Annotated in this window: 55 protein-coding genes (1 of these 55 only partly in view); 31 read left to right on the top strand and 24 right to left on the bottom strand. The window is 55.4% G+C overall.

What is annotated here, in order from left to right; all coding sequences use genetic code 11:
• Positions 1-40 precede the first annotated feature (40 nt).
• The 4 genes from JYB85_RS07835 to yceD are packed head-to-tail and all read right to left on the bottom strand — an operon-like array spanning position 41 to position 2771.
• Complete coding sequence (locus JYB85_RS07835) at positions 41-1000, bottom strand: beta-ketoacyl-ACP synthase III (protein WP_207322814.1); 960 nt, start codon at positions 998-1000, stop codon at positions 41-43.
• A 15-nt stretch (positions 1001-1015) separates the two neighbouring features.
• A complete protein-coding gene (gene plsX, locus JYB85_RS07830) occupies positions 1016-2044 on the bottom strand; it encodes a phosphate acyltransferase PlsX (RefSeq protein ID WP_207381736.1) in 1029 nt (342 codons plus the stop codon).
• A 15-nt stretch (positions 2045-2059) separates the two neighbouring features.
• The gene (rpmF, locus tag JYB85_RS07825) at positions 2060-2230 is read right to left on the bottom strand and encodes a 50S ribosomal protein L32 (protein ID WP_011496728.1); all 171 of its coding nucleotides are present in this window, start codon (positions 2228-2230) and stop codon (positions 2060-2062) included.
• A gap of 16 nt (positions 2231-2246) precedes the next feature.
• The gene (yceD, locus tag JYB85_RS07820) at positions 2247-2771 is read right to left on the bottom strand and encodes a 23S rRNA accumulation protein YceD (RefSeq protein WP_207322812.1); all 525 of its coding nucleotides are present in this window, start codon (positions 2769-2771) and stop codon (positions 2247-2249) included.
• A 254-nt stretch (positions 2772-3025) separates the two neighbouring features.
• Here yceD and JYB85_RS07815 point away from each other — a divergent pair, with 254 nt between their 5' ends.
• Positions 3026-3613 carry a Maf family protein gene (locus JYB85_RS07815; RefSeq protein ID WP_207381735.1) on the top strand — a complete coding sequence of 196 codons (588 nt, stop codon included), beginning with the start codon at positions 3026-3028 and terminating at the stop codon, positions 3611-3613.
• A gap of 56 nt (positions 3614-3669) precedes the next feature.
• Here JYB85_RS07815 and JYB85_RS07810 read toward each other — a convergent pair whose 3' ends face one another.
• Positions 3670-4269, bottom strand: coding sequence for an HAD-IIIA family hydrolase (locus JYB85_RS07810; protein ID WP_207382006.1), 600 nt, complete (start codon positions 4267-4269; stop codon positions 3670-3672).
• Positions 4270-4313: 44 nt separating this feature from the next.
• The gene (rluC, locus tag JYB85_RS07805; RefSeq protein ID WP_207322810.1) at positions 4314-5276 is read right to left on the bottom strand and encodes a 23S rRNA pseudouridine(955/2504/2580) synthase RluC; all 963 of its coding nucleotides are present in this window, start codon (positions 5274-5276) and stop codon (positions 4314-4316) included.
• Between the two features lie 599 nt (positions 5277-5875).
• Between rluC and rne the strand changes: the two genes are divergently transcribed.
• Positions 5876-9115, top strand: coding sequence for a ribonuclease E (gene rne, locus JYB85_RS07800; protein ID WP_207381734.1), 3240 nt, complete (start codon positions 5876-5878; stop codon positions 9113-9115).
• A 176-nt stretch (positions 9116-9291) separates the two neighbouring features.
• On the top strand, positions 9292-10848 hold the full coding sequence (locus JYB85_RS07795) for a SulP family inorganic anion transporter (RefSeq protein ID WP_207381733.1): 1557 nt from the start codon (positions 9292-9294) through the stop codon (positions 10846-10848).
• Between the two features lie 59 nt (positions 10849-10907).
• On the opposite strand, the gene JYB85_RS07790 is transcribed toward JYB85_RS07795, so the two are convergent.
• The gene (locus JYB85_RS07790) at positions 10908-11813 is read right to left on the bottom strand and encodes a bifunctional methionine sulfoxide reductase B/A protein (protein WP_207381732.1); all 906 of its coding nucleotides are present in this window, start codon (positions 11811-11813) and stop codon (positions 10908-10910) included.
• A 101-nt stretch (positions 11814-11914) separates the two neighbouring features.
• Here JYB85_RS07790 and JYB85_RS07785 point away from each other — a divergent pair, with 101 nt between their 5' ends.
• Both JYB85_RS07785 and ylqF read left to right on the top strand, forming a co-directional pair.
• Positions 11915-12754 (top strand): isopenicillin N synthase family dioxygenase, encoded by an 840-nt coding sequence (locus JYB85_RS07785; protein ID WP_207381731.1) that lies wholly within the window; start codon positions 11915-11917, stop codon positions 12752-12754.
• 102 nt (positions 12755-12856) lie between these two features.
• Entirely contained in the window at positions 12857-13801 is a 945-nt protein-coding gene (gene ylqF / locus JYB85_RS07780; RefSeq protein ID WP_207381730.1) for a ribosome biogenesis GTPase YlqF, read from the top strand.
• A 31-nt stretch (positions 13802-13832) separates the two neighbouring features.
• Here ylqF and JYB85_RS07775 read toward each other — a convergent pair whose 3' ends face one another.
• Both JYB85_RS07775 and JYB85_RS07770 read right to left on the bottom strand, forming a co-directional pair.
• Complete coding sequence (locus JYB85_RS07775; protein ID WP_266097111.1) at positions 13833-14300, bottom strand: low molecular weight protein-tyrosine-phosphatase; 468 nt, start codon at positions 14298-14300, stop codon at positions 13833-13835.
• 13 nt (positions 14301-14313) lie between these two features.
• Entirely contained in the window at positions 14314-15189 is an 876-nt protein-coding gene (locus JYB85_RS07770; RefSeq protein ID WP_207381729.1) for a DNA ligase, read from the bottom strand.
• Positions 15190-15409: 220 nt separating this feature from the next.
• Here JYB85_RS07770 and JYB85_RS07765 point away from each other — a divergent pair, with 220 nt between their 5' ends.
• Positions 15410-15781, top strand: a complete 372-nt coding sequence (locus tag JYB85_RS07765) for a diacylglycerol kinase (RefSeq protein ID WP_207381728.1) — start codon at positions 15410-15412, stop codon at positions 15779-15781.
• On the opposite strand, the gene hdfR is transcribed toward JYB85_RS07765, so the two are convergent.
• The gene (hdfR, locus tag JYB85_RS07760; protein WP_207381727.1) at positions 15778-16650 is read right to left on the bottom strand and encodes an HTH-type transcriptional regulator HdfR; all 873 of its coding nucleotides are present in this window, start codon (positions 16648-16650) and stop codon (positions 15778-15780) included. The two genes, JYB85_RS07765 and hdfR, sit on opposite strands and share 4 nt — an antisense overlap.
• Positions 16651-16783: 133 nt before the next feature.
• On the opposite strand from hdfR, the gene JYB85_RS07755 reads away from it, so the two are divergent.
• The 4 genes from JYB85_RS07755 to JYB85_RS07740 all read left to right on the top strand — a co-directional run bounded on the left by JYB85_RS07755 (position 16784) and on the right by JYB85_RS07740 (position 20442).
• Positions 16784-17233 carry a DUF413 domain-containing protein gene (locus tag JYB85_RS07755; protein ID WP_207322800.1) on the top strand — a complete coding sequence of 150 codons (450 nt, stop codon included), beginning with the start codon at positions 16784-16786 and terminating at the stop codon, positions 17231-17233.
• Positions 17234-17253: 20 nt separating this feature from the next.
• Complete coding sequence (locus JYB85_RS07750; protein ID WP_207322799.1) at positions 17254-18168, top strand: ATP-grasp domain-containing protein; 915 nt, start codon at positions 17254-17256, stop codon at positions 18166-18168.
• 248 nt (positions 18169-18416) lie between these two features.
• Positions 18417-19280 carry an outer membrane beta-barrel protein gene (locus JYB85_RS07745; protein WP_207381726.1) on the top strand — a complete coding sequence of 288 codons (864 nt, stop codon included), beginning with the start codon at positions 18417-18419 and terminating at the stop codon, positions 19278-19280.
• A gap of 106 nt (positions 19281-19386) precedes the next feature.
• Positions 19387-20442, top strand: a complete 1056-nt coding sequence (locus tag JYB85_RS07740; protein ID WP_228730231.1) for a GGDEF domain-containing protein — start codon at positions 19387-19389, stop codon at positions 20440-20442.
• Here the strand turns inward: JYB85_RS07740 and JYB85_RS07735 are convergent.
• From JYB85_RS07735 to pdsO, 3 genes are read right to left on the bottom strand one after another with little or no spacing between them, the layout of a single operon-like run.
• Positions 20391-21035, bottom strand: coding sequence for a class GN sortase (locus tag JYB85_RS07735; protein WP_207381725.1), 645 nt, complete (start codon positions 21033-21035; stop codon positions 20391-20393). The genes JYB85_RS07740 and JYB85_RS07735 overlap by 52 nt on opposite strands.
• Complete coding sequence (locus JYB85_RS07730) at positions 21032-23092, bottom strand: marine proteobacterial sortase target protein (protein WP_207381724.1); 2061 nt, start codon at positions 23090-23092, stop codon at positions 21032-21034. The genes JYB85_RS07735 and JYB85_RS07730 overlap by 4 nt, the downstream gene beginning before the upstream one ends.
• Before the next feature lie 29 nt (positions 23093-23121).
• Positions 23122-23889 (bottom strand): sortase-associated OmpA-like protein PdsO, encoded by a 768-nt coding sequence (pdsO, locus tag JYB85_RS07725; protein ID WP_207381723.1) that lies wholly within the window; start codon positions 23887-23889, stop codon positions 23122-23124.
• A gap of 238 nt (positions 23890-24127) precedes the next feature.
• Here pdsO and pdsR point away from each other — a divergent pair, with 238 nt between their 5' ends.
• The 3 genes from pdsR to JYB85_RS07710 all read left to right on the top strand — a co-directional run bounded on the left by pdsR (position 24128) and on the right by JYB85_RS07710 (position 28266).
• On the top strand, positions 24128-24823 hold the full coding sequence (gene pdsR / locus JYB85_RS07720; RefSeq protein WP_207381722.1) for a proteobacterial dedicated sortase system response regulator: 696 nt from the start codon (positions 24128-24130) through the stop codon (positions 24821-24823).
• The gene (gene pdsS, locus JYB85_RS07715; protein ID WP_207381721.1) at positions 24820-26979 is read left to right on the top strand and encodes a proteobacterial dedicated sortase system histidine kinase; all 2160 of its coding nucleotides are present in this window, start codon (positions 24820-24822) and stop codon (positions 26977-26979) included. The genes pdsR and pdsS overlap by 4 nt, the downstream gene beginning before the upstream one ends.
• A 93-nt stretch (positions 26980-27072) precedes the next feature.
• A complete protein-coding gene (locus JYB85_RS07710) occupies positions 27073-28266 on the top strand; it encodes a cystathionine beta-lyase (protein WP_207381720.1) in 1194 nt (397 codons plus the stop codon).
• Positions 28267-28337: 71 nt separating this feature from the next.
• On the opposite strand, the gene JYB85_RS07705 is transcribed toward JYB85_RS07710, so the two are convergent.
• The gene (locus tag JYB85_RS07705) at positions 28338-28826 is read right to left on the bottom strand and encodes a CreA family protein (RefSeq protein ID WP_207381719.1); all 489 of its coding nucleotides are present in this window, start codon (positions 28824-28826) and stop codon (positions 28338-28340) included.
• 19 nt (positions 28827-28845) lie between these two features.
• Entirely contained in the window at positions 28846-30219 is a 1374-nt protein-coding gene (gene yegD / locus JYB85_RS07700) for a molecular chaperone (RefSeq protein WP_207381718.1), read from the bottom strand.
• A gap of 256 nt (positions 30220-30475) precedes the next feature.
• Between yegD and ppk1 the strand changes: the two genes are divergently transcribed.
• Together ppk1 and JYB85_RS07690 are read left to right on the top strand one after the other, a co-directional pair.
• On the top strand, positions 30476-32638 hold the full coding sequence (ppk1, locus tag JYB85_RS07695; protein WP_228730230.1) for a polyphosphate kinase 1: 2163 nt from the start codon (positions 30476-30478) through the stop codon (positions 32636-32638).
• Between the two features lie 58 nt (positions 32639-32696).
• A complete protein-coding gene (locus JYB85_RS07690; RefSeq protein WP_207382003.1) occupies positions 32697-34151 on the top strand; it encodes a Ppx/GppA phosphatase family protein in 1455 nt (484 codons plus the stop codon).
• A 69-nt stretch (positions 34152-34220) separates the two neighbouring features.
• Here the strand turns inward: JYB85_RS07690 and trhO are convergent, their stop codons facing one another.
• Positions 34221-35237, bottom strand: coding sequence for an oxygen-dependent tRNA uridine(34) hydroxylase TrhO (gene trhO / locus JYB85_RS07685; RefSeq protein WP_207381717.1), 1017 nt, complete (start codon positions 35235-35237; stop codon positions 34221-34223).
• A gap of 156 nt (positions 35238-35393) precedes the next feature.
• Here trhO and JYB85_RS07680 point away from each other — a divergent pair, with 156 nt between their 5' ends.
• Positions 35394-36122, top strand: a complete 729-nt coding sequence (locus tag JYB85_RS07680) for a glutathione S-transferase (protein WP_228730229.1) — start codon at positions 35394-35396, stop codon at positions 36120-36122.
• Positions 36115-36444: a hypothetical protein gene (locus JYB85_RS18980; RefSeq protein WP_228730228.1), complete on the top strand. Its 330-nt coding sequence runs from the start codon at positions 36115-36117 to the stop codon at positions 36442-36444. The genes JYB85_RS07680 and JYB85_RS18980 overlap by 8 nt, the downstream gene beginning before the upstream one ends.
• Positions 36445-36475: 31 nt before the next feature.
• Here the strand turns inward: JYB85_RS18980 and JYB85_RS07670 are convergent, their stop codons facing one another.
• Together JYB85_RS07670 and JYB85_RS07665 are read right to left on the bottom strand one after the other, a co-directional pair.
• Entirely contained in the window at positions 36476-38209 is a 1734-nt protein-coding gene (locus tag JYB85_RS07670) for a SulP family inorganic anion transporter (protein WP_207382000.1), read from the bottom strand.
• Positions 38210-38361: 152 nt separating this feature from the next.
• The gene (locus JYB85_RS07665; RefSeq protein WP_207381716.1) at positions 38362-38970 is read right to left on the bottom strand and encodes a LysE family translocator; all 609 of its coding nucleotides are present in this window, start codon (positions 38968-38970) and stop codon (positions 38362-38364) included.
• Between the two features lie 97 nt (positions 38971-39067).
• On the opposite strand from JYB85_RS07665, the gene JYB85_RS07660 reads away from it, so the two are divergent.
• The 4 genes from JYB85_RS07660 to ilvN all read left to right on the top strand — a co-directional run bounded on the left by JYB85_RS07660 (position 39068) and on the right by ilvN (position 44371).
• Positions 39068-40468, top strand: coding sequence for an aminotransferase-like domain-containing protein (locus JYB85_RS07660; RefSeq protein ID WP_207381715.1), 1401 nt, complete (start codon positions 39068-39070; stop codon positions 40466-40468).
• A 159-nt stretch (positions 40469-40627) separates the two neighbouring features.
• Complete coding sequence (locus JYB85_RS07655; protein ID WP_207381999.1) at positions 40628-41791, top strand: multidrug effflux MFS transporter; 1164 nt, start codon at positions 40628-40630, stop codon at positions 41789-41791.
• Positions 41792-42155: 364 nt separating this feature from the next.
• Positions 42156-43877, top strand: a complete 1722-nt coding sequence (locus tag JYB85_RS07650; RefSeq protein WP_207381714.1) for an acetolactate synthase 3 large subunit — start codon at positions 42156-42158, stop codon at positions 43875-43877.
• Entirely contained in the window at positions 43877-44371 is a 495-nt protein-coding gene (gene ilvN, locus JYB85_RS07645; RefSeq protein WP_207322785.1) for an acetolactate synthase small subunit, read from the top strand. Before JYB85_RS07650 ends, ilvN begins: the two co-directional genes overlap by 1 nt.
• Positions 44372-44444: 73 nt before the next feature.
• On the opposite strand, the gene JYB85_RS07640 is transcribed toward ilvN, so the two are convergent.
• Positions 44445-44882, bottom strand: a complete 438-nt coding sequence (locus tag JYB85_RS07640; protein WP_207381713.1) for a MarR family winged helix-turn-helix transcriptional regulator — start codon at positions 44880-44882, stop codon at positions 44445-44447.
• 179 nt (positions 44883-45061) lie between these two features.
• Between JYB85_RS07640 and JYB85_RS07635 the strand changes: the two genes are divergently transcribed.
• The 3 genes from JYB85_RS07635 to JYB85_RS07625 all read left to right on the top strand — a co-directional run bounded on the left by JYB85_RS07635 (position 45062) and on the right by JYB85_RS07625 (position 46611).
• A complete protein-coding gene (locus JYB85_RS07635) occupies positions 45062-45517 on the top strand; it encodes a hypothetical protein (protein WP_207381712.1) in 456 nt (151 codons plus the stop codon).
• Positions 45518-45546: 29 nt separating this feature from the next.
• Entirely contained in the window at positions 45547-45843 is a 297-nt protein-coding gene (locus tag JYB85_RS07630) for an antibiotic biosynthesis monooxygenase family protein (RefSeq protein WP_207381711.1), read from the top strand.
• Positions 45844-46056: 213 nt separating this feature from the next.
• Positions 46057-46611 (top strand): cysteine dioxygenase family protein, encoded by a 555-nt coding sequence (locus JYB85_RS07625; protein WP_207381710.1) that lies wholly within the window; start codon positions 46057-46059, stop codon positions 46609-46611.
• Between the two features lie 28 nt (positions 46612-46639).
• Here the strand turns inward: JYB85_RS07625 and JYB85_RS07620 are convergent, their stop codons facing one another.
• The gene (locus JYB85_RS07620; RefSeq protein WP_207381709.1) at positions 46640-47350 is read right to left on the bottom strand and encodes a CPBP family intramembrane glutamic endopeptidase; all 711 of its coding nucleotides are present in this window, start codon (positions 47348-47350) and stop codon (positions 46640-46642) included.
• A gap of 84 nt (positions 47351-47434) precedes the next feature.
• Here JYB85_RS07620 and JYB85_RS07615 point away from each other — a divergent pair, with 84 nt between their 5' ends.
• Positions 47435-48091 carry a TetR/AcrR family transcriptional regulator gene (locus JYB85_RS07615; RefSeq protein ID WP_207381708.1) on the top strand — a complete coding sequence of 219 codons (657 nt, stop codon included), beginning with the start codon at positions 47435-47437 and terminating at the stop codon, positions 48089-48091.
• A gap of 453 nt (positions 48092-48544) precedes the next feature.
• Here the strand turns inward: JYB85_RS07615 and JYB85_RS07610 are convergent, their stop codons facing one another.
• Positions 48545-49507 (bottom strand): integron integrase, encoded by a 963-nt coding sequence (locus tag JYB85_RS07610; RefSeq protein WP_324032989.1) that lies wholly within the window; start codon positions 49505-49507, stop codon positions 48545-48547.
• Positions 49508-49852: 345 nt separating this feature from the next.
• Between JYB85_RS07610 and JYB85_RS07605 the strand changes: the two genes are divergently transcribed.
• On the top strand, positions 49853-50488 hold the full coding sequence (locus JYB85_RS07605; RefSeq protein ID WP_207381706.1) for a LysE family translocator: 636 nt from the start codon (positions 49853-49855) through the stop codon (positions 50486-50488).
• 30 nt (positions 50489-50518) lie between these two features.
• Here the strand turns inward: JYB85_RS07605 and JYB85_RS07600 are convergent, their stop codons facing one another.
• The gene (locus tag JYB85_RS07600; RefSeq protein WP_207379841.1) at positions 50519-51481 is read right to left on the bottom strand and encodes an IS110 family RNA-guided transposase; all 963 of its coding nucleotides are present in this window, start codon (positions 51479-51481) and stop codon (positions 50519-50521) included.
• 275 nt (positions 51482-51756) lie between these two features.
• On the opposite strand from JYB85_RS07600, the gene JYB85_RS07595 reads away from it, so the two are divergent.
• From JYB85_RS07595 to JYB85_RS07575, 5 genes are all read left to right on the top strand, one after another.
• Positions 51757-52134, top strand: a complete 378-nt coding sequence (locus JYB85_RS07595) for a hypothetical protein (protein WP_207381705.1) — start codon at positions 51757-51759, stop codon at positions 52132-52134.
• 109 nt (positions 52135-52243) lie between these two features.
• A complete protein-coding gene (locus tag JYB85_RS07590) occupies positions 52244-52912 on the top strand; it encodes a hypothetical protein (protein WP_207381704.1) in 669 nt (222 codons plus the stop codon).
• A 131-nt stretch (positions 52913-53043) separates the two neighbouring features.
• Complete coding sequence (locus tag JYB85_RS07585; protein ID WP_207381703.1) at positions 53044-53433, top strand: DUF7674 family protein; 390 nt, start codon at positions 53044-53046, stop codon at positions 53431-53433.
• Positions 53434-53515: 82 nt separating this feature from the next.
• Positions 53516-53857, top strand: a complete 342-nt coding sequence (locus JYB85_RS07580) for a hypothetical protein (protein ID WP_207381702.1) — start codon at positions 53516-53518, stop codon at positions 53855-53857.
• The gene (locus JYB85_RS07575) at positions 53830-54315 is read left to right on the top strand and encodes a hypothetical protein (protein WP_207381701.1); all 486 of its coding nucleotides are present in this window, start codon (positions 53830-53832) and stop codon (positions 54313-54315) included. The genes JYB85_RS07580 and JYB85_RS07575 overlap by 28 nt, the downstream gene beginning before the upstream one ends.
• 99 nt (positions 54316-54414) lie before the next feature.
• On the opposite strand, the gene JYB85_RS07570 is transcribed toward JYB85_RS07575, so the two are convergent.
• Complete coding sequence (locus tag JYB85_RS07570; protein ID WP_207381700.1) at positions 54415-54861, bottom strand: Hsp20 family protein; 447 nt, start codon at positions 54859-54861, stop codon at positions 54415-54417.
• Positions 54862-55080: 219 nt separating this feature from the next.
• A protein-coding gene (ushA, locus tag JYB85_RS07565; protein ID WP_207381699.1) for a bifunctional UDP-sugar hydrolase/5'-nucleotidase UshA crosses the window boundary here: on the bottom strand, positions 55081-56527 show its 3' portion. The gene runs 266 nt beyond the window's last position; 1447 of the gene's 1713 nt are visible here — the last part of the coding sequence; its start codon lies off the right edge, out of view; it ends in the stop codon at positions 55081-55083.

Genomic DNA, 56527 nt, shown 5'->3' with positions numbered 1-56527 from the left:
GGGAAGGGTTTAAAGAGGCCGGCAACTTGCCGGCCACTGATTAAAATCGAACCAGGGCACTGCCCCAGGCAAAGCCGGCGCCAAAAGCCTCCAGCAACAACAATTGCCCGCGCTTGATGCGACCGTCACGAACGGCTTCATCCAGGGCAATCGGCACTGAGGCGGCCGAGGTGTTGCCGTGCTTGGCCAGGGTCAGCACCACTTTATCCAAACTCATGTCAAGTTTTTTGGCGGTGGCGTTGATGATCCTGAAGTTGGCTTGGTGCGGCACCAGCCAATCTATGTCTGACTTTTGGATGTTGTTGAGGCGCAGGGTTTCTTCCACCACATGGGACAACTGAGTTACAGCCACCTTGAAGACATCGTTGCCCTTCATGGTCATGTAACCCACAGCCTCTGAGGCTTCACCCTTGCGGGGTGGGAAGGCACATTTGAGCAAATCGCCCTGACGGCCATCGGCATAAATATGGGTGTTGATTATGCCCTGCTCTTCGCTGGCACCCACCACAGCGGCACCGGCGCCGTCACCGAACAGGATAATGGTGGTCCTGTCCTCTGGCTCACAAAGACGTGACAGCACATCGGCGCCTATGACCAATACCTTTTTCGCGGCACCGGTTTTGATGAACTGATCGGCAACCGACAAGGCATAAACGAAGCCTGAGCAGGCTGCGGCCAGGTCGAATGCCGGAATGGTATGAACCCCAAGCATGGCCTGAATTTCACAGGCGGCAGCGGGGAAGGCATTGCTGGCACTGGTGGTGCCGCAAATGATCATATCCAGCTCTGAAGGGTCAATGCCTGCCATTTCAATGGCGCCCAGGGCAGCCTGATAGCCCATGGTGGCAACAGTTTCATCCACAGCGGCAATGCGGCGCTCTGAAATACCTGTGCGTTCAACAATCCACTGGTCACTGGTTTCCACCATTTTTTCCAGATCCAGATTGCTACGCACCTGCGCCGGCAAATAACTGCCGGTTCCAAGAATTTTTGTATGCATAGTGTTTAGGAGAAATCAGCCGTTGATGTCTAACAGAATCGACTCGAGGCGATCTTTAATCATCTCGGGGAGCCGACGTTGAGCCTCGGTAACCGCCAGATTGATAGCTTGCAAATATGCAGCTTGATCGGCATTACCATGGCTTTTTACAACTATTCCGCGCAATCCTATCAGACTTGCGCCGTTATAGTGGTCGGGGTTCATCTGTTTGAGAACAGACTGGATCCTGGGGGAAATCACTCTCGCCAATAATCTTATCAGCCAACCCTGGGTCAGGCCCTGTTTTAATTGGTGCACCAACAGCCGGGCTATGCCTTCCGAGGTCTTGAGGGTGATGTTGCCGACAAAGCCGTCACAGACTATGACGTCGACGCAGCCGGTGTAGATTTCGTCGCCCTCAATAAAGCCGGTGTAATTGAGTTGCGGGGTATGCAACAACAGTTGTGCCGCCTGCTGCACATCGCCATTGCCCTTGCATTCCTCTATGCCCACATTCAGCAGCGCCACCTTGGGACGGGATTTCTTTTCCACCGCCTCGCACAGCACAGAGCCCATCACCGCAAACTGAAACAGGGTTTCATAATCGCAGGAGACATTGGCACCAAGATCCAGCAGATAGACGGGGTTACCCGTCACCGCCGGCAGGCAGCTGACCAGAGCGGGTCTGTCAACGCCGGGCAAGGTTTTCAGCAGCACCTTGGCCGAAGCCATCAGGGCGCCGGTATTCCCTGCGCTGACACAGGCGTGGGCATGGCCATCACGAACCTGCTCTATGGCCAGACGCATGGAGCTGTTTTTGGCCTTGCGCAAGGCATGCACGGGCTTATCATCCATGCGCACCACTTCAGTGGTATGGATTATGGAAACTCGCCGGGATAACTCGGGGTCCGCTGAACGCAGTATGGGGAGAATTTTGCTTTCATCGCCGACCAGGATCATCTTGAGGTCGGGATTTAGTCTAAGTGCCTGCAGGGCTGCAGGCACCGTGACGTGGGGGCCGTGGTCGCCCCCCATCGCATCCAACGCAAGCGTCAGATTCGTCATAAGCCTATCAACAAATTACTTGTTGATAACCTTTTTACCACGGTAGAAGCCATCGGCAGTCACGTTGTGACGCAGATGCAGTTCGCCGCTGGTCGCGTCTACAGACAGCTGAGCAGTGCTCAGAGCGTCATGTGAACGGCGCATGCCACGCTTGGAACGGGATTTTTTATTCTGTTGTACAGCCATGGGTCTGTCTCCTGGATTACTTGCTCTTCAGTTTTTCTAACACTGCAAACGGATTTGGACGCTCCTCTTGAGCGGGGTCAATCTCGCCTACCACCATATCTTGCGAACCCAGGCTGCAATCATTGTCTTCATGCGCCGGGATTAAAGGTACAGCCAATATCAATTCATCTTCGATCAATTGATGCAGACGTATCTCGCCAATTTCATTGCACTCAATAGGGTCATACGCATCCGGGAGCTCATCGATTTCCGCTTCTGTCCGGCAAGGACTGAAGCAAAAGTCGACCGTAACCTCAGTGGTAAAAAGTGTCATGCAACGTTGACATATCAGAGTGAGCTCCGTCACAGCCTTCCCTTTCAGGTAGACTATCCCCTGTAAATCCACGCCACATTCCAACGACACTGTCACATCGGAACAGTCGCCGGCACATAACTCATTCAATCGCTTCAGCTGCTTGCCAGGGACCACACCCTGAAAATCAAGGCGGCTCGAGGCTGCGCGAATGGGATCAATTGAAACCGGTATCTTTACTGTTTGCATAGGGCGCGCATATTATAGTTTCAACACGCCGGAGTCAAAGAAAAATTTCTGCATCTACTACCGACTTTAGCGGCAGTTGCAGTCCTCTCTCCGGCATAGAAATTGACGGACGCAAAATATTACCCAAGCCAAGGGGACAGCACAAGCCAAAAGCGGTCAAAATAAGCGCGTTCGCCAAGGCTGCCATGGACTTGTCATCGGGCAAGCAAATGGCAGACAATTACGCCATCCTTTCTTTGAGCTGTTCATCCGCAATGACTCCGAAATTGATTTTAGCTTCCACCTCCCCCTTTCGACAGCAGTTGCTCAATAAACTGGCGTTGGATTTCGACACCATGGACCCGGGCGTGGATGAAAGCCCCCAAGAGGGCGAGGCGCCGTTGGCACTGGTAGAGCGATTGGCAAGGGAAAAGGCACTGGCAGTGGCCAAACGCTGCGACGTTCCGGCATTGATCATAGGCTCGGATCAACTGGCAGTGTGTGATGACCATATTCTCGGCAAACCCCTGACGGCAGAAAACGCCATTGCCCAGCTTAAACAGCAAAGGGGCAAGACAGTGACCTTTTATACCGGATTGGCATTGGTGGATAACCGGAACATGTCCTGCCAGAGTGTGGTTGAGCCCTTTGAAGTACGTTTCAGGCAACTGAGTGATGAGCAGATTGAGCGCTACGTCGAGCTGGAGCAACCGCTGTGGTGTGCCGGCAGCTTTAAGTCGGAAGGTCTGGGAATTTGCCTGTTCGAGTCTTTGAGCGGCCGCGATCCCAATACCCTGGTGGGTCTGCCACTTATCAGCCTGTGTGAATTGCTGATGAACGCGGGTATGGACCCACTGGCCTAAAACCTGGACTTGCCTAAAATCAGGCCTTGATTTCAAGGCCCGTATAATAGCCGCGGCTAAAGGTGGGTTAACAGCTCAATGGGCGAAGAGATAATCGCCAGCGGCTCTGCCCGGGTTAGTTGCTCGGCGCTGTGGGCGCCGTAGTTGACACCTATGGCGGCAATGCCCGCATTGTTGGCCATATTAAGATCGTGCAGCGAGTCACCTATCATCAGGGCTTTTTCGGCACACACACCCAGCTCAGCAAGAATTTCGCTGAGCATTTGCGGATGAGGCTTGCTGTGGGTCTCATCGGCACAGCGGCTGGCATCAAAGTAATGTCCAAGACCGGTTTCAGCCAAAATGCGCTCAAGTCCCGCCCTCGCCTTTCCCGTGGCTATGGCCAGACGGTAGCCCTGCTCCCTGAGGCTGGCCAAAAGGGTTTCTACGCCATCAAACAAGGGGCTCGGCGTGCCATTGAGCATCAGATAGTGCTCGCGATACCGGCCCATCATGTGGCCGCGCTCATCGTCACTGAATTGCGGAAACAGCTGCGCCATCGCCAGCGGCATCGACAAACCTATGATATCGCGTACGGCCTGATCTGAGGGAACCGCCAACTCCAGCTCCTGTGCCAATGCCTGCATGCAGATGACAATCTTGTCGATGGAATCCATCAAGGTGCCATCCCAGTCGAAAATGACCAGGTCGAACCGACGACTCACTTCATCGGCTCCAGCTTGGTCAGCAAGGTCTGCAACTCGTCATCCAGCGGCGCTTCCATTACCATCTCGGTCTCGGTGTCAGGATGAGTGAATCTGAGCCTGGCAGCGTGGAGGAACAGGCGATTCAGGCCCAGGGCACGCATACTGTCATCAAACTTTTGCTCACTGTATTTGTCATCACAGGCAATGGGGTGGCCCTGAAACTGACAGTGCACGCGGATTTGATGGGTACGGCCGGTGACGGGACTGGCCTGCACCAGGGTGGCACCCTGAAAATAGTTGACGACCTGGAAGCGGGTTTCGCTGGGCTTGCCATCGCTGGACACCCGCACAATGCGTTCACCTGACTTCAGGGTCAGTTTCAGCAGCGGAGCCTTGACGACCCTGTCATGGCTTTGCCACTGGCCGCGCACCAGCGCCAGGTAATCCTTCTGCATTTGCTTATGCCTGAGCTGGTCATGCAAATGCTTGAGCGCACTGCGCTTCTTGGCAACCAGCAACACACCGCTGGTATCCTTGTCGAGTCGGTGCACCAATTCCAGAAACTTTTGCTGCGGCCGCAGGCTACGTAATGCTTCAATAACACCGTAGTCCACGCCACTGCCACCATGTACCGCGATGCCAGCGGGTTTGTTCAGCACTATCAGGTGCTTGTCTTCAAACAGTATCCTGTCTTCCAACTGGGACACCCGAGACAGATTGGCGGACGGCGCGGTGCGGTAATCTTTTTCGGCCACGCGCACGGGTGGCACCCGCACCTCGTCACCGATTGCCAACTTATATTCGGGTTTAATACGGCCCTTGTTGACCCTGACCTCGCCCTTACGAACGATGCGATAGATCATGCTCTTGGGCACGCCCTTAAGCTTGCTCAATAAAAAGTTGTCGATACGCTGGCCGGCGTTGTCTTCGTCTATGGTGACGAACTGAACCTGGGTGGGGGAAGTTTCTGTACTCATGGTGAACCATCTGCAATAAACGCCGGGCATTGTACAACATGTGGCAAGAATTGTGGCTTTCCATTGCCGAAATTTTTGATTGTTGCTATTCTTCCTCGGCGCTGGTGGTTTTACAGTGGATAAAATGTTCACAACTCCCCGGCGCGCACCGCGGTTTTACCGGAGTAAAATAAACGACCCTTGGGTCGCAATTCATTGAATTGCAAACCGTATTTTTAGTACAAAATATCAAAACTCAGGTTTTATACGGTTAAACTCATTAAGTCGCCATTACAATATGGTTTCTGTTGAAAACCGTCCCGGATTCGAAGACTAATGTAACTTGTCACCGGACAACGACACTCGACTTTGGGCATTCACGGAAAGAAATTATTTGAATTTATGGGGTTGGTTGATGTTTTACAACGAATTCCTTGTTTTTGTAATCATTGAAAAATAAGCCATAAATCGGTAGCGACACGCAGAGATTGCGTCTAACAGCAATGCGCACCCAACAAGCCTGACTAGACCGGCCGAGAGGCCCCGTCCCGAATATGTCAGGCCCTGAATGCAGTCAATTGCCTTATCCGGTGACCCATTTAAAGAAGAATGACGTCACCATGAAACGTATGTTAATCAATGCAACTCAATCAGAAGAGTTGCGTGTAGCCCTGGTAGATGGGCAACAACTTTATGATCTGGATATCGAAAGTCCTGGTCATGAGCAGAAAAAAGCCAACATTTACAAGGGTAAAATCACCCGCGTAGAACCCTCTCTCGAAGCAGCCTTCGTAGACTATGGTGCCGAGCGCCACGGTTTCCTGCCCCTGAAAGAAATTGCCCGTGAATACTTTCCCAAGGGATACTCCTTCCAGGGTCGCCCCAATATCAAGGAAGTGATCAGCGAAGGTCAGGAAGTCATAGTTCAGATTGACAAAGAAGAGCGTGGCAACAAGGGCGCCGCCCTGACCACCTTTATCAGCCTGGCCGGTTCTTACCTGGTGCTGATGCCCAACAACCCCCGCGCCGGTGGTATCTCCCGCCGTATCGAGGGTGATGAGCGCACCGAACTGAAAGAAGCCATGTCGGATCTGGAAGTGCCTGCCGGCATGGGCCTCATCGTCCGTACCGCAGGTGTTGGCAAGGAATCCTCCGAGCTGCAATGGGATCTCAAGGTGCTGCTGCGCCACTGGGACGCCATCAGGGAAGCCTCCGAGACCCATCCTGCGCCCATGCTGATCCATCAGGAAAGCAACGTGATAGTGCGTGCCATCCGTGACTATCTGCGCCGCGACGTGGGCGAAATTCTCATCGACCACCCACGGGTATTCGAAGAGGCCAAGCAACATATTGCTCTGGTGCGTCCGGATTTTGTTGAGCGGGTTAAGCTTTACAAGGCCGAAGTGCCACTGTTCACCCATTACCAGATTGAATCCCAGATTGAGTCGGCCTTCCAGCGCGAAGTACGTCTGCCTTCCGGCGGTTCGATTGTGATCGACCCCACAGAGGCCCTGACCTCTATCGATATCAACTCCGCCCGTGCCACAAAAGGCGGTGATATCGAAGAAACGGCCCTGAACACCAACCTGGAAGCGGCCGATGAAATCGCCCGTCAGTTGCGTCTGCGCGACCTGGGTGGTCTGGTGGTTATCGACTTCATCGACATGACCCCGGTTCGTCATCAACGCGAAGTGGAAAACCGCCTGCGTGATGCAGTGCATCAGGATCGCGCCCGGGTGCAACTGGGTCGTATCTCCCGTTTTGGTCTGATGGAAATGTCCCGTCAGCGCCTGCGTCCGTCGCTGGAAGAATCTGCAGCCCATATCTGCCCACGCTGTCATGGCCAGGGCACTATCCGCGGCACCGAGTCACTGGCCCTGTCTATCCTGCGTCTGATGGAAGAAGAAGCCATCAAGGAAAACACCTCGCAGATCGAGGCCATAGTGCCCGTGGACGTGGCTGCCTTCCTGCTCAACGAAAAGCGTAAGGCTATTCGCATCACAGAACAGCGCCATGAAGTCGAAGTGTACGTGATCCCGGATCCGCACATGATGACGCCTGACTTCAAGGTTATCCGCCACCGTAAGGATGACGAGATAGAAGAAGCCAGCTACAAGCGCACCGAAAAGCCAGAAGCCAAGCTGTACGAGCCGCGCAAACTGGAACGCACCGCAGCTCCTGAGCCGGTACTGAAAGGTTTTGGCGCCCCAGTGGCTATGGAAGCCCCGGTCAGCAAGCCTGCTCCCGTCAAAGCCAAGAAGGAAGAAGTGGCCAAGCCTGGATTCTTCAGCCGCCTGTTCTCAGCCATAGGCGCCATCTTCACCCCTGCCGAAAAGCAGGAAGAAGTAAAAGAGAAACCGGCCAAAACCGAAACCCGTCAAGGCGCCAATCGCAGCCGTAATCGCCGCCGTCCCGGTGAAGAGGGTGACAAGCGCGGTGGTCGCGGTGAAGGCAGTCGCGGCGAAGGTAGCCGTGACGGTCGCCGTGGTGGCCGTTCCAAGCAGGAAGCCCAAAGCAACCGCGAAGAAAAACCGCTGCGTGAGCGTGAAGAACAGCCAAAGCGTGAACGTGCTCCCAAGCGTGAACGTGTTGAGCGCGAAAAGCCGGTTGAACAGGTAGAAGTTGCCCAGTTTGACGATGAACCTAAGCAGGAAGTCGTACGTGAGCGTCGCCAGCGTCGCAACATGCGTCGTAAGGTTCGCATCACTGAGTCCCAGGAACTGAATGAACAGGTCCAGGTGGCGGCCGAAGTGGGTCAAACCGCCGAAATGGGTCAAACCGAAGTCAAAGTGGATGCACCGCAGGAAGACAAGCCTGCCAAGCCTCGCCGTCAGCCTCGCAAGCCAAAGAGCGAAGAGCAGATTGATGACGCAGCCGAAATCAAGGCAACTGCAACAGAAGCAACTGAAGTGGTCGAAACCGCTGAAGTAGTCGAAGACGCCGTCACCCAGGTCGCGGTATCAAACGAGTTCGCTGCGCCCCAAGGCGATGATGTTGACACCGATGCGATCGATACCGACTCCGAGCTTTCCGACGAAGACAAGCCAAAGCGTGAGGGCCGCGATGGCCAACGCCGCAGCCGTCGCAGTCCCCGCCACCTGCGTGCCGCCGGTCAGCGCCGTCGCCGTGATGAGCAGGAAGCCAACGGTGAATTGCCGGAAAGCGACGAAGCTGTCGCTGATGTGGCAACCCAGGTCGAAGCCACTGTTGTTGAAGCATCTGACGTTGAAGCATCTGTTGTTGAAGCGCCCGTCGCCGAAGCAAACGTGACTGAAAGTGCCGCTTCTGCCGCGCCCGTTGTTGCAGAGATTGCCGCTGAAACTCAGGTTGTGGCGACAGAAACGCCGGCTGCCGAAGCAGAAACCGCAGCCCCCGCGGCTGTTGAAGCGCCAGTAGTGGCTGCCTCAGTAGCCGAAACCGCTGTTGTCACTGAAGCTGTCGTTGCAACCGAAGCTCCTGTTGTAAGTGATGAAGCGGCTAAGCAGGACGCTGTTCAGGAACAGCCTGCTCCGGTAGCCGTCATCACCGAGAAGGCTGAAGTCGCCAAAACTGCAGCCGATGCAGCCAAGGCCACTGCCGCCAGCGCCCCAATGGCCAAACCGGAAGCGATCAAGCCGGTGAAAGCCCACAAGGTGCCAGAGGTCAAGGCAGCGCCGGTGAGCAACGAAGTTAAACCTGCCCGCGCCGTCAGCAGCCGCTTCGGCTCCATGGTCAGTTCAGATATGACCAAGCCTGTGGTGGAGAACCGTGAGCATGTGGCGACCCCCAAGGGCCGCGAGTATGATGCCTCCGACGCCAAGGCGACCGAGTCCATGGTGAGCAAGGCCAACAGTGCCGGCTCGGACATGGCTCGACCCTGAGGCTAAGCGGTAATGCACAAAAGGCCATGCATCGCATGGCCTTTTTGTTTTATCCCTTATTATGTCATCCCTTTTCGTTTCCAGGCCACCGGACTTCATCCGAAGGCGCATTTTTGCTAGACTGCGCCGCTTGGAATTTTGTGATCACCATCACCCTTAATTAACACGGGAACAGCATGTTTGATATTATCCGCCATAAATCCGCCAGCCACAGGGCCGATGTGCTCTCGGGGCTGACCGTTGCACTGGCACTGGTCCCCGAGGCCGTTGCGTTTGCCTTTGTCGCCGGTGTTGCCCCCATGATTGGCCTCCATGCGGCTTTTATCATGGGTTTGGTCACCGCCCTGATAGGGGGGCGTCCCGGCATGATCTCCGGCGCCACAGGTGCCATGGCCGTGGTGATGGTAGCCCTGGTGTCGAGCCATGGCGTCCAATACCTGTTTGCCGCCGTACTGCTGGCTGGCCTGTTACAGATCGGCGCCGGTATCTTCAAGCTGGGTAAATTTATCCGCATTGTGCCCTATCCCGTGATGATGGGCTTCGTCAATGGCCTTGCGATAGTGATCTTCCTGGCGCAACTGGGTCAGTTCAAGGCACCAGATGCCGAAGGCCAACTGCAATGGCTCACAGGCAACGCCCTTTACCTGATGTTGGCCCTGGTGGCCCTGACCATGGCCATCATTCACTTTCTGCCCAAATTCACCACTGCCTTTCCGGCGTCACTGGCGGCCATACTGACGGTGACGGCTCTGGTGGTGGGGCTGGATCTGGATACCCGTACCGTTCTGGACTTTCTGCGCGGCATGAGTGGTGACGAGCACGCCACCATAGCCGGCAACCTGCCGATTTTTGCCCTGCCCGAGGTGCCCTTCAGCCTGGAAACCCTGTCAATTATTCTGCCCTACTCTTTCGTGTTGGCGGCCGTGGGGCTGATTGAATCCCTGCTGACCCTGACGGTAATTGATGAGATGACGGGCACCCGTGGACGCGGCAATAAGGAATGCATAGGCCAGGGTGTGGGTAACGTCACCAGCGGTCTGTTTGGCGCCATGGGTGGTTGCGCCATGATTGGTCAGTCGATGATTAACATCAATTCCGGCGGCCGCGGTCGTCTGTCGGGGATAACGGCGGCGGTGGCACTGCTGATCTTTATCCTCTTTGGTGCCGACTTTATTGAAATCATTCCGCTGGCCGCGTTGGTGGGCGTCATGTTCATGGTGGTACTGGGCACATTCGAGTGGGCCAGCTTTAAAGTCATGCGCAAGGTGCCCAAACACGATGCCTTTGTCATAGTGCTGGTCACCACAGTGACTGTATTTACCGATCTGGCCTTTGCGGTCTTCGTCGGCGTGATAGTGTCGGCGCTGGTGTTTGCCTGGGAGCACGCCAAGCACATCAATGTGCAAACCCGTACCGATGCCAACGGCTGGAAGGTCTATGAACTCAATGGCCCGCTGTTTTTCGGCTCAGTATCCCACTTTCTGGAACTGTTTGATGCCAAGGCCGATCCCAACGATGTGATTGTCGACTTTGGCAATTCCCGGGTCGCCGATCACTCGGCACTGGATGCCATTGATACCCTGGCGGAGCGTTACGCCAGTCAGGGTAAAAAGTTGCACCTGCGGCACCTTAGCCAGGATTGTCGTGCCCTGCTGGCCAAGGCTGGCGATCTGGTGGAAGTGAATTTAATGGAAGATCCCCACTACAAGGTGGCGGACGATAAACTGGATTAACAACAAGGCGGCCATTGGCCGCCTTGTTTTTTTACACTGTTCCGTTGGGGCAATAGCTGTCAGCGCCTGCGCAGCGCGGCAAACTGAGCCCTGAACTTGTCCACCTTGGGGCGCACCACAATAGCGCAATAGGGCTGCTCCCCATGGTGGGCGAAGTAATCCCTGTGGTAGTCCTCCGCCGGGTAAAAACCGTCAAAGGCGCTTACCTGGGTCACTATGGGCCTGTCCCATAACCTGGCCTCATTCAATCTGGTAATCATGGCATTGGCGCTTTGCGCCTGCTGCTCATCGTGGATGAAGATCACCGAGCGATATTGGGGGCCCACATCATTGCCCTGACGGTTAAGAGAGGTGGGATCATGGATCTGGAAAAACACCTCAAGCAGGGTTTCAAAGCTGATTTCGTCGGGGTTGAAGCTAAGCTGCACCACCTCGGCATGGCCGGTATGGCCGCTGCACACCCGCTTGTAATCGGCATCGGCTTCGGTACCACCGGCGTAGCCTGAAACCACCGAATGCACGCCTTTAAGCTCCTTGAATACCGCCTCAAGGCACCAAAAACAGCCACCCCCCAGTGTTGCCTTTGCCATGGGCTGGCCTGCTGGCTCTTCTTCAAGGGGTTTGAAATGCAAAGAGACAGAGTTGACACAGTGGCGTACATTTTTGGGTGTCAGCAATTCACCCTCAAATACGTGCCCCAGGTGACCACCACAGTGGCTGCAAACGATTTCCACCCGGCGGCCGTCGGCGTCCGGATGGCGGGTAACCGCACCGGGAATTTCATCATCAAAGGCGGGCCAGCCACAGTGGGCTTTGAATTTATGCTCCGACAGGTACAGGGGGGCATCACATTTACGGCAGCAATACACGCCCTTGGCGCTGTGCTGATAATACTCGCCACTGAAGGGACGTTCAGTGCCCTTTTGCTCAATCACAAAACGCTCGAATTCATTCAACTGTCGCATTCTTCTCTCCTTGTCCCTGGGCTCCCGGCGGTATTTGCGCTTGAAGGGCTGCGCGGCTACACTGGCGCCGGGGTTAACCACAATAACAAAAGAAACATAAAATGAAATTGGAAACTATTGATTACCGCGCGCCGGACAGCGCACAACAATTTGTTCAGTCACTGCGGGATACCGGATTTGGCGTACTGTCAAACCACCCTATCCGCCAGGAACTGGTGGAAGCCATCTACAAAGAATGGCACGCCTTTTTTCAGAGTGACAACAAGCAGGAATTTCTGTTCAAGCCCGAAACCCAGGATGGCTTTTTCCCAAGCGAAGTATCGGAAACCGCCAAGGGTCACACGGTCAAGGACATCAAGGAATATTATCATGTCTATCCCTGGGGTCGCATTCCCGATAGTCTAAGGGAAAATATCCTGACCTATTACCGCGAAGCCAATGCCCTGGCGGCAGAGCTGCTGTCCTGGGTAGAAGCCCACAGCCCGGAAGACGTCAAGGCGCACTTCTCCATGCCGTTGCCTGACATGATAAAGGACAGTCAGAAGACGTTGCTGCGGGTACTGCACTATCCGCCGATGACAGGTGATGAAGAGCTCGGTGCCATCCGCGCCGCTGCCCACGAGGATATAAACCTGCTGACCGTGTTGCCGGCCGCCAACGAGCCGGGATTGCAGGTGCAGGCCAAAGACGGCAGCTGGATAGATGTGCCCAGCGACTTTGGCAATCTCATTATCAACATAGGTGATATGTTGCAGGAAGCCTCGGGGGGCTACTTCCCGTCCACCTCCCACAGGGTGATCAATCCCGAGGGAGCCGACAAAACCAAGTCGCGGATCTCCCTGCCATTGTTCCTGCATCCCAACCCTGAAGTGGTGCTGTCTGAGCGTTACACCGCCGACAGTTATCTGATGGAACGCCTGCGGGAACTGGGCGTAATTTAAAGCAGAATCAATCGAAAGCGTCCAACAGGACGCTTTTTTTGTACCCGGGGAGCAATACGGGTAGAATAGCCGCCCTTATTCAATGGCAGGAACAAGCAGACTATGGCAATTCAATGGTATCCGGGACACATGCACAAGGCGCGCAAGGAAATTGCCGAGGCCATGCCCCAGGTGGATCTGGTCATTGAAGTGCTGGATGCCCGCATCCCCTACAGCAGTGAGAACCCCATGGTGACTCAGCTCAGGGGGGATAAGCCCTGTATCAAGTTGCTGAATAAATGCGACTTGGCCGATCCCGAGGTCACCGCCCGTTGGATTGAATTCCTGGAGCAGGAGCAAGGGGTTAAGGCCATGGCCATCACCACCTTGCAACCGGGTATGCTCAAAACCAGCATTCCTGATTTATGCCGCAAGCTGGTGCCATCGCGCGACAAGGTTGAAAAAGACATACGCACCATGATTATGGGCATTCCCAACGTGGGCAAGTCCACCATAATCAACACCCTGGCCGGTCGTATCATAGCCAAAACCGGCAACGAACCTGCAGTGACCAAGGCACAGCAGAGGATTAACCTCAAAAACGGTATTGTGCTGTCCGACACCCCGGGGATCCTCTGGCCCAAGGTGGACAACGAAGCCAGCAGTTACCGCCTGGCGGTGACAGGTGCCATCAAGGACACCGCCATGGAATACGAGGATGTGGCCCTGTTTGCCGCAGACTACCTGCGCCTGGCCTATCCCGAAGCCGTGATGGCCAGGTATAAGCTCGATGAAATGCCCGCCGATGACATGGGACTGCTGGAGGCCATAGGCCGCAAGCGTGGCGCCCTGCGCCCCGGAGGGCACATAGATTTGCACAAGGCTTCTGAGTTGCTGTTGCATGAATTCCGCAGCGGCAAAATCGGTCTGCTGTCCCTGGAAACGCCGGAAATGGCCAAGGCCGAGCAGGCGGAAGTGGAGCGGATCCTGGCCGAAAAAGCCGCCAGGGAAAAAGAGCGCAAGGAAGCGGAAAAACTGAGACGCTCGGGAAAACGCATCCAGAACTAAGACTACGGCGCCTCCGGCGCCGTTTTCGTCTTCAACGTTGCAGCTCGGCAATCAAACCGTCGGCGGCCTGCTCCAATAAATCCAGGACCTGTTCAAAGCCACTCTCGCCACCATAGTAGGGATCCGGCACTTCGCTGACACCATTGTTGGCATAGGCCATCACCAACTTGAGTTTATGCTTGTGCTCCCCCGGACAGCGCAGGTGCAAATCGGACAGGTTTTGCTTGTCGGCTGCCAGGATCAGATCAAAACGCTCAAAGTCGTCTCCCACCACCTGGCGGGCGCGCATCTGGGCAAAGTCATAGCCCCGCAGATTACCGGCGGCTTCGGCGCGGGGATCGGGGCGTTCGCCCTGGTGATAACCTATGGTGCCGGCAGAATCTATCTCAAGCTCAAGACCAGCCCTCAGGCTGCGCTGCCGAAAAACCGCTTCGGCGGTGGGAGAGCGGCAAATGTTCCCCATGCAGACAAACAATACGGAACGAATTATGGTGGTCAAAATATAGCCTCGATCATGATTGAGGTGGTCGTACACGCCAAAACCTGGCGCCCTTGGGTACACCTTTGGCGCTCAGTCCCCGGTATTGAAAGCTTATCACAGTCCCCAACGGCGGAGGATGGCGCCTTTGCTCCAGAGTCAGTCCGGCGCTGAGATAAAACTCCAGTCCCTGCGCTGTTCGCAATTTAAGCGAACCCAAGATCCCGCTGAATTCGCCCTTCCCCGGCCGGTACCCTATCACAGTCGCTTCGGCATCCAGCAGCGGCTTAAGCTTGATAAGAGCTGTATTGCGCCCTTCCTGATACAGGGCTTGTTTGTGATGCAGCACCAGCCCTTCGGCCCCAGCGGCCACCCTCTCATCAAACAAACGTTGCAACCCGGCCACACTGCCAATGCTCAGCTGCGGGGCTATCCGCCGCACGCCCTTATCCCCCAGTGCCAATAACCACAAATAGCGCTCGGCAAAGGGGCGATTTTCCATCGGGGTGTCGAATACCATAAATCGCAGTTGCTGCCACAGTGGATTATCCAGTCTGCCCCGGATAAGTCCGGCCACGGCTTCAAATTGCCCCCGCCCAAGCCACAGCTCCCCTTCCAGAGGCTGCGCCGGCAAATCGGTGACGAACCAGGCCGGCAGCGCAATTGGCTTGCCCTGTTTGCTCCACATGGCCTTGCCATCCCAGCGCCCGCGAACCCCATCGTATTTTTCGCTGACCAGGTAATCTTCAAGCGCCACATTCGGCGGTAATTCGGTGCGCCCGATCAGCTCCACCGGCGCCAACCGGCTCGGCGGCTCGGTCGCAAGCTTGTCGACTGCCGCCGAAGATGACGGGCCCGGCATACACAATGCCAGCAGGCACATAACCATTCCTGACAGGTGATGCCCCATAACTTCCTCCTTGAAGTGCAAGTCCACGGCCTGTGGACGAACTGCGGCTAAAGCCAAGTATAGGTGCGAATAAAGGCCCGACAGCTTAACCAAGGCATCTTCGGCTGTTATACTGCCGCCTTTTGTGGCATGGCTTATTGTCAACTGCGCCGCAGGCCTTTTACAGGTCCGGGGTTGGCAACAATCAAGAGCCGGTCATTTTCCAAAGCAAGGTAGAGCTATGAAACCCGCCAACAACCATGGCATCAAGCGCGTAATACGCGCGACAGGATTCTCATTCAAGGGCTTGAAATCGGCCTGGACCCACGAAGCCGCCTTCAGGCAAGAGGTGATGCTGGCTGTGCTCTTGTTGCCTGTGGCGGCATGGGCGCCGGTATCCATGGTGGAAAAACTGCTGCTGGTGCTGACCGTGTTTATCGTGCTGATAGTTGAGTTGCTCAACTCAGCAATCGAAGCCGTGGTGGACAGGGTTGGGGATGAAATCCACCCCCTCAGTGGACAGGCCAAGGACATTGCCTCGGCCGCGGTATTTATCAGTTTGTGCCTGTGTGGCCTCACCTGGGGTGCAATTCTGTTGCCACTGCTGGCCTAGGCCAGCAGCTCTTCGGCATCTTCTTCGTCTTCCCGACGCAAAAAACCTATCGCCTGTTCAATTTGGGGAAGTCTGTCATTCTGGGCCCAATAGACGACATGCACATTGCGGGGAATGGCAGCTGCACCGGTCACCAGATGTAAACGCCCCCTGGCGAGCAAGGGGCGAACCATATGATCAGGCAAAAAGGCGCTGCCGCCATTATTGAGCACAAAGTCCAAGGCGATCCGCGATGAACTGGTGTGCAGTACCGGCAATGGCAACATACCGTATTCCTGGGCATGGAGAATATTGAACGCCGTGCCCCAATCCACCTTGATGTACCTGTGCTGACGGCACTCGTCGAGGGTCAGCGGACCGTCGCTTGACACCAGCTGCAGCTGCACCACACCCACTCGCACCTGCTCGAAATCATCAAGTTTGGGCGGGTCGAAGGAAATGGCGATATCCAGTGTGCGCTCCATCAATTGCCTGGTCATCACATTTTGAGGCAACACTTCGGTGCGCAGCGCTACCCCCGGAAGCCCCTGATGCAGACTTTGCAGGTGTCCCTGCAGATAGGCATCCCAGATATTGGGACCGGCGCCTATGGTGAGCTGGGTCGATTGCAACAGACTCAGGGACACATCCTGCTTGGCTCTCTCCCAAGCGGTCAACACAGCTTCGGCATGCCCCAGCATGCGCTCGCCCGCCGGTGTCGGCTGAATATTGTTACGCTGACGTTCAAACAGCTCAACGCCAAGCAGGGTCTCCAGTTGTTTGACCCTGAAACTGACCGCACTGCGTGTCAGGTACAGATTCTCCGCCGCCTTGCCGAAATGGCGGGTGCGCGAGACTTCCAAAAAGGTTTTCAGCAGATCCGTGTCCATAAAATATCTTTGACCAAAAACGACAAATTTTTTTGATTTCTAATTCAATAATACTAGCCAATACTCCAGTTGCAAATCGTACCCAGAGTAATGTTTTTGTTGTATCAAGAGTCAATCAAGCAAGGAAATCACCATGTCTCAACAGGCTTTTTCAAACGAAAATGGCAAACCGCAGACAAGCACTGTCGCAGTTACCGGCTTTCAGGCAAAAAGGCGCTTTTACGATGATATCAATTTTCCCAAGGGCTTCAGACGCTGCGGTGATTTTACCAGTAAAGAAGCGGATTTACTGGAACAATATGGTCAGGTACTGAAAGATCTTGCCGAAGGAAAGCAATTGCCTGCCACCGCCGACGAAGCGCAATTTGTCGAAGTCGCGAGCGGACGGCTGGCCCCCAGTAGCTTGTTTGAGCACTTATGGGTAAAGTATTGCAAACTGGCGCAGGGAAAACCCTTTTATGCCGTGGTTGGCACAGTGCACGCGCCCGCTACCGCCCCCGAGCCGGATCTGACATTCGACGACATCGATGACGATGATGAAGACGCTCCGGCCGATGAGGAGGAGCTTAAGGACACTCCATGAAAATCAAGGTTAAAGACTAAATGCGCGGCTGGATCCTCTATAAAGAAACCGCGACTCAGTTAAAACCTGAATTGTATGAAATCAATCGTTTGCTTGAGGCCGCCAAGGCCGACAACATAGATCTTCAGGTCTATGGGCCCGACGAGTTTGACCTGACAGTCACCCGCGAAGATAACAAGAGTATCTTGTTGAACGGGCAGCCAGTGGAGCTGCCCGATTTTATTATCCCCCGCATGGGTTCAGGTACCACCTATTTTGCCCTGGCCATCATACGCCATCTGGAACGTCTGGGGGTCTATTGCCTCAATCCTTCCAGGGCCATAGAAACGGTCAAGGACAAGCTGTTTTCCCAGCAATTGCTGGCCGAGAAAAATTTGCCGACCCCCAAGACCATGCTGGTGAAGTTTCCGGTGGACATAGATCTGGTGGAACGGCACCTCGGCTTTCCCGTGGTGATTAAAACCCTGTCCGGTTCCCAGGGCAGTGGGGTGTTCCTGTCCCACAAGGCCCGGGAGTTTGACGATCTGATGCAATTGATCGAGGCCACCAACAAGAATGCCAACATCATATTGCAGGAGTTCATTTCCAACAGCCATGGCCGGGATCTGCGGGTATTTACCATTGGCGGCCGGGTGGCGGGATGTTATGAACGCCGTGGTCAGGAAGACAGTTTCAAGGCCAACGTCAGCGCCGGTGGTTCGGCACGTCCCTTCGAGGTCACACCGGAAATTGAATGGCTGGCAACCCAAACCGCCAACATTCTGGATTTGGACGTGGCCGGTATTGATCTGCTGTTCGACAACGGTCACTACAAGATCTGCGAGGCAAATTCATCTCCTGGCTTTGAGGGCCTGGAATCTTGTCTGAACGTCGATATTGCCGCCCAGATCCTCCATTTTATCCGCATCCGCCTGGGGATGTTCAATCGGGATTGATCACAAAAAAGCCCCGTTTCTTAGCGTCAAAAGCGCCGTTTTCGGCGCTTTTTTGACATCTGCGGAACAAATTCTGCACCAGATCAAAATATATACAAATATCTTGATACAAATGTTTCACATCAGTCAGTCATTGGTTTACACTGCCCTTCGTTGTCGCGGCATTCCATACCATAAAAACACCCGCCGCCCGGCCTAAAACCGGATGCAACACCCCGAGTAACACAATCTGTATCAGGAGCAGCTGAATGTTTAAAGCTCTCGCATTATGCACCTTAACGCTGGCAGGGGTGAGCCAAGCGTGTAACGCCAAGGACATGACCATACAGGTTGGCGGCTTTTACTCTCAATCGGACTCCAGCATAGACGTGACCGATCCTACGATCGGCCAGAACTATCGACTGGACTTCGAATCTGATCTGGAACTGGCGGAAAGTCAGTTTCTGCCAACCGCTGCATTCGAATACAGGTTCAACGATCGCCACAGCTTTTACCTCGACTGGAAACAGCTGCACCGTGACGCCGAGACCCAAGCCATCAGTCGCCCCTTTCAGGTGCAAATAGATGACACCATTTATGAGGTCCAAGCCGGTGGTAAACTGGCCACCACGCTCAACATAGATATAGCCCGTATAGGTTACGGCTATGAGTTTCTGCAGGGCAACAATTACAGCCTGGGCGTGTCTGTCGGCCTGCACGCCATGTTTATCGACTCCATGTTCGAAGGCACCATCAGCGCCTGCACCAGCAGCCAACTCAATAACAATGTCTGTGGCACCCAGGCCATCCCCCGGGTTGTGGATGAAAGCGTAACCGCGCCATTGCCCGACATTGGCCTGTTTGGCAGCTACGAATTCCTGCCCGGCTGGAAACTCAGTGGCCACGCCCAGTATTTCCAGGTCAAGGTGGATGATATCAAGGGCTCGCTGGTGGATGTTCGTGCCGGGATCACCGCCGATCTGGGTGACAACTGGCAGATGAGTGTCGCCTACAACTATTACAAGGTTGACGTGGACGTGCATCAGACCGGTGACAACCAAATCAAGGTGGCCGATTACAATATAAGTTACAGCTTTATTGGCCCCATGTTTTCCGTCAGTTACAGGTTTTAAGACGTATACAATTTCGCACGAAAGAGAGTCTTGATTTGGATTGACTAGCCAGCCCTACTGCGGCGACACTTAGCAGCAGTAATTCAGGTTTGGGATAATCACAACAATGACCGACAGCCACAAGCTGATGGAAGCAGATCAGCAGGCATTGCTGCACACGGCGGCGACTCGCCTCAAGCAGGCGGTGCCGCTGATGCTTAAGCACAGGATCCCCACCACCCCTACCAATTACGCACTCTGGTATACCTATGTCGGTGAGCAACAACCGGCACTCAATGCCGCCATGGATAAGGTATTGGCCGAGCACCGCACTTGCCCGCCCAGCAACAGCGAACTCCTGTACCGGGAGCACCTGGGGGACAGTATGGCCGTGGATCTTTGTGCCATGCGCCGGAATCTCGATGCCATGGTCACCGAATTGTCCCAGTCCCTGAAAGACACCCACACGGACGCCAGCCAATTCCAAAGCCGGATCGACAGCAATTTCAGCAAACTGGAACAGCTCGAGCGGGAAGAGTTCACCCTCGACAAGATGTTGGAACTGGTGCGCAACATGGCCAAGGAATCCGATGCCATACGAACCAGCACCAGCTACTTCACCCGCCAACTCAACAAGGCCCAGCAGGAAATTGAAGCCCTGAAGGTGCGCCTGGCCGCCAGCGAGAAGGACATACTGTTTGATGCGCTCACCGGCTGCCTCAATCGCCGTGCCTTTGATGCCGATTTGCGTGCCACCCTGGAGCAGGCTCCCGAAGGCACTTGCCTGGTGCTGTGCGATATAGACCATTTCAAAATATTCAATGATACCTACGGCCATCAACTGGGCGATCAGGTACTTAAGGCCGTAGCCAAACGCCTGATGGAAGGCTGCCGCGATGGCGCCAAGGTGTATCGCTGCGGCGGTGAAGAATTTGCCATACTGATCCCGGCCCGGGATCAGGCCATCGCCCGCCAGTTGGCGGAGGTGCTGCGCCGGGGCCTGGAAAAGCTCAGCCTTAAGGATCGCAAATCCGGCAATACCATCAACAATGTGACCGCCTCCTTCGGTGTCAGCAGCTGGCGCGAAGGCATGAGCCTGATGGAACTCATCGACGCAGCAGACATTCAGCTCTACGACGCCAAACGACTCGGCCGCAACCGGGTCATGCCGATGGCAGGCTGAGCCACCGCGTTCGCCCTGGGTTTGGCCATGGGTTTTGCGAACACCAGCAAACGCTTATCCGAACGGGCCCCCAAGGCATCAAAGGGATAACAGGTCACCAGCGTCAAACCATCCTCCACCTCGGCCAGTGCCTGGCCATCATGCTCACTCACTATTCTGAGCGCACTGACCTCAAACAACTGTTGCCGGCCGGAAAAGGGCGTCAACAGCAACTTGTCGCCCACGGCCATTACACGTAATTGGGCAAAGTGGCTGTCCCTGTGGCCGGCTATCACGCTGTGTCCCGGCGCCCCGGGTCTGGCCGTGCCTTCAAGCCAGGCCGGTCCAAAGGCCAAGTTGCGTCCGCTGGCTCCCGCCAGCACATACAGGGGCCGCTGAGGTAAGCCCCCCTTGAGCAGCTCCAGTCTGGCCACCGGGTAGGTATCGGCCCAATCCCAGGGTTTGTGTGGCTGACCGTCCACCAGGCTCTGCTCAAAAGCCCTGGCAATTAAAAATTGGGCAAACTCTGCTTTGGCCTGCATATAGCCTCCCTTGATTATCAGGATAAGTCCCAGCAGCAGTGCTGCCAGGGACAGTAAACGTCGGGCCTTCATGGTGCCGACGCCAATCGCAAACGCCCCAGCCGTCCAAGACATTCAAAAACCAGCGCCAGCAACAGACACACGCTGCCAAGCAACAACCAAAGTGCACTGCCAAGGGCGGTCTGCGGCATGCCTCCCTGCCAATGGGCGGGTAAGGGTGTCGCCAACTGCACCAGAGGGCCCGGTTGACCCTGGTTCACGGCTTCCTGGTCGACGGCCACCAGACTGGTGTAGGGGCTCATCAGGTGATATTTGAGCCCCAGAGCCGTGATCTGTTGCCGGGTGCGCTCGCCATTGGCGGCACTGCGGGCCCGCGCCAGGGCGGAGATCTGTGCCTGACCAAAGGCCAGATCCAGTCCCCTTTGGCTTGCGACCGGTATCAAAGGCAGTTGCACCTGCCAGGGCTTCGACCCAATTCGACCGCTGACCATAAGGTCGCCATGGCTGGCGGCGGGGAGGCGGAAACTCAGTTGCAAAGGTGTTTCGGCATAGAGATCCGGAATGGCAGCGGGCCAGTGCTCGGGAATGGTACCGTCTTCAAATTGCACCCGGATATGGCTGAGTCTGGGCTTGGCGATGCGTTTAAGCAGCGCCTGCATCCGCTCGCTGACCTCGGCCGCCTTGCCTATGTAAGTGAAACTGCCCTTGCCCGCCTGGGCCGCCCGCTCCATAAAAAAGCCGTTCGGCGCCGCGCCTATACCCACGGTAAACAGCCGGCTGTCCCCCAGTTGCTCCTCAATTTGCGTAAACAGGGCCTGTTCCTGACCAACCGCACCGTCGGTGATGAAGAGCACCTGACGAACGCTTTCCCCGGGTGCACTTTCCCATTTGGCATTGACCGGCAAGGCCGCATTCAGAGCCGCCGCCATTTCCGTGCCGCCCTCTGCTTCCAGGGAGCGGACAAACTTCATCGCCGTTTTGAGATTCTGGGCACTCCAGGGGCGTGATTGTGGCCACAACATGGTCACATCCGAGTTAAAAGCAATCAGGTTAAAGCTGTCAGCGGGTGTCAATTGATTCAGTGCCTCGGCCAAGGCTGCCTTGGCCTGGCTCAGGGATTCCCCTGTCATTGAGCCCGAGGTATCTATCACCAGCACCAACTCCCTCGGCACGGCCAGCGCCAATTCGGCGGCCGGCGGCAGCAAGGACAGCAAACCATGGAAGTAGCCCTGCTCTTCCCCGCCATAGCTCAGGCCCTGCTGCACCTGCACCGAGGCCTTGGGCGCCTGTTCCAAACCTGGCTGCCAGCGCAGCACAAAATCACGGTTGGCCGCCCAGTCTTCCAGGCGCACCCGGGTACGATCCTCTGCTTCCCGCTCCACCTGAATTTGATGATAGGGGCTGGTCACAGCGCGAATATCAAAGCCCTCCAGCAGCAGTTCCAAACTGACCTTGGCTTGCCTTGGCATGGCCGCTGCCAACATGGGCACCTGGCCCTGGGCCATTGGCAACAGGGGGCTTAAGTACCTTGGCGTCAGGGTCATGGGAAAGCGCAATTCAAAGCCCTGCTGCTCCCAGTTGAGGGTCTGCAGGTAATTAACCCGCACCTTCAGCAAGGCACCGGGCATCAGGTTGGCCACTTCGGTGTGAAACAGATTGGCACTTCTGTGTTCCAGCAGCGCCGCCCGCTGGCCCTGCTGTTTGGCCTGCTCAAATCTGGCCCTCGCAGCCTGTTTCTCTTGGATCACACCGACTATTTTGCGCTGTCCCAGATCCAGCTCCATACCATCCACAGCAGCCCCCTGGGGCAAGGGAAACTGATACTGCCCCTGAATAGTCTCGCCGGTCAGGTTAAGGAACTCCTGCTCCAGCACTACCCTATTGAGCCAGCCACTGACGTGCATCTGCACCCGGGTGTTAACCGCCATCAGCTGCCTTTGCTGCCCCTGGCTGTCCCGGTATTGCAGCAATCCCATGCCGGGTTCGGCCGCCTCTGTGTGAACCCTGGCCTTACCCGCCTCTTGTTGCCAATCCGCGCCGTTACCCGTGGCGCCCGCGCCTGCGCTGCAGATGAGGGCGACAGCCGCCACCCATCTGCTCAGGCCCTGATATCGCATTGAAATCGTCAATTGCTTTCTTCCCTGTCCGTGGCCTGGGATCACTGACCGTTGCTGGCCAGGGCTTCCTCGGTATGGCTCTGCAATTCCTGGCTGCTGAGGCGCAGGGTCACCCTGCGGTCAAAGAAGTCCTCTTCCAGACCGGAGGCCTGTGCCAGCGGCGCACTGGCCCCCAGAGCCTTGCCCTGCAGCCTGTCCTCGGTCACACCCTTGCTCACCAGGTAGGATCTGACCTCAGCCAGGCGCTGCTCCGACAGGGCCTGGTTGTAATCAGCATCACCGCGGCGGTCGGCAAAGGCCTTGAGATCGAGCTTGAGCTCGGGATCCTGGGTCATAACAAATGCCACATCATCAAGCTGGGCCTGGAAGTGGGGTTCGATGGCGGAAGAACCGGTTTTGAATTGCACGTTGAGACCCAAAGACAGCTCCTGCAGCCGGGACTCACGGCTCTGCTTCAGTTCATTGAGCTGACGTTGCACCCTGGCGTATTCGCCGGAGAGGTTTTCCAGGCTTTCCTTGGTCCTGCGCAGGCTGGTCAAATCTTCCTCCTGTCGTGCCAGGCGCGCCTCCTGGGCCTTGAGCTGGTCGTCATCGGCCACCGATTTGCCAATGATGCCGCCGGTAAAGGCGCCAATGATGGCACCCACTGGGCCACCGACTGCGGCCCCCAGCAGGATCCCCGAGCCCAAACCTATCAATTCCTCCTTGTGCTCACGGGGCTTGGTGGCTTCGGTCGAGACCTCAGCGGCCAGGGCAGAGTGACCAAACAGGGTCAGGAAAACGATGCCAGCGATGATTGTGTGTTTCATGATGTCATTCCTTTTGAGTGGTGTTGGCGGGAGGACGACCTGCCCTCCTGTCGATGACTCAATTAAACCCAAGCGGAATGGCAACTTAGCGGAGCAAAAATGGCACTTCGGCTATCAATTGTGGCAACAAAATGGCAATTGGCCTCCGGCCCTTTTCTTGACGGCCAATTGCGGTATAGTCAGCCGAGAATAAAGGAACCGGCCGAAGCCAAGCGTTCGGCAGCAAAAGAATCGATTGATGAAAAGAATTGCCATAGTGGAAGATGAGGCCGCCATCCGCGAGAACTACAAGGATGTATTGCAGGCCCAGGGATATCAGGTGCAGACCTACGCCAACCGCCCCGCGGCGCTCAAGGCGTTTCAGGTACGCTTGCCGGATCTGGCCATCATAGACATAGGCCTGGAGGATGAAATCGACGGCGGTTTTGCCCTGTGCCAGTCGCTGCGGGCCATGTCGGCCACTGTGCCGATACTGTTTCTGACCGCCCGCGACAGCGACTTTGATACCGTCTGCGGTTTGCGCCTGGGTGCCGATGACTACCTGAGCAAGGAAGTGAGCTTCCCACACCTGTTGGCCCGCCTCGCAGCCCTGTTTCGCCGCTGCGAATCACTGCAACACAATGGCCCCGTCACCCAATTGCTGGAGCGGGGGCCTTTGACCATAGACGCCAACCGCATTCAGGCCTATTGGCAGCAACAGGCCATAGAGCTGACGGTCACCGAATTCTGGATGGTACATGCCCTGGCCAAGCATCCGGGTCACGTCAAAAGCCGCAATGAACTGATGCAGGAAGCCAAGATCTTCGTCGACGACAGCACCATCACCAGCCATGTGAAGCGGATCCGCAAGAAGTTTCTCGCGGTTGACCCGGCCTTCGACTGCATAGATACAGTCTATGGCATGGGCTATCGCTGGGACAGCCAGAAACCATGACGGCCCTGCCCTTTGGCCTGCGTACCAAGGTCATACTCCTGTCCACTTTCCTGCTGTGCCTGCCCTGGCTTGGCTATGAATACGTGTGGGAAATGGAAAAATACCTGCGCCACGGTCAGGAGCGCACCCTGGAGGGCACCACTCAGGCACTGGCCACCGCCCTCCATGAACGCCCCAAGCTGTTTGACAGCCAGGCCAGCTACCGCAGCCAACTGGAAAAGGGCCGGGATCTTTACGCCTATCCCCTGTCGTCGCCCATTCAGCTCGACGGTAAGCTGGGCGACTGGGACGAATACCGCCACCATATGCTCAACTATGGCAGGGACCAGCGCCTGAGCGGCCAGGACAGCGACAGTCATCTCAGCTTCAACCACATGGTGGGCAAGTACGGCGACTACCTGTACGCCTTTTTCGAGGTGACCGACCCTTTTCCCGTGATGCGCGGCCGCAACAGCCTGGCCATAGACAGAAACGACGCCCTTGCCATCGCCACCCTGGATCCTGCCGGGGTGTTTCGCCGCTATCTGGTGGCCAATATCCGCGATGGCTGGATAAGCGCCTTTGCCCTGCCGGACGATACTGGCAAACGCACCCCGGTAGCGCCCGAGCCCAGAATTCAGGGCCAATGGCAGCGCACCGACCTGGGCTACAATATCGAGCTCAGGATCCCGCTGGAGATGCTAGGCAGCAAGCTGAGTTTCGCCATCAACGATGTCAATGACAAGCGAACCCGCCAACCGGTGGCCAGCGTCGGCACCTCCGCCACCGATGATGCCGGCGAGCTGGGCACAGTATTGGTGCCATCTCCGGAAATAGAAAATATTATCAAAGGTATGGGCCATAACAGTGCCCGTATCTGGGTGGTGGACAGACACGGCCGGGTACTGGCCCGCTCCGGCGACATTCACTCGGACAACAATGTCTGGACCCGGGCGGTGGAAAACGAGGTGCCAGATGGCAGCTTTGATGCCTGGGTGCGCCGCTATCTCTATCCACTTTATTACCGCATTCTTACCCGGCCCCCCAAGGACTTCGTCGATGGACTCAAGGACAGCACAGAGCTGGCCGGCAGCCACATTCAAACGGCGTTGACCGGCAGCCCGGGCAGCACCTGGCGCCTGACTCCCGACAACAAGGCCGTGGTACTGGCCGCCGCCAGCCCCATCTGGATTGACAATCAGGTCATGGGCGCCGTGGTGGCCGAAGAAACCACCCACGGCATTCGCACCCTGAGAAACCGGGCATTGGAAAAGCTGTTCAACGTGATCCTCACCGTCATGAGCATGGGTACACTGGCACTGTTTTTCTTTGCCTCCAGCATATCCAGCCGTATTCGCCGCCTGCGGGATCAGGCGGAGCAGGCCATCGACAGCCAGGGCCGGGTACGCCAGGGACTGCAGCCCTCCAAGGTCCGCGATGAAATTGGCGATCTGTCCCGCAGCTTTGCCAGCATCGTCAGTCGCCTCGGCCAATATAACCACTACCTGGAAAACATGTCCTCTCGCCTTGGCCATGAACTGCGTACCCCTGTGGCCGTGGTGCGCAGCTCCCTGGAACATCTGGCCTTGATGGGCCTGGGGGATGACAAGCAAAAATACCTCGAGCGCGCCCAGGAAGGCGTCAGCCGCTTAAGCCTTATCCTCGCCAACATGAGCGAGGCCACCCGCATGGAGGAAAGCCTCAAGCAGGCCGAGAAACAGGATTTCGTCTTGAACCAGGTGATTGGCGGCTGCGTCCAGGGTTACCAGCTGACCTACCCTGAGCAGCGTTTTGCCCTGGAACTCCCTGCCGAGCCGCTGGCCATCAAGGGCGTACCCGAATATCTGGCCCAGTTGTTGGACAAGTTGGTCAGCAATGCCCTGGAATTCTGTCACCCGGACACGGAAATTCGCATCAGCCTGAGCACCCATGGCAAGCAGGCGAAACTCAAGGTCAGCAACCAGGGCCCCTTGCTTCCCAAGGACATGGGTGAGCAAATCTTCGACTCCATGGTGTCGGTACGTCCCGAAGTTGCCAAGGGCAAACCCCACCTGGGCTTGGGTCTGTATATCGCGCGCCTTATCAGCGACTTCCATCAGGGTGAGATCCAGGCTCGCAATCTGGAAGATGACAGCGGCGTCGAGCTGACCCTGGCATTGCCGCTCAGCCCGGCCTGATGCTGAACATGATTCAGCTTGATGCCTGCGGTCTTTATTCCCGGCTGCCGAATGTTAAGATGAAGCCCTAAACAGCGACAGGAACAGTCACAGATGTCAGACAAGCCCATGAAAACCGCCACCAAAATCGTCAGTCTTGGCCGCGACAAAAAATACAGCATGGGGGTGATTAACCCACCGGTATTCCGCGCCTCCACCATAGTCTTCGATTCCATGGAGCAGATGCGCCACGCAGCCAGGCACAAACATAATGGCGAAATGTTTTATGGCCGTCGCGGCACCCCCACACACTTCAGCTTCCAGGCCGCCATTGCCGAGCTGGAAGGCGGCGTGGGCACGGCCCTGTATCCCAGTGGCGCAGCCGCCATCAGTGCCGCCCTGCTCTCTTTCCTTAAGACCGGCGATCACCTGCTGATGGTGGACAGCGTTTATGAACCCACCCGGGATCTGTGCGACAAGGTGCTCAAGGGCTATGGTATAGAAACCAGCTATTACGATCCCCTGATAGGTGCAGGCATAGCAGAGCTTATCCGCCCCAATACCAAGGTGCTGTTCCTGGAGTCCCCGGGTTCCATCACCATGGAAGTGCAGGATGTGCCCACGATGGCGCGCATTGCCCACGAGCACGGCCTGACCGTGATGCTGGACAATACCTGGGCGTCGCCCATCAATTGCCGGCCGTTCGATATGGGGGTGGATATTTCCATCCAGGCCGCCACCAAGTACATAGTGGGTCATTCGGATGTAATGATGGGTACCGCGACGGCCAACGCCGGTCACTGGGATCAGTTACGGGAGCACAGCTACCTGCTGGGCCAGACCACCTCCCCCGATGATGTCTACCTGGCGGCCAGAGGATTGAGAACCTTAGGGATCCGATTGGCACAGCAGGATAAAAACGCCCGCGCCGTCGCCGACTGGTTGCTGACCCGCCCCGAGCTTGACCACCTGCGCCACCCGGCCTACCCCAGCTGTCCCGGCCATGAGTTTTTCGGGCGCGATTTCAGCGGCGGCAACGGCCTGTTTTCCTTTGTGCTCAAGGATGGCAGCAACGCAGCGCTGGAAGCCTTTGTGGAAGGCATGGAGCATTTTAAGATGGGTTTCTCCTGGGGCGGCTATGAGAGCCTCATTCTCGCCATCACGGGCATAGACAGGATCCGCAGCGCCACCCGCTGGGACAGCAGCAAACCTTTGATCCGCCTGCACATAGGCCTGGAGGATCCCGAAGATTTAATTGCCGATCTGACCGCCGCCTTCGAGCGCTATAATGCCGTCATGGGCCGCTGAGCCCGTTACCCTGAAAGCATAAAAAACCTCGCCAAGGCGAGGTTTTTTATTAACCGCAAATGGCTTTCCCACTAGTCTGGCTTGACGGGTGCCCGCCAGGCGTCTGTGCCGTATAGAGGTACGCTCGACAAGGCATGCTTGTGGCTGCCGGACGTCTCCTTGGTGGAATAGGACAGGTACAGCAGGGTCTGGGACTCGGCATCAAAAATCCGCCTCACCTTGAGAGATTTAAACAAGATACTCAGGGAGGCGCTGAACACCAGCTCCCCGTCCTTGCCCTTGTCGATGGCGGCAATGTCGGCGGCGTGTATGGGGCCGGTCTGACGGCAGGCTATGCTCATGTCCGAGGGATCGGCCAGGGACAAATCCGCCTCAACCCGACTGATATGGCAGGTTACGCCGGGGATCTTCGGGTCCTGGCGCGCCTCAATCACCAAATCCTTGGTGGTAAACAGCCCCAGGCTCACCTTGCCGACATCATCGCCGCAGCCGCTAAGCAATAAGATACTGGGCAACAAGACACTGGGCAGCAGGCTGGCCAGCCATAATCCTTTGTTCATTTCTACTCCTTAATTTTACTCACTTTCTATTCAGTGCAGCGGCGGCGCGGGCCAGTCCCGCCGTAACAGAACCAAAATGATCGCCACTGACCACGGGCACACCGGGAAAAACCTGGCCAATGCGCTCGGCCACCGCCTGACAGCGACTGCTGCCGCCGGTCACGTAGACTATGTCCGGCGCTGCGCCGACATTATGTACAGCACTGTTTTGAACTGCACTGTGCATCAGGGCAGCAATTTTCTCAAGCTGGGGACCTATGGCATTGTTAAAGTCCAAGCGCCCTATCTCCAGTTCTTCCTCGCCGTTCGGCAGTCCGGTGCGGGCGCTTTCAGCCTCACCCAGGGCCACCTTGACGGCTTCGGCAAGCCGCACCAGATGGAAGTTTTGTTGGCGACTGCGCAGCCGTTCGAACCGGGTCAGCAACTCGGGCTGACTGGCGTCTTTTTTCAATTCTTTAATCAGATTACCCGTGGCCAGGGCGGCAAACTCCCGCTGGGCACTGACATCATTGACCGCCACCGCCTGCCAGAAGGGCTGGCTCGGCATTGGCTTGCCCGTCATCAGGTTTGAACCCAGGCCGAAACTCGGCATAAAGGCCTGCATAGCCAACGCAATATCAAGGTCGTTGCCGCCGATGCGCTGGCCGCTGTGGCCCAGGCAATCCTGGCTGCGATCCTTTGCCGATTTGTGGCTCGGGCCCATACGCACCAGGGAACAGTCGGTGGTGCCGCCGCCCACATCCACCACCAGCACTGTGGCATCGGCCTCCAGCCTGGCCTCAAAGTCAAAACCGGCGGCCAGGGGTTCATAGAGAAAACTCACCTCTTCCAGGCCGGCACGGGCGGCCGCCAGACGCAGAATCGACTCGGCCTGGCGGTTGCTGTCTTCACCGCCTATGCCCTGAAAGTTCACCGGCCGGCCAATCACCGCACCGCGGATGACCGAGCCCAAAACCCGTTCGGCCCGGGCTTTGATTTCCTGCATCATCAGGGTGACTATGTCCTCAAACAGGGCCTGCTGCTCGGGTCTTAACCCTACTGCACCGAGGAAGGATTTTGGCGAACGGACATAAAATCCTTCACCGGGAAATTCCAGATAGTGCTCTATGGCCGCCCTGCCGACGAACACAGTTTGTTCATTGGGGGCAAGATCCCAGTCACGGCGCGCCTTGGCTGCGCGGCTGAGTTCGGCAGCACGGGCACGGCGATACGCCGGCGCCAGGTCCTCCGGCAGACGGGCCAGCACAGCTTCGGCGATAAGGGCACTGTCATAACTGTAGAGGGTTGAACTCAGGTAGCTGTCATCGCCATCCAGAGGCAACAGGGACACGCTGTCACCGTTGAACAGCCCCACGGCGCAGTTGGCACTGCCGTAATCAAAGCCTATGTACATCTTTCCCTCACCCGCCAATAAAAAAGCCGCTGACCTTAGCACATTGTTGCCCCCGGAGCCACATTCGCAGGCAGCGTGCGAAATATGCTGCCCAAGCCCTGTCACGCAAGTGCAACAAAAGTGTCGTATTTTGGCCGTCGGCGGCTCTATTGCCCATTAAAAAACAACAGCTTCAGCAGCGGCAGAGATTGTGGAAATTATGCCAAATGCTATTGTAGTGCCAAGCCAGCGCTCTCGAAGATAAGGAGTATTCCGAGTGTCCCCCAATACCGACAAGATGTATATCGACAAGGAATTGTCCTGGCTGTCTTTTAACGAACGGGTGTTGCAGGAAGCCTGCGATCCCGAGGTGCCCCTGGTGGAGCGGGTCCGATTTCTGGGGATCTTCTCCAGCAACATGGACGAATTTTTCCGGGTGCGGGTCGCGGCGGTGCGTCGCGGTATCCTGCTGTCTACCCTGCAGGATGGCCACAACAACAGTCGTCACCTGATGGCCAAGATCCAGACCCGGGTACTGTCGCTGCAGGAACGCTTCGATGCCATCTATGCCGAGCTGCTGCGGGAGCTGGTGCGCCGCAATGTGTTGCTGATCAATGAACACCAACTGAGCGAGTTCCACAGTCAGTGGCTCAAGGTGCATTTTCGCGACCATCTCAAGCGCCATATTGCGCCCCTTATCGTCAGCAACCATAGGGATCTGCTCAAACACATCAATGACAACGCCACTTATCTTGCGGTGTGTCTGCACAGCAAGGAACGACGTCAGTACGCCCTGGTGGAAGTGCCCACCAAAAACGTGCCGCGTTTTATCGAGTTGCCCGCCGAACGCTCCAAGGTCAAAAAACACCTGATCCTGCTCGACAATATTATCCGCCACTGCGTTGATGAGCTGTTCGGGCCCTTCTTCAGCTACGAGTCCATCGAGGCCTATTCGATGAAGCTGACCCGGGACGCGGATTTCGATATCACCTACGAACTGGATCAGGGCCAGCTGGAAAAAATGACCCGCGGCCTGAAAAAACGCCTGACCGCCGAACCCGTGCGTCTGGTGTATGACCGCGACATGCCCGAGCACATGCTGACCATGCTCAAGGATCAACTGGGGATCAGCTCCACCGAATGCCTGGTTCCCGGCGGCCGCTACCACAGCTTCAAGGATTTCATCAACTTCCCCAACCCCGGGCGCAAGTATTTGGTCAACGACAAGCTGGCGGCCCTCGACAGCGCCGGTTTCAGTCACAGTGCCAACAGCTTCGAGGCCATAGCCCGCGGCGATATCATGCTCAACTACCCGTACCACAAGTTTTCCCACTTTACCGAGTTGGTACGCCAGGCCGCCTACGATCCCGCGGTGCGCTTTATCAAAATCAGCCTCTACCGGGTGGCGAAAAAGTCCCGGGTGATGAATTCCCTGATAGATGCGGTGAAAAACGGCAAGCAGGTAACGGCGGTTATCGAGCTCAGAGCCCGCTTCGATGAAGAACACAATATTGAATGGACCCGGATCCTGGCGGAAGCCGGCGTGCGGGTTCACCACGGTATCGAAAGCCTGAAGGTGCACTCCAAGCTGTGCCTGATAGGCCGGGAGGAGCACGGCGCAACCAGGCTCTATTGCCACGTGGGCTCGGGTAACTTCAACGAAGGCACCGCCAGGGTCTATACCGACCTGTCACTGTTTACCGCCAACCAGGAAATTGCCCGTGAAGTGGAGCAGGTATTTGATCTGATTGAACATCCCTATAGGCGGGATAACTTTCAGCACCTGATAGTTTCCCCCTATGATGCCCGGCAGAAACTCTGTGGCCTGATAGAGCAGGAAACCCTCAATGCCCGCAGCGGCATCAAGGCCGCCATTACCCTCAAGCTCAATAATCTGGTGGACGAGCAGCTGATCTCCCGCCTCTATGACGCCTCCATGGCGGGGGTAAAAATCAAGCTGCTTATCCGCGGCATGTGTTCCCTGGTGCCGCAGATCCCGGGGATCAGCGACAACATTGAGGTCTACAGCATAGTGGACCGCTTCCTGGAGCATTCGCGGGTGATGCTGTTCCACGCCGGCGGCGAGAACAAGCTTTATCTGTGCTCCGCCGATTGGATGAGCCGCAATATCGACAGCCGTATCGAGGTCAGCACCCCGGTCTATGATGACTGGCTCAAGCAAATGGTGATGGACCTGCTGTCACTGCAATTTTCAGACAATACCAAGGCCAGGATCATCAACAAGGAGCAGAGCAATCCCTATCGGCCAAGGGGCAACCGCCGCAAGGTCCGCTCCCAATTGGCGATACATCAGTACCTGAGCCAATTCGAGCGGCAACAGCAAACGCGCCTGCTGGCGGAAGATGCCGAGGCCGAGGCGCTGGCTCTGGCGCAGGCCCGGGAAAGCGCCGATAATGGCGCGCCTTTTTTGACAGAATAAGCTTGTGAAGGATAAGCGCTTGCCACACGCACAACCCCGCCACTTTGTGGCCGTAGACATGGGCTCCAACAGTTTTCACCTGGTCATTGCCCGGGAGCAGGACGGTAGCCTGCAGATCCTGCACAAGGAAAAGCAACAGGTGCAATTGGCCCAGGGCCTGTCCCCCGATGGCATCCTGTCCAGCGACGCCATGGAACGGGGCCTCAACTGCCTGAGGGACTTCAGTCAGCGCTTCTCCAACCTGTGTGAAACCCAGGTGCGTCTGGTGGCGACCCATACCCTGAGGGTCGCCAGAAACCGCGACGCCTTTGTCAGTGCGGCCCTGAAGATCATCCCCTACCCCATAGAGATCATTCCCGGTCATGAAGAGGCGAGGTTGATCTACAGCGGCATAGCCCAGTCCCAGGTGCTGGGCAAACGCAATCTGGTGATAGACATAGGCGGCGGCTCCACCGAGGTGGTGATAGGCGAGAAAAACCAGCCCATGCAGCTCTCCAGCCTGCGCTGCGGTTGTGTCAGCTATAACGAACGTTTCTTTGCCGATGGCCAGCTGACCCTGGCGGCCTTCCGCGCGGCCCAAAGCGCCGCCGACAAACAATTTGCCTCCCTGTCCAAGGAATACTTCAGCGGCAACTGGGAAATGGTGCTCGGCAGTTCGGGCTCGGTCAAAGCCATTTGCGAGGCCCTGGCCGAACTCTACGGCGATGAGACGGTCACCCTGTCCCGGCTCAAGGAGCTCAAGCTCAGACTGGTGCAATGGGGCGAGATAAGCCAGGTGCAACTTGCCAATGTGGAAGCCCGCCGTGTGCCTTTGGTACCTGCGGGTCTGGCGATTCTAATCAGCTTTTTCCGTCGCCTAGGCATAGGGCGGTTGGACTTTACCCAGGGGGCACTGCGCGAAGGGGTGCTCTACGAACTGGCGGGCATTGGCCAATATCAGGACATACGCCAGCGCACGGTGGAAAGTATTGCCCAGTTGTACCACGTGGATCAGCAGCATGCGGCCAAGGTTCGCGATACCGTCATGGCCCAGTTTGAGCAGGTGGCCGATGACTGGCAGCTCAGACCCCATGCCAGACTGCTGTCCTATGCGGCCAGCCTCCATGAGATTGGCATCCACATCAATTCCCGCGGTCACCACAAGCACGGTGCCTATATCATAGCCCACAGCGATCTGCCGGGTTTCAGCCAGGATTTACAGCGGGATCTGGCCCTGCTGATAGCCAATCATCGCAAAAAACCGGATCTGGAAGCCATAGGTACTCTGGAGCCGGGGCACAGGTTGGCCATGGTCAGGCTGCTGGCGCTGCTGCGGCTTGGGGTGCTGACCCATCTGGGCCGCATCGCCCCGCCGCTGACGCTCAAATGCTCGGCCATCGACGGCGAGCAACTGCTGGTGCGCCCGCAGAAAGGCACCAAGTTCAATCTGCTGCTCAAGGATCTGCAGCGGGAACAGAAGCGTTTTGCGACACTGGGACTCAAGCTGGAACTGGAAGGTATGGACAGGCTGTAACGCAATCCATATCAAGCCGGGAGACACAAAAAAGGCCGTTCACTGAACGGCCTTTTTACTGCAGTCGCCTTAAGAGGCGTTTTTCTCGGCCTGGGCCTTGCGCTCCAGTTCCTTGGCTTCCCGGCGGGCACGGATGATGTCGTTCACATCACTGCCGATGTGGGCCTCACGGCGCTCCCTGGCCAACTGCACCTGACGCTCGCGCTCCTCAAAGCGGCGACGCTGCTTGTCGCTGTGACTGTCGATGCAGTGCAGGCAACTGATCCCCTGCACATAGGAGGGCAACAACTTGTCTTCGGCGGTGATGGGCATACGGCAGGCGTTGCACTGATCGTACTGACCTTTTTCCAGCTGGTGATTGACCGCCACCCGGTTATCAAACACAAAGCATTCGCCCTGCCACAGGCTCTGCTCCTGGGGGACTTCCTCCAGGTACTTGAGAATGCCGCCCTCCAGGTGATACACCTCGTCAAAGCCCTGCTCCTTAAGGAATGCGGTGGACTTTTCACAGCGAATGCCACCGGTGCAGAACATGGCGACCTTCTTGTGACGGGCCGGATCCAGGTTTTGCTTCACATACTCAGGAAACTCACGGAAGGTCTCGGTCTTGGGGTTAACGGCATTTTTGAAGGTGCCAATCTGCACCTCATAGTCATTGCGGGTATCCACCAGCAGAACTTCGGGATCGGAGATCAGCGCGTTCCAGTCGGCAGGTTTGACATAGGTGCCCACCACCTTGAGTGGATCTATGCCTTCCACGCCCATGGTCACTATCTCTTTCTTGAGCTTGACCTTGGTGCGGTAGAACGGCATCTCGCTGTCGAAGGACAACTTGAACACCAGGTTGTCGAGTCCGGGCTGGGATTGCAGAAACGCCAGCATGGCGTCAATGCCGGTGCGGCTGCCGGCCACAGTGCCATTGATGCCCTCGGCAGCGAGCAGCAGGGTGCCGCGGATGCCGTTATCCAGCAAGACTTTTTCCAGCGGCGCCTTGAGCTGTTCAAACTCGGGCAGGGATACAAACTTGTACAGGGCACACACCACTACTGCCGGGGTGGATGCCTCTTGATTGGAATTGGGTAACATAAAAATCTCTCTTTGCTGTCCGAAGCTCAATCTCCGGCGCAATCACGCCACAGCACCATGCAGCAGCGGGCGCGCATTCTACCCCAGACTTCTCCCCACAAACACAGACAGCTTGTAGGGCTTTAGCATCCGCTAATCCTGGAAAGCCGTCACGCCATGCGTGTCACCCATGGCAATCACAGGCCGCCGGCGCTAGACTGGCGCCACCGCTTGTCTCAGTCATTATTGCCCATGCCCCAAGCCCTGCTCTACTCCTTTCGCCGTTGTCCCTACGCCATGCGGGCCCGCGCCGCCATAGCCTCGGCGGGTATTGAGGTGCGCCTGCGCGAGGTGATGCTGAAACGTAAGCCCCCACAGCTGCTGGCCATCAATCCCAAGGGCACAGTGCCCGTGCTGCAACTTGAGGACAAGGTGCTGACCGAAAGCCTGGATATCATGGTATGGGCCCTGGGGCAGCGGGACCCACATCATTTGTTTGTCAAAGACCGAGAGCCACAACTGCAACTGATCAGGCAAATGGACAAGGAATTCAAACCCTGGCTCGACAAATACAAGTATGCCGATCGCCATCCGCAGCACGGTGCAGACCATTACCGCAGCCAATGCCTGGAGTTTCTGGCGCCGCTGGAGCCCAGACTGGCAAAGCAGGCCTTTCTCTATGGTCCGACCCCTTCAATGGCGGACCTGGCCGTGTTTCCCTTTGTGCGTCAGTTTGCTATGGTGGACAACAACTGGTTCGAGGCCGCCCTGCCCGGCTTGGCTGCCTGGCTGACAATCTGGCTCCAAGGGCCGCTGTTCAGCGCCATCATGACCCAGTACGTTGAGTTTGCCGACGGCGGCGCCGAGCACAGTTTCGGCGATTGCCAATTGAGTCGGCTTGTCTGAATCAGTCGCAGGACTGGATTTGCCGCCGGCATTTGCGGTCAAAGGTCTGCTGAGCCTATACTCGGCCCCAAGGGAACACATCGGCAGGATGGCCGGTGATGAAATGGATAACATTATGGAAAATATGGAAATTGCAATAGCACTTATGATGGTGCTGCTGGCCAGCTTACATACGTTTTTTGCCATCAAGGCATGTAAGGCCATTGTCGATATCAGCCCGGGGCGCAAACGTCTCTGGTGTCTGCTGAGCCTTATTTTCGGCCCAGCCGGTTACTACTTCTACCAGGGCCTCATCCCCTGCGACATGATACACGAAGATTAAATTATTGAGCCGGCAATGCCGGCTCAATTTCTTACAGGTGGCTGTGCTCCAGCACCAGATCCAGTTCAACAGGTCGCTTCAATGGCGGCGCCTGGCCCTCGGCGAGTGCCTGCCGATAAAGCTGACTCATCTTCAATGCCAGATACAAATCCGAGCGGATCAGCAAGCCCCCCTCACCCGTAGGTATCCCCTGAGCCTCGCACCAGGTCAGCAGCTGGCGCTTTCGCCCCGCCAAAATCAGCCGTATTTGTTTGCGCTTGAACAGGTTATGCAGATCCGACAGCATGGCCATCACACTGATATCCGCATGGGTAAAACTTGGCACCGCATCTATGATGACACACTCGGGAGTCACGGGTTCGGCCGCTATCCGTTCCAGTAACCGCCGTTTGAAGTAGCTGGCGTTAAAGTAGGTTAACGGGGAATTGAAGCGGTAAATAAACACCCCAGGCACCGCCTTGGCCTTGTCTGAGCCGTCGAGGCTGCGCAGCACCCCCTTGGCATCCAGCCCCAGACACTGATCCGTTGGCCGCATCACCACCTGCAGAAACTGGAACAACCCCAGGAGTACGGCCAGGGTAATGCCGGGGATCACCCCTATCAGCAGCACGGCCACAAAGGTGGTCAGCGCCAGCAAAAATGCCCGTTTATCCCTGAGCCTGAGTTTCCACAGGGTTTTGAGATCGATGAGCGACCAGGAAGCCACCACCAGCACTATCCCCAGGGCAGACTGGGGTATAAAGGCCAGCGGCGCCGTAAATAACCAGGCCACTATGCCTATGATAAGAGCCGCTATCAGGGATACCAGCTGGGTTTTACCGCCGGCGGCATCGTTGACCGCGGTGCGCGAATCGGCACCACTGACGGCAAAGCCCTGTGACAATGCCGAGGCGATATTGGCCATCCCCAGGGCGCGGAATTCCACATCGGGGTCGATATCGTAGCCGTTTTTCGCTGCGAAACTGCGGGCCGTCAGCATCATGCTGACGAAACTGACCATGGCCAGGTTCAGTGCCGGCATCACCAGCTCACGGGCCAGACCCAGGTCAAACACAGGCACCTGTACCCCCGGCATGTCCAGACTGACCTCACCGACCAGGATCACCCCGTATTGGGTCAGATCGCCGCCCCAGCTCACCAGAGTACAGATCAGGATCACGACCATGGCCGCCGGCCAGCTGGGTTTAAAGCGCTTCACCAACAGGTAAACCAAAATGGCCCCCAGGCTCATAGCCAGGGTAGCCCAATGCACGGCGGACAGGTAATTGGGTACGGCCGCCAGTCTGTCCAGCAGGTAGCGCTCATCAAAACTGAAGCCGAGGATCTTCGACAGCTGGCCCACGATAATGGTCAGCGCCACACCGTTAAGCAGGCCCATCAAAATCGGCTTGGAGAGGAAGTCGGCAAGGATCCCCAGCTTGAACCGGCTGGCCACCAGGCACCAGAAGCCGGTCATGGCCGTCATGGTCATCACCAGCTGCCAGTGCTTAACGCTGTCACCACCGGCCAGCGGCGTCACCACGGCGGCCACCACGGCGCAGGTGGCGGCATCGGGACCGACGATCAATTGCCTTGACGTGCCCATCAGGGCATAAACCAACATGGGCAGAACGCAGGAGTAGAGTCCCACCAGGGGATTCACCCCGGTTAATTGGGCATAGGCGATGGCTACGGGCAAGGCCACGGCCGTGACCGATAATCCCGCCTTAATATCATCGGCAAACCATTCACGGCGATAATCTTGGAAAGATGCCAGACCCGGCATCAGGGAACGCCAATCCACCAACTGCTAACCTCCTGCAGATCCTGAGCTCCTGCCTTATCCTTGAAAAATAGCAGTTTGTCTATCCCCTCGGATGAAATATTTCCGCAACAGGCCTTATCCGGAGCAGATTTTCAGCAGTTCGCGCTTCCCTGTCAGTGCAGCAGCATGGGCAAGGTGGACAGCAGGGCCATGCCCATGGTGAGATTGAATCCGCGACGCCGCCGCGGGGTGTGCAACCAGCGGGCGATGGCTTTGCCCACCCACACCCAGGTAAAGGAGGCGGGAAAGCCCACCAGATTAAACACCAGCACCCCGCCCAGGGCACTCTGCCAGTAATCCTGACCCGCCAGGGTAAAGGCACTGCACAATGTCATCACCGCCATCCAGCTTTTGGGGTTGATCCACTGAAACATGGCCGCCTGGGGAATGGTCATGGGCTTGCTGCTGACCCGGTTGCCGGCGGAAGCGCCACCACCAAGCATAATGCCAATCGCCAGATAGGCCAGATAGCCTATGGACAACCACTTGAGTATCTCGTGCAGCAGCGGCCATTGGCTGAACAAAGACCCCAGGCCCAGCAACACAGCCAGGTGCAGTGAGGTGGTGCCCAGGCGGATCCCCAGCAAGTGCGGCAAGGTGCGGCGCACCCCGAAGTTGGCGCCGGAAGTGGCCAGCAGCACATTGTTGGGCCCCGGCGTCATGGTCATGGTGATGCAAAACAGCGCGGCAGACATCAGCAGGGTAAGCAGGTTGCTATCCATCAAACACTCCTTATTGTATGGGTACAATATTCACTGGAAAGGGTGATTTTGATCGCATACTATAGGAACAATTGCACGGATCAACGGAAATATTGTCATGGTTACAATTTGGGTGCCGACCCTGGCCGAAGGCAGCGACAGCAAGTATCACAAGCTGGCCAATGCCATAGCCGATGCCATTGAAAGCGGCGAGCTGGCCCAGGGCTGCAAGCTGCCGCCCCAGCGGCGCCTGGCCGATGCCCTGGGCGTCACAGTGGGCACTGTCACCCGGGCCTATGGCCTGTGCGAGCAACGGGGCTGGGTCGAGGCCCGGGTGGGTGACGGCACCTATGTGCGCCACCGCAGCAAGATCACAGAGCAGACCGAGGCCATTTCCGATCTGGCCGGCTGTGCCCAGCGCATGACAGATCAGATCCAGCAATGCAGCGATGCCATGATGCGCATAGCACGCGATCCGCAGCGCCTGGGGCAGTTGTTGCAATACCAACACCATGCCCTGCCGCACCAGCAACGCCTGTTCTGCAGTTGGTTGAAGACCCAGGGGATACAGGCACGGCCCGAGCAATTGCTGTTCTGTCAGGGCGCCCAGCAAGGGATCCATGCCCTGCTCAGCGCCATTTGCGCCCCGGGTGATACCGTGCTGCACGAGGCCTGGTGTTTCACCGGCATAGGCATAGCCGCCCGTCAATTGCATCTGAACACCCTTGCGGTGCCGTTGACCGAAGAGGGTCTTGATATGCAGGCACTGGAGCAAACCATGGTGGAGCACAGCCCCAAGGCGCTCTACATCACCCCAAACAACCAGAATCCCACCTGCATCGGCTACAGCAAGGAGCAGCGCCTTGCCATACTGGCGCTGGCCAGACGCTTTGGGGTGCTGGTCATTGAGGACGATGTCAATTACTGCCTGGATGATGAGTGGTCGCTGCCGCTGTGGCACTACGATCAAATTCACCAACAGGCCAAGGACCACGCCTACAAGCAAAGCCATGATCCGGAGCGGGGTAATGTGGTCTATGTATCCAGCCTGTCAAAGCGGTTTGCCGGTGGGCTGCGCCAGGGCTATATGTTACTGCCCCAGGCCCTGTTACCCAGAGTCAATCAGGCGCTGCTCGCCAGTTGCTGGATGGTCAGCAGCCTCAACATTGAATTGGCCTGCGAGCTGCTGCAACAGGGTGCCATTCATCAAAAGCGCGACCCTTTAATCAGGCAGATCCGCGCCGCCGGTCTTGCCATGGCGGACAGCCTGGGGCTTAAAAGCCGCTGGCGCGGCCTCAATGGTTTCCTTGAACTGCCGCCCCAGGTGCAGGCCCAATCCCTGGTGACCCAGTTGGCAACGGAAGGCATTTTGCTGCGCAGCGCCGCGGAGTTCGGCGATCCCGCCAATGCGGTGCGCCTCAGCATAGGTCGACTGCCCGAAGACAAATATCAGGCCATATTCAATCGCATAGCTCAGGCCATCCGGGAACAGCTCTATGGCTGCATCGCCGTTACCTGAATACATTTGCTTGCAATTATGAAGCAACAAAGTCGGTCGGCTGTCATTGGCGGCCGGGAGCGGCAGGGCTAACATTGACCGGCTCGCGCACCAACAATTCAATGCCAAACGAGGTTAGATTTGGACAAAACAGACACAGCCTTTGACAGCAGCATTGCCATGCCGAGCAAGGTGCTGCTCATCCCCTTGCTGGCGGCCATAGTGGCCATCAATCCGCTGGCGATAGACATGTACCTGCCGGCCATGGCGGACATAGCCGCAGGTTTTGGCAGCGATATCACCACTGTGCAGCAGTCCCTGAGTCTGTACCTGGCAGGCTATGCCCTCGGCATGTTGCTCTTTGGTCCCCTGGCGGACCGCTTTGGCCGCCGCCCCCTGGTGTTGCTGGGCCTTGGCGGCGCCACTGTCCTCAGCCTTGCCGTCAGCTTTGCCCATTCCATTGAACTGTTTCTGGTGCTGCGTTTCCTGCAGGCCTTTATCGGCGCGGCGGCCACCGTGGTGGTGCCGGGCTATATCAAGCAGATTTACGGCGAACACACGGCCAAGGGCATGTCCTATGTAAGCCTGATAATGATGCTGGCCCCCCTGCTGGCGCCGAGTATCGGCAGTCTTATCCTCGGCATCAGTCATTGGCAGATGATCTTCTGGCTGCTCAGCCTCTATGCCGGCGCGGCGCTGCTGCTGGTGTGGCGCAAGCTGCACCTGCCCGTGACCCTGGTGCGTCACGATGCCAAACCCGGCTTTTTACGCTCCTACGCCACTGTGCTAAGTCGCCGGGGCGTCAAGGGCTATATCGGCAGTGGCGTACTGACCTCTTTCGCCTATTTTTGCTACCTGACCGCCTCACCCTTTGTGTTTATGGAGGTCTTCGGCCTCGACAGTCACTGGTTTGCCATAGTATTTGCCTGCAATGTCGGCGCCCTGATGGCGGCCAACATAGTCAACACCCGTATCGTCGGCCGTTTTGGCTCCAGGCGCATGCTCCACGCCGCCACTGTGCTGGGCATGTTCTTCGGTGCCTGCCTGGTGTTGGTGAATCTGCTGGAGCTGGATTATCAAATCACAGTGCTGGTGCTGATGGCGTTTATGGCTTGCCTGGGGATCATGTCGGTCAATGCCGACGCCCTGGTGCTGCTGAAATTCCAGCATGAAACCGGTACGGCCACCGCGGTTATCGGCACCCTGAGATTTGGCTGCGGCGCCTTCGCAGGTCCGCTGTTGGCGCTGTTTTATACCGGCACCGCCCTGCCCTTCGCACTGCTGATGTTTGCCTCTGTGCTGCTGGCCTTCGTCAGTCAGCGACTGGCGAGCCAGGAACACTAACCCCTTTGCGGGCCTCTTTTTGAGGCCCCTGTTATTTGCAATTCCACACAATCCACTGAGATTTCGTTAATCTTTGCCGTTGACCGCTGCAGATTGCCAGCACGAGTTCCACCTGTAGATGAAAATCCTTCATGCTGAGCTTTTATCCGGAATAAGGCCTTGCACTCGGCGATAAAGTTTTTATGATGAATGTCTGTCCTTTTGCGACAGTTGCCAACGGCTCTTGAGTCGGACGCGGCACCTTACCGGTGGCCCTGGCAATTGCGCGCTTTGGCACCACCCTGCCAAATCGCCGGTAATGCGATGACCCTCGCTGACACACTTGCCGTTTACCTTGGCGGCATATTGATTAAAAGGATGCACTATGGAACAGCTTTCTGGCGCCAGCATGATAGTTCGATCCCTGATCGACGAAGGCGTAAAACACATTTTCGGTTATCCGGGCGGTTCGGTTCTGGATATCTACGATGCCCTCCACGAAATTTCCGGCATAGAACACATTCTGGTGCGCCATGAGCAGGCCGCGGTCCACATGGCCGACGGATACGCCCGCGCCACCGGCAAGGTGGGTGTGGTGCTGGTAACCTCGGGCCCCGGCGCCACCAATGCCATTACCGGCATAGCCACCGCCTACATGGACTCCATTCCCCTGGTGGTGCTTTCCGGTCAGGTGCCCAGCAGCCTGATAGGCAATGACGCCTTTCAGGAATGCGACATGATTGGCATCTCCCGCCCGATAGTGAAGCACTCTTTCCTGGTCAAAGATCCGGCGGAAATTCCCGAAGTCATCAAAAAAGCCTTTTATATCGCCGCCAGCGGTCGTCCCGGCCCCGTGGTGGTGGATTTGCCCAAGGACACCCTCAACCCGGCACTGAAATTCGACTACGTCTATCCGGGCGAAGTGAAGATGCGCTCCTATAACCCCACTGTTTCGGGCCACAAGGGCCAGATCCGCCGCGGTTTGCAGGCGCTGCTGGCGGCCAAAAAGCCGGTGCTTTACGTGGGTGGCGGCGCCATTATTTCCGCCTGTCACAAGCAATTGCTGGCGCTGTCGGAGCGGCTCAATATTCCCGTGGTCAATACCCTGATGGGCCTTGGCGCCTTTCCCGGCACCCACCCCAACAACATAGGTATGCTTGGCATGCATGGCCGCTATGAGGCCAATATGACCATGCACAACAGCGATCTGATTTTCGGCATAGGGGTGCGCTTTGACGACCGCACCACCAACAACGTGGAAAAATACTGCCCCAATGCCACCATTTTGCACATAGACATAGATCCCTCCTCCATCTCCAAGACGGTGCGGGTCGACATTCCCATAGTGGGCAGCGCCGAGTTTGTGCTGGATGAAATGCTGGCCCTGCTGGATGCAGACAGCTCTCTGGGCAACGACTATGCAGCCCTTGATTGTTGGTGGAACGACATCAACCAGTGGCGGGCGCGTAAGTGTCTGGCGTACCAGAGCAGCGGCGAAAAAATCAAACCCCAGCAGGTGATCGAAACCCTGTATCGTCTCACCCAGGGTGAGGCCTATGTCAGCTCGGATGTAGGCCAGCATCAGATGTTTGCCGCCCTCTACTACCCCTTTGACAAACCCAGACGCTGGATAAACTCCGGCGGTCTCGGCACCATGGGCTTTGGCCTGCCCGCCGCCATGGGCGTCAAGATGGCGTTGCCGGATGAAACCGTGGTGTGCGTTACCGGTGACGGCTCAATCCAGATGAACATTCAGGAGCTGTCCACCGCACTGCAATACGATGTGCCTGTGAAAATCATCAATCTCAACAACCGTTTCCTTGGCATGGTCAAGCAGTGGCAGGACATGATTTACTCAGGTCGCCACTCCCATTCCTACATGGATTCCGTGCCCGACTTTGCCAAAATTGCCGAGGCCTATGGCCACGTGGGTATGACCATCACCCGGCCCGACGAGCTGGAAGGCAAACTCGCCGAAGCCCTGGCCATGAAGGACCGCCTGGTGTTTGTCGACATCAATGTCGACGAAACCGAACACGTCTACCCCATGCAGATCCGCGGCGGGGCGATGAACGACATGTGGCTGAGCAAAACGGAGAAAAGCTGATGCGCCGAATCATATCTGTATTACTGGAAAACCAACCCGGCGCCCTTTCACGTGTGGTGGGCCTGTTTTCCCAACGTGGCTACAACATTGAGTGCCTGACGGTGGCGCCTACGGACGATCCGACCCTGTCGCGGATGAACATCACGGTCGCCGCCGATGAAATGGTACTGGAGCAAATCGAAAAGCAACTGCACAAGCTAATCGACGTGCTCAAGGTGTCCAACATTACCGAGGCCGCCCACATAGAGCGGGAACTGGCCTTGGTGAAGGTCAAGGCCCAGGGGGAACTGCGGGAAGAAATCAAACGCACCGCCGACATCTTCCGCGGCCAGATAGTGGACGTCACCGCCCAGCTGTACACCATACAAATGGCCGGTACCAGCGAGAAGCTCGATGCCTTTATCGCTGCCCTTGGCGAAGTTACCAAGGTGGTGGAAGTGTCCCGCTCCGGCGTGGTGGGACTGGCCCGTGGCGACAAGGCCATGCGCGCCTGAGGTTATAACTGAGTTAAAAAACCGGGCCTGGCCCGGTTTTTTTATGGCCCTTTCACTTCCACCAATCCGGCCTTTAAAACTTGGCGCTTAAGGCCCGCAGTTGCGTCAGGGTTTGTGCCAGCTGCACCGGGTCCAAGTCCCGGGCACAGTCATTGGCCCAGGGAATTTGCCGCTGCTCCATCGCATTCAATAAGGCCATCCCCTGAGGAGTCACGGTCAGCAGCTTGGCCTTCTTGTGCGCCGGGTTGTCGACAAAATCCAGCATCCCCAGGGACTGCATCTCATTGGCAAGCCGCTGCACTCCCTGACGACTTTGTCCCATGGCATGTGCCACCTGAGACACAGTCATTGGACTGTCCGTGCTGGCCAGGGCACCCAGCACCTTCCAGCGGGCACTGCTCATGTCCTGATCGCGCCCCAATCTGTCCCCCTCGGTGGCCAGCAGCCCCGACAGCTTGAATACTTCGAGCACAATTTCGGTAAACAGCTGGCCTTCGGTTGTACGCTGCATCTTTATTCCTTCCACACTCATTCCTTCCAAACCCATTTCTTGCGAGCCCAAGTTGACAACACATTGTCATGATTGACACCGCCAAAGCAACATGACAACATGCTGTCACAATTGACAGCTTATTGTCATATCTTATCCCGAGAACGGCCCCGCGTCAGCAGCGCCTGAGGACATAGCCAATGAAAAAGACACTCCATATCGCCGCAGCCTTATTAGCGACCCTGTGCATTGCGAGCTTCTTTTTAAGTTCACTGGTGGTGGAGCTATTTGGGACCCAGGCGCAAATCGCCAATATCAAGCACCTGATAGTCACCCCAGGGCTTTGGGTGTTGATCCCGGCCATGATGCTCACCGGGGTCAGCGCCCAAACCATGGGACGCTCGGGAAGTCTGGTAAGGCAGAAACAACACAGAATGAAAATTATCGCCATCAACGGTCTGCTTGTACTCCTGCCCTGCGCTTTGGTGCTCAAGCAGCTGGTCACATCTCTGGACACAGGCTTTTACCTGCTGCAAGCAGTGGAACTCCTGGCCGGTGCCACTAACCTGGTGTTGATGAGCTTGAACATACGCGACGGCCTCAAACTTAGCGGCCGGCGCAAACAGGGGCCTCGTCAGCCATTGGCGGCCAATTAACTATTAGTCGGCAACAAAAAGGAGGAGAGATGTCCGAAGCCGTGATCCTTATCAACCCATTCACAGTCCCCGCGGGTAAGCTGGAACAAGCCATTGCCTATTGGGAACGCCACCGTGACTTTATGCAGCAGCAGCCTGGCTACCTATCCACGGCACTGCACCGGTCGCTGAGGCCTGACGCGACCTTTGAGCTTATCAATGTCGCCAACTGGGCTTCGGAAGAGGCCTTTTACCAGGCTGCAGCCAAAATGCGCGCCGCATTGGGGCCGTGCGAAGTAGAAGGGCTCAGCGGCGATCCGGCGCTGTATCGCATAATACGCACTTGAGTCACTGAGCCTCAGAAAATAGACGCCGGAGCTTACCGGCGTATTTCACCAGGAATCTTCCGACTGACTGGTTTCCAGCACCTTTATCTCCCTTTCCCCCTAAAGCGGCCGGCTTTCTGCCACAGGCTTATACTTGTTCATGAATATAAAGTGATAAGCACAGCCAGACGCCTGATGCTCTGTGCCATTTGGACATAGTTACGTGGAGGAGACATGTTTGATAAAGACGCTTTTATCCAGAACTGTATCAGTGCCAGAAAAGACAGCGCCGATGCCCTGCGTGAGCTGATGCAAAACGCCGTGGCCAGACCCCAGGGCCTGTTTGCCGCCTTCGGTGAACCGCTGCATGCGGGCATTGTGCCGCTGTACCGCTCGGCCGAACTCACCATCATCCACTTTGTCTGGGCCCCCTGCATGAGTCTGATGCCCCACAATCACCAGATGTTTTCGGTGGTCGGCATCTATTCAGGCCGGGAAGATAATATCTTTTGGCGCAGAACCCCCGGCAGCATAGAGGCCAGCGGCGCCGCTTCCCTGGGCGCCGGCGATGTCACAGTGCTCGGCAGCGATGCCATTCATTCGGTACTCAATCCCATAGGCAAGATGACCTGTGCCCTGCACGTCTATGGCGGGGACTTCTTCGCCCCCGAACAGCCCCGAAGCGAGTGGGATCCCGAAACCCATCAGGAACAGCCCTGGGACGTGGTCAAGGTGAAAAGGTTGTTCCAGGAGGCCGAGGACAGGTTTAATCAAATCCCCTCCCGTTAATGCTGTGTGCCGTTAATGAAAAGTCCCCTCAGGCCGGGGCAAAGCGCAGTGCCAACAACCCCAGGCCATCGGTCAGGGTGTGGGCCACAATATTGGTCCACAGATCCCGGCGCCACAGATAGAGCCCGGTCAACATGGCGCCGGCTATGGCTACAAAAATCAAATGTCCCGCAGACCAGCTTTTGGCATGCACAGCCACAAAAAAGATCAGCGACAACAAAGCGCCAAGCTGTCTTTGGTCGAACAGGGTTCCCAACCGTTCCAGCAGATATCCGCGAAACAGGACTTCCTCCACAATGCCGGCCCTCAGGGCCAGGCCAATAACCATCCAGGGCGGCAGCGCTTTGAGATCAAGGCTGCTCATCTGCGAAGGATCCAGTCCCACCGCCTTCAGTAGACCCTGCACCATGGGGTATAGGAGCAACAGCACCACACCGGCAACCAGGCCCCAGCCAAGGCTGGCCCAGCGCGGCTTGCCCAAGCCCATACTGGACCAGGGAGAGTGCTCGCCGAAACGTACCAGCAACAGCAGTGCCAGTGCCAGCAGCCAGAAACAAAGTTCACTTATGGCTACGCCCACTGTTTGACCGGCATCTGAAAACCAAGACTGGGGACTGAACAAGGCCAGCAGCGTCGGCACCCCGAGTGCCAGCGCCAATCCTGCCCAAAGAGCGCTGCCCTTCATGGACTTGGTCAGATTGGTCCCACCCTCAGGGGTATTGGAATAAGTGGTACTCATAAGCTTCCTCGACAAAACGCTTGATGTTGACAGTGACAACATGAGACCATGCAAATGTTGTCACTGTCAACATAAATTGGAACCATGACCAAAACGCCTGAACGAGACAAGAAAGCCAACTACCACCATGGCGACCTGCGTACTGCCCTGGTGCAGGCCGCCAGCGAAATACTGACCAGCGAAGGACCCGATGCACTAAGCCTGCGAGGCGTAGCCGCCCGGGCCGGGGTGTCCCACAACGCCCCCTACCGCCATTTCGCCGACAGACGAGCCCTGCTTTCTGCCGTAGCCAGCGCGGGATTTCGCGAACTGGCGCATAGGCAGCGCAGTCACAGCAATGACCCCGCAACCAACCTGACCGAGGTGGGCCGCAGCTACCTGCAATTTGCTCTGGCACATTCGGCCATGTACCGGCTGATGTTTATGTCGGATATTCTGGAGGCCAACCCGGATCCCGATATCGCCCGCATGTCGCGCGAAGCCTTCGAGACCCTGCGTCAGGCCATCAACGCGCTGCTGCCTGACTGCCGACATACCGGCGCCCTTTGCATCATGATGTGGTCGCAACTCCATGGACTGGCGCAAATGCTGCTGGAAACCAGGCTCAGGGATTGGATGCGCGATGGCGTGAATGACGACGCCATGATAACAGCCGCCTGCACCACCCTGCCCGAGACCATTAAGCATGCCGCCAGTTTACTGGCAGCCAAGGCTCCTGCACAGCAAGGTCTCAGCGGTTAAGCCGCAGATGGACTTTATGATGTAAATACCCTTGCCCAGAGGCAGGCTGGGCACCCCCAGCTGGATACCCAGGACCTTCTACCGACGGCACGACCGTTATCTTGTGTTCTGTCCTGACATCCAGCATCTGATGCAATTAATCACCTGCCGTGGGCTTTCGCACTGCCACACCCGTGACACGCCGTAAATACTTCCCTGTAGGCTCACCGGCGACGTCCATGTCGCCGATGGTCACTGGTGCGGCAGTGCTTGTTCAAAGGTGTTCCACTCCGGCAAAGGTGTGACCTTTGACTAAAGACAAAAAGCGATTCCATTTTTTGCTTGCCCAGTTACAGCAAACTCTGCCAAGATACTGATTCAAGGAGATAAAACTAAGCTAAGGGACGAAGCACAGTACTTCAGCCCGTGCGGTAGCCATGTCTTTTATTGGGTAAGCTTCAGCCAGCAACACACTCAGCCCAAACGGTCCAACGGACTAACTGTTCCGGCATAGTGTTGCCCCAGCACGTGGGTGTATATTTGAGTTGTCTTGACGTCGTTATGGCCCAATAGCTCCTGTACAGTGCGGATGTCGTAACCTGCTTGCAGTAAATGGGTTGCGAATGAATGACGAAAGGTATGGCAATTGATCTTCTTTCGTATGCCGGCGGCACGGACGGCAGGTTGAAGTGCTTTACGTATGGCACTGTCGTGAAGATGATGACGACAAATTTCACCTGTAATGGGATGAGGACATACGCCTGTACTTGGAAATATGTACATCCATCCGGGATCGCGAAATGCGTTTGGATACTTCAACGAAAGCGCGGTAGGCATAGATGGGCCAACATTGTTTTGATTGTCTTTCCGCTGGATCTGAAGGCTGTGTTCAATCTGTTGTGGCAACCAAGATAGGCAGCTTCGACTGAGTAAGGTTTGACGGTCCTTATTGGCCTTTCCATCTCGAACCGTTACAGACAAGTTCTCCAGGTCCACATCTTGGATCCTGAGCCGCAGGCATTCGGTGACACGAAGTCCACTGCCGTAAAGCATTTGAACTACATGTAATGCTACACCCTGTAGCTTGGCCAGGATCCGTGTCACCTCAGTTACTGTTAACACTGTTGGCAAGTGCCGCTGTTTGGTTGCCAAAGAAAAAGCCAGGTCGCCAAGTTCGGTCTGTAGAAACTGCTGATAGAGATAGACCAAGGCGTTCAAGGCGACTTTTTGAGTATTTACCGCAACATGCCTTTGAGCAGCGAGATAGGTTAAAAACGCAGTTACATCTTCAGCACCCATGGTTTCAGGATGCCGTTTTTGGTGAAACAGGATGTAAAACTTAATCCAGTGCAGGTAAGTACGCTCTGTGCGCAAACTATAACCTCTCAAACGCATGCTGTCCCGAACTGCCAAAAGGAAGGGGCTGTTACTCATAATTCACCTCAACCAATAACTGTATATAAACACAGTGTTATTGGTTGTGACGAAAATGCAAGCACGCTTTGCAAATCTGCATGGCACGGATTGCAGTAGTCATTAAAATTAATGACCATTTAAATCAAAAGCTTGAATAAATAACGGATTTGAATAACAGGCCGTTAAAAAGTGCAAAGCGTGCCAGCACGCTTTGCTTGTAAATTGATGTGGACAAAATCCACTAACCAGATGAATAATCGGTGAATTATCCGGCACGCTTTTCACTGGTCTGAGGTGATAAATGAGCCGGCACACTATACAAATGTTAGGGCTCAATCACACAAGTTAGTACAAGGATGATTATAAATGTTGGAGCAATACTTATTTCTACTGCCAATCGCTACGCTGTTACTCATTGGCGCGATGACACCAGGCCCTTCATTTATCTTGGTTGCGCAAACAGCCATATCAAAATCTAGATCTGAAGCCATGTGTATTTCTATAGGTTTAGGTTTGGGGGCAAGTACATTTGTATTTATTGCCTCAATGGGGCTCATTGCACTTTTTGACGCTGTGCCTGAGTTTTACGTAGCATTCAAAATTCTTGGTGGTCTATATCTATGTTGTCTAGGGGTGAAAATGTGGCGTGCGAGCAAAAACAAAGTTGTTTCTGCTGACGCAGAGCTAACTAGCAAACCAGCTCATTTTAAGGCGGTAGTTCTTGGCTTGGCGACACAGTTAAGTAATCCAAAGACTGCAATTGTATTTAGCAGTGTGTTTGCAGCCATGTTACCCGTGAAAGTTCCTGTTCATACAACATCAATATTAGTTGTTGGTGTGTTTGTCTTAAGTTTTTCTTGGTACTTCCTAGTTTCTATTTTGCTATCAAGTCCAAAGGCTCAAGCCAGTTATTTACGATTTAAGTCCTACATCAACAAAGGTTCAGGTGTATTAATGTGGTCAATGGGTAGTAAGTTTGTTGCTGAGAGTTTCAAGCCCTAACAAGTGACTGTGGCATTCCGTCAATATTTATTACGCCAATTCAGGTGATTCTTCGCCCCACCGAGTCCCGTTTTTCATCATGGTGTTGAGAGTGACCAAGAGCTTTCGCATGCAGGCTATCAATGCCACCTTGGGCAGTTTTCCCTGGGCCTTTAAATGTTCATAGTAGCGTTTGAAAACCGGATTGCACTGGATGGCTGACATCATGGCCATAAACATGACGGTTCGCACCCTGGCTCGACCTCCGCGAATACGGCGTTTACCTGTGTAACTGCCGCTCTCGCGGCTCATGGGGGCAACGCCTACCAGCGCGGCGATTTCTTTGCGATTGAGTTTGCCAAGCTCGGGTAAGTCGCTAAGTAAGGTGTATGCCAATACCTTGCCTACCCCGGGAACGCTGGTCAGTATGTCGGCTTTTTCACGCCAGCCTTTGAATTGCATGACCAGGGTATCCAACTGTTTGGTGAGTGTGTCTATCTGCTTTTCAAGGCTTTTAAGCATGGCTTTGATAGAAGCGTGTAGTGGCTTTGGCAGGATTTGCAGGCGATTTTTCTCCATGGTGGACATCTCCAGTAATTGGGTGCGCCTGACGAGTAAGTCTTTGACTAACCTGGATTGTTCATCTGGAATGGGCTTGATTTCTGGCTTGAGCGTGGCGCCAAACTGCGCAAGGACGCCGGCATCCAGTTTATCGGTTTTGGCCAGTACGCCTATCGCCTGAGCAAAGCGTCTGACCTGAATGGGATTGACCACCACGACCGGCAATCCGGCTTTATCACAGGCAAACACAAAGGCGTGTTCATAGCGGCCTGTGGCTTCAGTGACAATGCGACTGATGCGATGGGATTGCAGTAAGACAATCACCTTTTGGATTTCTGCTGCTTCATTGGCAACGGTGAAATACAGATTCAACGGGTAAAGCATGATGTCGAGTTTGGACTTGCTGACGTCTACTCCGACTGTGATTTCAGATTGGATTTCCGTGGTATTCATAATAAGCTGACTCTGCCTTGCTATACGGGCTCGAGGCCCCGATGACTGTTCGAGTTGTCGCTAAAGAGTCATGCAGCGCTGCACACTTGTTACCGGTCTCTCGCAAGAGGAGCCTGCGCTAAATCGAGCTGCTGCATGAAGGCCCTCAATGGCCGTTGAGGGTGGGCCTCAATTTACCCAAAAACACACGGAATGAACCATACAAGGCGCTGCTGTCGGACAAATTTTCCGCTGTGCTCCAAATTTGCCACAGAGCGCGGCGTTATAGGGCTACCATGAAATTTATTATTTTACTGATAGTTTTATTTTCACCACTGGTTAAGGCTAATGATTGCATTAGGGTCGGAGAAGACGGATACGATATAAAATTTCCTGAAGGAATCGCAAACCTTTCCATCAATGGAGATAAGATGGCCTACTGTGCGAAGTTTAAAATTTCACCGAATCAGCTTTCGGATTGGCTAAAGGAATGTGGTTTAACTATGGATGCAATTAACCATGGTGGTGAAATTTATGAATCAAACGTTCCGGATGGTTTTATTACGATTCTCAATACGGGAAAGGACAATGTTGTGTACATTGGAGTCACTAATACAAAAGAATATATAGACTTTAAAGACCATATTGGAGTACACCGTAACTGCGCCCTATAACAAACACAGGCAGGCTGCTCCGGCCCTACGGGCCTGCGCGGGACGGCCTACGCTACGCTTCGGCCGCCCCTGCTGTGGGCGTTAAGCGCTATTCGAATAGGAGCCAATTTTGGGGCCAGTATTTCAATTAGTTTTTGTAAGTATTCTTTATTTGATATTGGCGAGTATTCTAGGTTTAGCTTTTGTCTCCATCGCTAGGCTAGTTTCACTTCTGAAGCAAAAGAAGACTGTCGCTGTCAGTCAATTTTTTTGGTTTCCAATAAAGCTAGCGCCTTATTTTTTATTAGCAATTATTATTAACGTTGTAGTTTGTGAATTCATTAGAAAGGTTGACCCTCCATTAACGGATTACTGGTCGCTCCCAGTTAGTGGAGACCTATCTTTGGGCGCAATTGATGCTCCAGACAAATGGAATTTGTGGCCAAGCCCAGATGGCGGGGAAGCGATGGTCAGTGATATTGTCATGGTCGGCATAAGCAATGATGCAATTTTTGGCGAAACAGAATCTAATGGGTATTTCGTCTATAGGATAAAAACCGATCAAAGAATAGTAGGTTTATCTGAAGAGGGTTTAAAGCTGGAAATGAATATGGATCAAGGCGGTACACCGAATTTACTTCATCCATCTGAATATTATTACAATAACCGCAATTTGGGCGATTTAGCCACCTTATTGGTTATACTGGTCTACCCCTTGTATCGTTTCTATAGTATCTGTTATGCATTCTGGAAAAGAATTAGCAGCAGAAATAATGAGCATGTTGAGAGTCACGCTTAACAAACCGCTCCAGTCTGACGGCTGGTACTACGCGCCTTTTGTGTCACTCGCTGGCGCTCAAACACTAACACAAAATTCGCTCCATACCAGCCGCAGCTGAGCGGGGCGTTATGTGAAATGAATTACGAAACATGATTAATATAGATGAATCATTAAAAATGCTATCCAAAACCTATCCTGGGTTTAGAGATGCGTTCGCTAAAAATGCCGAATCTTGGATAAGTAATGATGGTGAGTTTCTCTATTATATTTTGATGTCAGACCTGTCAAATTTACTTATTAAGAATATATCTGAAGGCAATTACGAAAATACTGAGGAGCGATTTCTTTTAGTGGAAACGCTCTTAAGTGAAGGGGATGAATACGTATCAAATCTTATTTCTGTAGGTTTTCTGGAATCATTACAGAATCAAACAACCGTGGAGCCAAAATATTGGGCGCCACTTATAGGTCGACAAGCTGTATCTTTTTGCAAAGCTCGTGATGAGTTCCAAGGCATCAAAATTGAGCACTATAGGTAAATCACATAACAAAGCCAGCCACAATCGCCAGCAAGCTGGCTGGACTCGTTTCACTCGCCTGTGCTGGCGGCGTTAAGTGTCTATGAGAACTGATCACGACTTAAAACTAATGCAGTACGCTCAAGGAGCCCTTCTTGGAGAGGTTGCCCCTTCTTTTAGGGCAGTGTCTTTTCAGCTATCTCCAGACGGCGAAGACTTTGTTGCACGCTTTATTTTCGATGGTGAGCCTAGTGAAGATGCCCTGGAAGTCGCTAGCGTTGTACTGACAAACATTATTGCCAACTATTCAAGAAATCATCGCAGCTATAAGGAAGAAATGTTGACTATACCATACCCATGTCGAATGGAGCATCTTCCACTATTGGTTTATCTGCGTAACGAAGATGATTGGAATTCATGGGCAAAACTGTACAAAAACACTTAACAAGCAAAGGCAGCATCGCCCTGCGGGCTGGACGCGCTAACGCGCGCCGCTGCTTTGGGCGTTATGTTGCAAGAGGAGTGCACATGAAGTATTCATTTTTCCTGATTTTTTTTGTTTTAGTTGGTTGTTCCAGCACAGATAACGAAAATAGTAAATTTAGTAAGATGAAGCATGTTTATGGAAATACCTACTTAGATTCTGAAGGTAAATATCATCAAAAGCTCTCATCAGTGGAACAGAACAGGGTTTTGAAAGCACTCAAAAAAAGAGATGAAAAATATAATTTGCCTAGTAAATCAGAATACAATACATGCTTGGAATTGATTGATTTACTTAAAAATAGGGGGATCGAAATTCTATCCATAAAGGAAAAAGAAGTTGAAATAAAAGTTAAGCATAACGTTACTTCAACTTACGGCTTTCCAACTGCGTCTTGTATTAAGCCAAATGCAACATAATAAGCGACTGTGGCATTCCGCAGACTACAGGTGCTGATTGAGACGAAAGTACGCCGGCCAAGTGGCCGGCGTTATTATATGTAAATCACTGCAGTCGCCTTATTCGGCATCAGACTCAATCAAGGGCCTGTTGCCAATTTCAATCCGGCGGGGTTTGAGGGCTTCGGGAATTTCCCGCACCAAATCGATGTTGAGCAGGCCGTGTTCCAGGTAGGCACCTGTCACTGTCACATAGTCGGCCAGCTGGAATGTGCGTTCAAAACCGCGCTCGGCTATGCCCTGATACAGATATTTGCGTTCACTTGCCTTGTCCTGCTTGTTGCCCTTCACCAACAACTTTTCGCCTTCGCTGCTGATCTCCAGCTCTTCCATGGCAAAGCCGGCGACCGCCATGGTGATGCGGTAGCGGTTCTCGCCCAGGAGTTCGATGTTGTAGGGAGGATAACCGTTGTTGCCGTTGTTGGCGGCGGCATGTTCTGCCAGTTGTGCCAGACGATCAAAGCCAATGGCACTGCGGTAAAGTGGGGTCAAATCATAGTTACGCATAGTCTATATCCTTAATGTTTAAGCAATATAATCAGTTGGCCGACAATATCGCGCCGGTATCGGGCCCATTCGGCCCACAAGCGGCATCCCCGAAGGCGATGCCCGAGTCCTCATAGAGCGACTCTGGTACTGATATGGGGCTGGGGTAAAAGTTTTCAAGCGTCAAAAGTAAAAAAGCCACCCAAGGGTAGCTTTTTCGGTTGGAGCTTGTTACTGCAATTACAGCGCGGTCACTTCGCAACCCAGAGGGCTGTTGGAGTTGGTGTAAACTATGTCGCCCATCGGCTCATAGTCGGCAGCCACAATGGCTTCTTTGGCCTTGAAGAAGTTGTACAGCACGTCGGCATCCACATAACCGGTTTGGATAGGCGTCAGGGCTGGATAGCCGTCACCGCCGGCGGCGTTGAAGCTGGGTACGGTAAAGGTGTAGCTGTCGGTGTCGCTGAAATCCTTACCGTTGATTTCGCTGATGGCCACAGACTTGGCGGTACAATCCACTGTCATCTTAACACCGGTGATCTGGGCATAAGCGCCTGAACCACGTTGCATGCTGGCCACAACAGCCAGGTAATCGGCGACTTCAGCACCTGTCATGGTGCTCAGGGTTACTGTGTTGCCGAAAGGCTGCACAGTCAACACATCACGGTAAGAAATGTCACCGGCGGCGATAGAGGCACGCACACCACCTGAGTTCATTACACCGAAGTCGGCGTTGACTTGAGTGGCCTGAGCCATGGCGATCAGACGACCCAGGTTGGTTTGCTGACCACGGACCACGGCGCGGTCGCCTTCCAGCTTGGCGTCTGTGGTACCTATTACTTCGTCCAGTTTGCCCTGACCACGATCCTGGTAGTACTGCAGCAGATCTTTCAGCTCGGTATCGGGCTCAATCTTGTCGGCCACCAGCACCTTGCTCTTGTTGCCGGACTCGTCGACTACTGTCTTGACCAGGTTCACCGGGATCAACTTGTAAGACGCCAGGTGCAGTTCACCATTGTAGTATTCGAAATCGGCGCGACCCACATACTTGCCCCATTCGTGGGCCTGCATGATCCAGGTGCCGTTTTGTTGATCCGGGGTACAGTCGTCACCGGCTTGGAATTCGGCGTAAGCCGTGTTGCCGGCTTCCATACACACAGGGTTTTGAGAGTGACCGCCGACAATCAGCTGCAGGTCGCCCTGGTTCAGGGCGCGGGCCATGGCCACGTCACCTGGAGCATTGCTGCCGTTCTGGCCATCGGCATAGTGACCCATGTGGGTGGTGGCTATGATGATGTCGGCCAGCTTGCCGTCTTTGATTTCCTTGATGACCTTGGCCACTTCTTCTTTGGGATCGCGGAATTCCAGCTCGCTGATAAATTCAGGGTTGCCAATCTTGGCAGTGTCTTCGGTGGTCAGACCGATCACGGCCACTTTCACACCATTGAGCTCGAATACCTTGTAGGCATCGAAGTAACGGCTGCCGTCGGCTTTATAGATGTTGGCCGCCAGGAAGGGAAAGTCGGCCAAAGTGCGCTGCATATCGAGGATAGACAGTGGGTTGTCGAACTCGTGGTTACCCACAGCCATGGCATCGTAGCCTATTTTGTTCATGCCGATGAAGTCTGGAACCGCGTCTTGCAAGTCAGACTCGGGCACACCTGTGTTGATGTCACCGCCGGACAGC

Source organism: Shewanella sedimentimangrovi (assembly GCF_017354965.1).
Taxonomy (GTDB): domain Bacteria; phylum Pseudomonadota; class Gammaproteobacteria; order Enterobacterales; family Shewanellaceae; genus Shewanella; species Shewanella cyperi.
The sequence above is the reverse complement of the archived record's forward strand: the minus strand, read 5'-3'. Positions and strand labels throughout refer to the sequence as shown.

What these genes read in the sequence shown, in the direction of transcription:
- JYB85_RS07690 (WP_207382003.1), top strand. Translation starts at nt 32,697, where the DNA reads ATGGGCTCCAACAGTTTTCACCTGGTCATTGCCCGGGAGCAGGACGGT.
- ilvN (WP_207322785.1), top strand. Translation starts at nt 43,877, where the DNA reads ATGCGCCGAATCATATCTGTATTACTGGAAAACCAACCCGGCGCCCTT.
- pdsO (WP_207381723.1), bottom strand. Translation starts at nt 23,889, where the DNA reads ATGAAACACACAATCATCGCTGGCATCGTTTTCCTGACCCTGTTTGGT.
- pdsS (WP_207381721.1), top strand. Translation starts at nt 24,820, where the DNA reads ATGACGGCCCTGCCCTTTGGCCTGCGTACCAAGGTCATACTCCTGTCC.
- JYB85_RS07755 (WP_207322800.1), top strand. Translation starts at nt 16,784, where the DNA reads ATGTCTCAACAGGCTTTTTCAAACGAAAATGGCAAACCGCAGACAAGC.
- plsX (WP_207381736.1), bottom strand. Translation starts at nt 2,044, where the DNA reads ATGACGAATCTGACGCTTGCGTTGGATGCGATGGGGGGCGACCACGGC.
- JYB85_RS07570 (WP_207381700.1), bottom strand. Translation starts at nt 54,861, where the DNA reads ATGCGTAACTATGATTTGACCCCACTTTACCGCAGTGCCATTGGCTTT.
- JYB85_RS07790 (WP_207381732.1), bottom strand. Translation starts at nt 11,813, where the DNA reads ATGCGACAGTTGAATGAATTCGAGCGTTTTGTGATTGAGCAAAAGGGC.
- JYB85_RS07585 (WP_207381703.1), top strand. Translation starts at nt 53,044, where the DNA reads ATGATTAATATAGATGAATCATTAAAAATGCTATCCAAAACCTATCCT.
- yegD (WP_207381718.1), bottom strand. Translation starts at nt 30,219, where the DNA reads ATGTACATAGGCTTTGATTACGGCAGTGCCAACTGCGCCGTGGGGCTG.
- rpmF (WP_011496728.1), bottom strand. Translation starts at nt 2,230, where the DNA reads ATGGCTGTACAACAGAATAAAAAATCCCGTTCCAAGCGTGGCATGCGC.
- JYB85_RS07605 (WP_207381706.1), top strand. Translation starts at nt 49,853, where the DNA reads ATGTTGGAGCAATACTTATTTCTACTGCCAATCGCTACGCTGTTACTC.
- hdfR (WP_207381727.1), bottom strand. Translation starts at nt 16,650, where the DNA reads ATGGACACGGATCTGCTGAAAACCTTTTTGGAAGTCTCGCGCACCCGC.
- JYB85_RS07640 (WP_207381713.1), bottom strand. Translation starts at nt 44,882, where the DNA reads ATGCAGCGTACAACCGAAGGCCAGCTGTTTACCGAAATTGTGCTCGAA.
- rne (WP_207381734.1), top strand. Translation starts at nt 5,876, where the DNA reads ATGAAACGTATGTTAATCAATGCAACTCAATCAGAAGAGTTGCGTGTA.
- JYB85_RS07835 (WP_207322814.1), bottom strand. Translation starts at nt 1,000, where the DNA reads ATGCATACAAAAATTCTTGGAACCGGCAGTTATTTGCCGGCGCAGGTG.
- JYB85_RS07710 (WP_207381720.1), top strand. Translation starts at nt 27,073, where the DNA reads ATGTCAGACAAGCCCATGAAAACCGCCACCAAAATCGTCAGTCTTGGC.
- pdsR (WP_207381722.1), top strand. Translation starts at nt 24,128, where the DNA reads ATGAAAAGAATTGCCATAGTGGAAGATGAGGCCGCCATCCGCGAGAAC.
- yceD (WP_207322812.1), bottom strand. Translation starts at nt 2,771, where the DNA reads ATGCAAACAGTAAAGATACCGGTTTCAATTGATCCCATTCGCGCAGCC.
- JYB85_RS07630 (WP_207381711.1), top strand. Translation starts at nt 45,547, where the DNA reads ATGTCCGAAGCCGTGATCCTTATCAACCCATTCACAGTCCCCGCGGGT.
- JYB85_RS07575 (WP_207381701.1), top strand. Translation starts at nt 53,830, where the DNA reads ATGGGCAAAACTGTACAAAAACACTTAACAAGCAAAGGCAGCATCGCC.
- JYB85_RS07665 (WP_207381716.1), bottom strand. Translation starts at nt 38,970, where the DNA reads ATGGATAGCAACCTGCTTACCCTGCTGATGTCTGCCGCGCTGTTTTGC.
- JYB85_RS07815 (WP_207381735.1), top strand. Translation starts at nt 3,026, where the DNA reads ATGACTCCGAAATTGATTTTAGCTTCCACCTCCCCCTTTCGACAGCAG.
- ylqF (WP_207381730.1), top strand. Translation starts at nt 12,857, where the DNA reads ATGGCAATTCAATGGTATCCGGGACACATGCACAAGGCGCGCAAGGAA.
- JYB85_RS07765 (WP_207381728.1), top strand. Translation starts at nt 15,410, where the DNA reads ATGAAACCCGCCAACAACCATGGCATCAAGCGCGTAATACGCGCGACA.
- JYB85_RS07785 (WP_207381731.1), top strand. Translation starts at nt 11,915, where the DNA reads ATGAAATTGGAAACTATTGATTACCGCGCGCCGGACAGCGCACAACAA.
- JYB85_RS07615 (WP_207381708.1), top strand. Translation starts at nt 47,435, where the DNA reads ATGACCAAAACGCCTGAACGAGACAAGAAAGCCAACTACCACCATGGC.
- JYB85_RS07595 (WP_207381705.1), top strand. Translation starts at nt 51,757, where the DNA reads ATGAAATTTATTATTTTACTGATAGTTTTATTTTCACCACTGGTTAAG.
- JYB85_RS07740 (WP_228730231.1), top strand. Translation starts at nt 19,387, where the DNA reads ATGACCGACAGCCACAAGCTGATGGAAGCAGATCAGCAGGCATTGCTG.
- JYB85_RS07635 (WP_207381712.1), top strand. Translation starts at nt 45,062, where the DNA reads ATGAAAAAGACACTCCATATCGCCGCAGCCTTATTAGCGACCCTGTGC.
- JYB85_RS07660 (WP_207381715.1), top strand. Translation starts at nt 39,068, where the DNA reads ATGGTTACAATTTGGGTGCCGACCCTGGCCGAAGGCAGCGACAGCAAG.
- JYB85_RS07795 (WP_207381733.1), top strand. Translation starts at nt 9,292, where the DNA reads ATGTTTGATATTATCCGCCATAAATCCGCCAGCCACAGGGCCGATGTG.
- JYB85_RS07650 (WP_207381714.1), top strand. Translation starts at nt 42,156, where the DNA reads ATGGAACAGCTTTCTGGCGCCAGCATGATAGTTCGATCCCTGATCGAC.
- JYB85_RS07810 (WP_207382006.1), bottom strand. Translation starts at nt 4,269, where the DNA reads ATGGATTCCATCGACAAGATTGTCATCTGCATGCAGGCATTGGCACAG.
- JYB85_RS07620 (WP_207381709.1), bottom strand. Translation starts at nt 47,350, where the DNA reads ATGAGTACCACTTATTCCAATACCCCTGAGGGTGGGACCAATCTGACC.
- JYB85_RS07735 (WP_207381725.1), bottom strand. Translation starts at nt 21,035, where the DNA reads ATGAAGGCCCGACGTTTACTGTCCCTGGCAGCACTGCTGCTGGGACTT.
- JYB85_RS07625 (WP_207381710.1), top strand. Translation starts at nt 46,057, where the DNA reads ATGTTTGATAAAGACGCTTTTATCCAGAACTGTATCAGTGCCAGAAAA.
- rluC (WP_207322810.1), bottom strand. Translation starts at nt 5,276, where the DNA reads ATGAGTACAGAAACTTCCCCCACCCAGGTTCAGTTCGTCACCATAGAC.
- JYB85_RS07580 (WP_207381702.1), top strand. Translation starts at nt 53,516, where the DNA reads ATGAGAACTGATCACGACTTAAAACTAATGCAGTACGCTCAAGGAGCC.
- JYB85_RS07745 (WP_207381726.1), top strand. Translation starts at nt 18,417, where the DNA reads ATGTTTAAAGCTCTCGCATTATGCACCTTAACGCTGGCAGGGGTGAGC.
- JYB85_RS07655 (WP_207381999.1), top strand. Translation starts at nt 40,628, where the DNA reads ATGCCGAGCAAGGTGCTGCTCATCCCCTTGCTGGCGGCCATAGTGGCC.
- JYB85_RS07750 (WP_207322799.1), top strand. Translation starts at nt 17,254, where the DNA reads ATGCGCGGCTGGATCCTCTATAAAGAAACCGCGACTCAGTTAAAACCT.
- JYB85_RS07705 (WP_207381719.1), bottom strand. Translation starts at nt 28,826, where the DNA reads ATGAACAAAGGATTATGGCTGGCCAGCCTGCTGCCCAGTGTCTTGTTG.
- JYB85_RS07670 (WP_207382000.1), bottom strand. Translation starts at nt 38,209, where the DNA reads ATGCCGGGTCTGGCATCTTTCCAAGATTATCGCCGTGAATGGTTTGCC.
- JYB85_RS07600 (WP_207379841.1), bottom strand. Translation starts at nt 51,481, where the DNA reads ATGAATACCACGGAAATCCAATCTGAAATCACAGTCGGAGTAGACGTC.
- trhO (WP_207381717.1), bottom strand. Translation starts at nt 35,237, where the DNA reads ATGTTACCCAATTCCAATCAAGAGGCATCCACCCCGGCAGTAGTGGTG.
- JYB85_RS07770 (WP_207381729.1), bottom strand. Translation starts at nt 15,189, where the DNA reads ATGGGGCATCACCTGTCAGGAATGGTTATGTGCCTGCTGGCATTGTGT.
- JYB85_RS07680 (WP_228730229.1), top strand. Translation starts at nt 35,394, where the DNA reads ATGCGTGTCACCCATGGCAATCACAGGCCGCCGGCGCTAGACTGGCGC.